This window comes from Brevundimonas sp., from assembly GCF_036963785.1.
Classification (GTDB): Bacteria; Pseudomonadota; Alphaproteobacteria; order Caulobacterales; family Caulobacteraceae; genus Brevundimonas.
On the sequence record NZ_JBALUS010000002.1, the window covers coordinates 533,801 to 589,498 of the forward strand.

At 66.2% G+C, this 55,698-nt stretch carries 61 protein-coding genes and 1 tRNA gene (1 of these 62 running past the window's edge); 20 read left to right on the top strand and 42 right to left on the bottom strand.

Annotated features, from left to right (window positions below):
- The 16 genes from V7672_RS06270 to V7672_RS06345 all read right to left on the bottom strand — a co-directional run.
- Positions 1-1,746: hypothetical protein (locus V7672_RS06270; protein WP_335623728.1), on the bottom strand; the 1,746-nt coding region annotated here is incomplete at its 3' end.
- Positions 1,746-2,306: a phage tail protein I gene (locus V7672_RS06275; RefSeq protein ID WP_286691396.1), complete on the bottom strand. Its 561-nt coding sequence runs from the start codon at positions 2,304-2,306 to the stop codon at positions 1,746-1,748. The genes V7672_RS06275 and V7672_RS06270, both read right to left, overlap by 1 nt.
- Positions 2,307-2,308: 2 nt before the next feature.
- A complete protein-coding gene (locus tag V7672_RS06280) occupies positions 2,309-3,250 on the bottom strand; it encodes a baseplate assembly protein (RefSeq protein WP_335623729.1) in 942 nt (313 codons plus the stop codon).
- Positions 3,251-3,394: 144 nt separating this feature from the next.
- Positions 3,395-4,102: a phage virion morphogenesis protein gene (locus V7672_RS06285; protein ID WP_335623730.1), complete on the bottom strand. Its 708-nt coding sequence runs from the start codon at positions 4,100-4,102 to the stop codon at positions 3,395-3,397.
- Positions 4,102-4,602, bottom strand: a complete 501-nt coding sequence (locus V7672_RS06290; RefSeq protein WP_335623731.1) for a phage tail protein — start codon at positions 4,600-4,602, stop codon at positions 4,102-4,104. The genes V7672_RS06285 and V7672_RS06290 overlap by 1 nt, the downstream gene beginning before the upstream one ends.
- A complete protein-coding gene (locus V7672_RS06295; RefSeq protein WP_335623732.1) occupies positions 4,599-4,799 on the bottom strand; it encodes a hypothetical protein in 201 nt (66 codons plus the stop codon). Before V7672_RS06295 ends, V7672_RS06290 begins: the two co-directional genes overlap by 4 nt.
- The gene (locus V7672_RS06300; protein WP_335623733.1) at positions 4,738-5,229 is read right to left on the bottom strand and encodes a hypothetical protein; all 492 of its coding nucleotides are present in this window, start codon (positions 5,227-5,229) and stop codon (positions 4,738-4,740) included. Before V7672_RS06300 ends, V7672_RS06295 begins: the two co-directional genes overlap by 62 nt.
- The gene (locus tag V7672_RS06305; protein ID WP_335623734.1) at positions 5,226-5,486 is read right to left on the bottom strand and encodes a hypothetical protein; all 261 of its coding nucleotides are present in this window, start codon (positions 5,484-5,486) and stop codon (positions 5,226-5,228) included. Before V7672_RS06305 ends, V7672_RS06300 begins: the two co-directional genes overlap by 4 nt.
- Entirely contained in the window at positions 5,486-5,947 is a 462-nt protein-coding gene (locus tag V7672_RS06310; RefSeq protein ID WP_335623735.1) for an N-acetylmuramoyl-L-alanine amidase, read from the bottom strand. Before V7672_RS06310 ends, V7672_RS06305 begins: the two co-directional genes overlap by 1 nt.
- Positions 5,944-6,270: a hypothetical protein gene (locus V7672_RS06315; RefSeq protein WP_335623736.1), complete on the bottom strand. Its 327-nt coding sequence runs from the start codon at positions 6,268-6,270 to the stop codon at positions 5,944-5,946. Before V7672_RS06315 ends, V7672_RS06310 begins: the two co-directional genes overlap by 4 nt.
- Positions 6,267-6,497: a hypothetical protein gene (locus V7672_RS06320; RefSeq protein ID WP_335623737.1), complete on the bottom strand. Its 231-nt coding sequence runs from the start codon at positions 6,495-6,497 to the stop codon at positions 6,267-6,269. The genes V7672_RS06315 and V7672_RS06320 overlap by 4 nt, the downstream gene beginning before the upstream one ends.
- Before the next feature lies 1 nt (position 6,498).
- Positions 6,499-6,726: a tail protein X gene (locus V7672_RS06325; RefSeq protein ID WP_335623738.1), complete on the bottom strand. Its 228-nt coding sequence runs from the start codon at positions 6,724-6,726 to the stop codon at positions 6,499-6,501.
- On the bottom strand, positions 6,726-7,220 hold the full coding sequence (locus V7672_RS06330; RefSeq protein WP_335623739.1) for a head completion/stabilization protein: 495 nt from the start codon (positions 7,218-7,220) through the stop codon (positions 6,726-6,728). The genes V7672_RS06325 and V7672_RS06330 overlap by 1 nt, the downstream gene beginning before the upstream one ends.
- Before the next feature lie 119 nt (positions 7,221-7,339).
- The gene (gene gpM, locus V7672_RS06335; protein ID WP_335623740.1) at positions 7,340-8,326 is read right to left on the bottom strand and encodes a phage terminase small subunit; all 987 of its coding nucleotides are present in this window, start codon (positions 8,324-8,326) and stop codon (positions 7,340-7,342) included.
- Positions 8,327-8,379: 53 nt separating this feature from the next.
- Positions 8,380-9,441, bottom strand: a complete 1,062-nt coding sequence (locus V7672_RS06340) for a phage major capsid protein, P2 family (protein WP_335623741.1) — start codon at positions 9,439-9,441, stop codon at positions 8,380-8,382.
- Positions 9,442-9,510: 69 nt separating this feature from the next.
- Positions 9,511-10,419, bottom strand: coding sequence for a GPO family capsid scaffolding protein (locus V7672_RS06345; protein WP_335623742.1), 909 nt, complete (start codon positions 10,417-10,419; stop codon positions 9,511-9,513).
- 267 nt (positions 10,420-10,686) lie between these two features.
- On the opposite strand from V7672_RS06345, the gene V7672_RS06350 reads away from it, so the two are divergent.
- The 3 genes from V7672_RS06350 to V7672_RS06360 all read left to right on the top strand — a co-directional run bounded on the left by V7672_RS06350 (position 10,687) and on the right by V7672_RS06360 (position 15,871).
- Entirely contained in the window at positions 10,687-12,522 is a 1,836-nt protein-coding gene (locus V7672_RS06350; RefSeq protein ID WP_335623743.1) for a terminase large subunit domain-containing protein, read from the top strand.
- Positions 12,515-13,660, top strand: coding sequence for a phage portal protein (locus tag V7672_RS06355; protein ID WP_335623744.1), 1,146 nt, complete (start codon positions 12,515-12,517; stop codon positions 13,658-13,660). The genes V7672_RS06350 and V7672_RS06355 overlap by 8 nt, the downstream gene beginning before the upstream one ends.
- Before the next feature lie 1,395 nt (positions 13,661-15,055).
- Positions 15,056-15,871, top strand: a complete 816-nt coding sequence (locus V7672_RS06360; RefSeq protein ID WP_335623745.1) for a DNA adenine methylase — start codon at positions 15,056-15,058, stop codon at positions 15,869-15,871.
- A 255-nt stretch (positions 15,872-16,126) separates the two neighbouring features.
- On the opposite strand, the gene V7672_RS06365 is transcribed toward V7672_RS06360, so the two are convergent.
- The 9 genes from V7672_RS06365 to V7672_RS06405 form a co-directional block, all read right to left on the bottom strand.
- The gene (locus V7672_RS06365; protein WP_335623746.1) at positions 16,127-16,717 is read right to left on the bottom strand and encodes a cation transporter; all 591 of its coding nucleotides are present in this window, start codon (positions 16,715-16,717) and stop codon (positions 16,127-16,129) included.
- Positions 16,714-19,935 carry an efflux RND transporter permease subunit gene (locus tag V7672_RS06370; protein ID WP_335623747.1) on the bottom strand — a complete coding sequence of 1,074 codons (3,222 nt, stop codon included), beginning with the start codon at positions 19,933-19,935 and terminating at the stop codon, positions 16,714-16,716. Before V7672_RS06370 ends, V7672_RS06365 begins: the two co-directional genes overlap by 4 nt.
- Before the next feature lie 12 nt (positions 19,936-19,947).
- On the bottom strand, positions 19,948-21,138 hold the full coding sequence (locus tag V7672_RS06375; protein WP_335623748.1) for an efflux RND transporter periplasmic adaptor subunit: 1,191 nt from the start codon (positions 21,136-21,138) through the stop codon (positions 19,948-19,950).
- Positions 21,135-22,388, bottom strand: coding sequence for a TolC family protein (locus V7672_RS06380; protein ID WP_335623749.1), 1,254 nt, complete (start codon positions 22,386-22,388; stop codon positions 21,135-21,137). The genes V7672_RS06375 and V7672_RS06380 overlap by 4 nt, the downstream gene beginning before the upstream one ends.
- Positions 22,389-23,453: 1,065 nt before the next feature.
- Positions 23,454-24,092 (bottom strand): hypothetical protein, encoded by a 639-nt coding sequence (locus V7672_RS06385; protein WP_335623750.1) that lies wholly within the window; start codon positions 24,090-24,092, stop codon positions 23,454-23,456.
- Entirely contained in the window at positions 24,089-24,523 is a 435-nt protein-coding gene (locus tag V7672_RS06390) for a hypothetical protein (protein ID WP_335623751.1), read from the bottom strand. Before V7672_RS06390 ends, V7672_RS06385 begins: the two co-directional genes overlap by 4 nt.
- A 680-nt stretch (positions 24,524-25,203) precedes the next feature.
- On the bottom strand, positions 25,204-25,404 hold the full coding sequence (locus tag V7672_RS06395) for a hypothetical protein (RefSeq protein WP_335623752.1): 201 nt from the start codon (positions 25,402-25,404) through the stop codon (positions 25,204-25,206).
- Positions 25,397-25,762 (bottom strand): hypothetical protein, encoded by a 366-nt coding sequence (locus V7672_RS06400; RefSeq protein WP_335623753.1) that lies wholly within the window; start codon positions 25,760-25,762, stop codon positions 25,397-25,399. The genes V7672_RS06395 and V7672_RS06400 overlap by 8 nt, the downstream gene beginning before the upstream one ends.
- Positions 25,759-26,004, bottom strand: coding sequence for a YdaS family helix-turn-helix protein (locus V7672_RS06405; protein WP_335623754.1), 246 nt, complete (start codon positions 26,002-26,004; stop codon positions 25,759-25,761). The genes V7672_RS06400 and V7672_RS06405 overlap by 4 nt, the downstream gene beginning before the upstream one ends.
- 533 nt (positions 26,005-26,537) lie before the next feature.
- On the opposite strand from V7672_RS06405, the gene V7672_RS06410 reads away from it, so the two are divergent.
- The 10 genes from V7672_RS06410 (at position 26,538) to V7672_RS06455 (ending at position 31,314) form a co-directional block, all read left to right on the top strand.
- The gene (locus tag V7672_RS06410) at positions 26,538-26,876 is read left to right on the top strand and encodes a hypothetical protein (protein WP_335623755.1); all 339 of its coding nucleotides are present in this window, start codon (positions 26,538-26,540) and stop codon (positions 26,874-26,876) included.
- On the top strand, positions 26,870-27,058 hold the full coding sequence (locus tag V7672_RS06415) for a hypothetical protein (protein WP_335623756.1): 189 nt from the start codon (positions 26,870-26,872) through the stop codon (positions 27,056-27,058). Before V7672_RS06410 ends, V7672_RS06415 begins: the two co-directional genes overlap by 7 nt.
- Entirely contained in the window at positions 27,058-27,333 is a 276-nt protein-coding gene (locus V7672_RS06420; RefSeq protein ID WP_335623757.1) for a DUF2312 domain-containing protein, read from the top strand. Before V7672_RS06415 ends, V7672_RS06420 begins: the two co-directional genes overlap by 1 nt.
- Positions 27,333-27,548 (top strand): hypothetical protein, encoded by a 216-nt coding sequence (locus V7672_RS06425; protein ID WP_335623758.1) that lies wholly within the window; start codon positions 27,333-27,335, stop codon positions 27,546-27,548. Before V7672_RS06420 ends, V7672_RS06425 begins: the two co-directional genes overlap by 1 nt.
- A gap of 133 nt (positions 27,549-27,681) precedes the next feature.
- Entirely contained in the window at positions 27,682-27,921 is a 240-nt protein-coding gene (locus V7672_RS06430) for a hypothetical protein (protein WP_335623759.1), read from the top strand.
- Between the two features lie 94 nt (positions 27,922-28,015).
- Complete coding sequence (locus V7672_RS06435; protein WP_335623760.1) at positions 28,016-28,438, top strand: helix-turn-helix domain-containing protein; 423 nt, start codon at positions 28,016-28,018, stop codon at positions 28,436-28,438.
- Positions 28,439-28,473: 35 nt separating this feature from the next.
- A complete protein-coding gene (locus V7672_RS06440; RefSeq protein ID WP_335623762.1) occupies positions 28,474-28,710 on the top strand; it encodes a hypothetical protein in 237 nt (78 codons plus the stop codon).
- A complete protein-coding gene (locus V7672_RS06445) occupies positions 28,682-29,851 on the top strand; it encodes a hypothetical protein (protein WP_335623763.1) in 1,170 nt (389 codons plus the stop codon). The genes V7672_RS06440 and V7672_RS06445 overlap by 29 nt, the downstream gene beginning before the upstream one ends.
- Before the next feature lie 168 nt (positions 29,852-30,019).
- Complete coding sequence (locus tag V7672_RS06450; protein WP_335623764.1) at positions 30,020-30,754, top strand: hypothetical protein; 735 nt, start codon at positions 30,020-30,022, stop codon at positions 30,752-30,754.
- Positions 30,755-30,861: 107 nt separating this feature from the next.
- Positions 30,862-31,314, top strand: coding sequence for a hypothetical protein (locus V7672_RS06455; RefSeq protein ID WP_335623765.1), 453 nt, complete (start codon positions 30,862-30,864; stop codon positions 31,312-31,314).
- A 210-nt stretch (positions 31,315-31,524) separates the two neighbouring features.
- Here V7672_RS06455 and V7672_RS06460 read toward each other — a convergent pair whose 3' ends face one another.
- The 6 genes from V7672_RS06460 to V7672_RS06485 form a co-directional block, all read right to left on the bottom strand.
- Positions 31,525-32,349, bottom strand: coding sequence for a polysaccharide deacetylase family protein (locus V7672_RS06460; protein ID WP_335623766.1), 825 nt, complete (start codon positions 32,347-32,349; stop codon positions 31,525-31,527).
- Between the two features lie 86 nt (positions 32,350-32,435).
- Positions 32,436-33,422, bottom strand: coding sequence for an SDR family oxidoreductase (locus V7672_RS06465; protein WP_335623767.1), 987 nt, complete (start codon positions 33,420-33,422; stop codon positions 32,436-32,438).
- Between the two features lie 67 nt (positions 33,423-33,489).
- Positions 33,490-34,014, bottom strand: coding sequence for a SixA phosphatase family protein (locus V7672_RS06470; protein ID WP_335623768.1), 525 nt, complete (start codon positions 34,012-34,014; stop codon positions 33,490-33,492).
- Positions 34,011-35,204, bottom strand: a complete 1,194-nt coding sequence (locus V7672_RS06475) for a glycosyltransferase (protein WP_442889002.1) — start codon at positions 35,202-35,204, stop codon at positions 34,011-34,013. Before V7672_RS06475 ends, V7672_RS06470 begins: the two co-directional genes overlap by 4 nt.
- Before the next feature lie 153 nt (positions 35,205-35,357).
- On the bottom strand, positions 35,358-35,540 hold the full coding sequence (locus V7672_RS06480) for a hypothetical protein (RefSeq protein ID WP_335623769.1): 183 nt from the start codon (positions 35,538-35,540) through the stop codon (positions 35,358-35,360).
- Between the two features lie 8 nt (positions 35,541-35,548).
- The gene (locus V7672_RS06485) at positions 35,549-36,454 is read right to left on the bottom strand and encodes an SPFH domain-containing protein (RefSeq protein WP_335623770.1); all 906 of its coding nucleotides are present in this window, start codon (positions 36,452-36,454) and stop codon (positions 35,549-35,551) included.
- Between the two features lie 199 nt (positions 36,455-36,653).
- On the opposite strand from V7672_RS06485, the gene V7672_RS06490 reads away from it, so the two are divergent.
- Positions 36,654-39,833, top strand: coding sequence for an autotransporter outer membrane beta-barrel domain-containing protein (locus V7672_RS06490; RefSeq protein ID WP_335623771.1), 3,180 nt, complete (start codon positions 36,654-36,656; stop codon positions 39,831-39,833).
- Between the two features lie 57 nt (positions 39,834-39,890).
- Here V7672_RS06490 and V7672_RS06495 read toward each other — a convergent pair.
- From V7672_RS06495 to clpX, 6 genes are all read right to left on the bottom strand, one after another.
- Positions 39,891-39,967: transfer RNA gene (locus tag V7672_RS06495), tRNA-Val, on the bottom strand.
- Between the two features lie 26 nt (positions 39,968-39,993).
- Complete coding sequence (locus V7672_RS06500) at positions 39,994-40,269, bottom strand: HU family DNA-binding protein (protein ID WP_335623772.1); 276 nt, start codon at positions 40,267-40,269, stop codon at positions 39,994-39,996.
- Positions 40,269-42,668: an endopeptidase La gene (lon, locus tag V7672_RS06505; RefSeq protein ID WP_335623773.1), complete on the bottom strand. Its 2,400-nt coding sequence runs from the start codon at positions 42,666-42,668 to the stop codon at positions 40,269-40,271. The genes V7672_RS06500 and lon overlap by 1 nt, the downstream gene beginning before the upstream one ends.
- 161 nt (positions 42,669-42,829) lie before the next feature.
- Positions 42,830-43,036 carry a hypothetical protein gene (locus V7672_RS06510; protein ID WP_335623774.1) on the bottom strand — a complete coding sequence of 69 codons (207 nt, stop codon included), beginning with the start codon at positions 43,034-43,036 and terminating at the stop codon, positions 42,830-42,832.
- A complete protein-coding gene (locus tag V7672_RS06515; protein WP_335623775.1) occupies positions 43,033-44,364 on the bottom strand; it encodes a cryptochrome/photolyase family protein in 1,332 nt (443 codons plus the stop codon). Before V7672_RS06515 ends, V7672_RS06510 begins: the two co-directional genes overlap by 4 nt.
- A 9-nt stretch (positions 44,365-44,373) precedes the next feature.
- Positions 44,374-45,639, bottom strand: a complete 1,266-nt coding sequence (gene clpX / locus V7672_RS06520; RefSeq protein ID WP_335623776.1) for an ATP-dependent Clp protease ATP-binding subunit ClpX — start codon at positions 45,637-45,639, stop codon at positions 44,374-44,376.
- Positions 45,640-45,872: 233 nt separating this feature from the next.
- Here clpX and V7672_RS06525 point away from each other — a divergent pair, with 233 nt between their 5' ends.
- A complete protein-coding gene (locus V7672_RS06525; protein WP_335623777.1) occupies positions 45,873-46,511 on the top strand; it encodes an HAD-IB family hydrolase in 639 nt (212 codons plus the stop codon).
- Here the strand turns inward: V7672_RS06525 and V7672_RS06530 are convergent.
- From V7672_RS06530 to V7672_RS06545, 4 genes are all read right to left on the bottom strand, one after another.
- Positions 46,508-46,828: a hypothetical protein gene (locus V7672_RS06530; RefSeq protein WP_335623778.1), complete on the bottom strand. Its 321-nt coding sequence runs from the start codon at positions 46,826-46,828 to the stop codon at positions 46,508-46,510. The two genes, V7672_RS06525 and V7672_RS06530, sit on opposite strands and share 4 nt — an antisense overlap.
- Positions 46,829-46,854: 26 nt before the next feature.
- Positions 46,855-47,799, bottom strand: a complete 945-nt coding sequence (locus tag V7672_RS06535) for an alpha/beta hydrolase family protein (RefSeq protein WP_335623779.1) — start codon at positions 47,797-47,799, stop codon at positions 46,855-46,857.
- Complete coding sequence (locus tag V7672_RS06540; protein ID WP_335623780.1) at positions 47,747-48,388, bottom strand: ATP-dependent Clp protease proteolytic subunit; 642 nt, start codon at positions 48,386-48,388, stop codon at positions 47,747-47,749. Before V7672_RS06540 ends, V7672_RS06535 begins: the two co-directional genes overlap by 53 nt.
- 266 nt (positions 48,389-48,654) lie before the next feature.
- A complete protein-coding gene (locus V7672_RS06545; RefSeq protein ID WP_335623781.1) occupies positions 48,655-50,499 on the bottom strand; it encodes a PPC domain-containing protein in 1,845 nt (614 codons plus the stop codon).
- 106 nt (positions 50,500-50,605) lie between these two features.
- Between V7672_RS06545 and folD the strand changes: the two genes are divergently transcribed.
- The 5 genes from folD to V7672_RS06570 all read left to right on the top strand — a co-directional run bounded on the left by folD (position 50,606) and on the right by V7672_RS06570 (position 54,544).
- Complete coding sequence (gene folD / locus V7672_RS06550; RefSeq protein ID WP_335623782.1) at positions 50,606-51,532, top strand: bifunctional methylenetetrahydrofolate dehydrogenase/methenyltetrahydrofolate cyclohydrolase FolD; 927 nt, start codon at positions 50,606-50,608, stop codon at positions 51,530-51,532.
- A 73-nt stretch (positions 51,533-51,605) separates the two neighbouring features.
- On the top strand, positions 51,606-52,220 hold the full coding sequence (locus V7672_RS06555; RefSeq protein ID WP_335623783.1) for a LemA family protein: 615 nt from the start codon (positions 51,606-51,608) through the stop codon (positions 52,218-52,220).
- Entirely contained in the window at positions 52,217-53,053 is an 837-nt protein-coding gene (locus V7672_RS06560; RefSeq protein WP_335623784.1) for a TPM domain-containing protein, read from the top strand. Before V7672_RS06555 ends, V7672_RS06560 begins: the two co-directional genes overlap by 4 nt.
- Entirely contained in the window at positions 53,053-53,739 is a 687-nt protein-coding gene (locus tag V7672_RS06565; RefSeq protein WP_335623785.1) for a TPM domain-containing protein, read from the top strand. The genes V7672_RS06560 and V7672_RS06565 overlap by 1 nt, the downstream gene beginning before the upstream one ends.
- Positions 53,740-53,800: 61 nt before the next feature.
- A complete protein-coding gene (locus V7672_RS06570; RefSeq protein WP_335623786.1) occupies positions 53,801-54,544 on the top strand; it encodes an endonuclease/exonuclease/phosphatase family protein in 744 nt (247 codons plus the stop codon).
- Here the strand turns inward: V7672_RS06570 and V7672_RS06575 are convergent.
- Positions 54,496-55,698 carry the 3' portion of a phospholipase D-like domain-containing protein gene (locus V7672_RS06575; RefSeq protein ID WP_335623787.1) on the bottom strand. 309 nt of this gene lie beyond the right edge of the window, so the window shows 1,203 of its 1,512 coding nt (coding positions 310-1,512); its start codon lies beyond the right edge, outside the window — the gene reads right to left on this strand; the stop codon is at positions 54,496-54,498. The two genes, V7672_RS06570 and V7672_RS06575, sit on opposite strands and share 49 nt — an antisense overlap.

Consider the following 55,698-nt stretch of genomic DNA (forward strand, 5'->3'; position numbering starts at 1 on the left):
CAGCGGCACCGTGCCCGAGGTGATGTCCGCGCCCGAGTGGACGTGACCGGTGTTAGACTTCCCCGCCAGCGCATCGACCAGGCCGGTGATGGCCGACATGGCCAGCGCCGGGATCCGGGCGGCATCGAAGACGCCGCTGTTCGTCTGGCTGGCAGGGATGTTGGGAAGCCGGGCCAGGGGCACCGTCCCCGAGGTGATGTCCGCGCCCGAGTGGACGTGACCGGTGTTAGACTTCCCCGCCAGCGCATCGACCAGGCCGGTGATGGCCGACATGGCCAGCGCCGGGATCCGGGCGGGATCGAAGACGCCGCTGTTCGTCTGGCTGGCGGGGATGTTGGGAAGCCGGGCCAGCGGCACCGTGCCCGAGGTGATATCCTCACCCGCATGGCTGTGGGCAGCGTTGGCCTTGGACGCCGGATCGAAGTTGCCGCTGTCCCAGAACTTGCGCCAGGCCGACCATGCCCCGCCGATCGACCCACGGTGAAAGACGTCCCCGCTCGAGGGCCGCGTATAGCGCTGCTCGACGGCATTGCCCTGTGCAAGGACCTCGATGATGCCGGCGCCGCCGACCGGATAGTTGGCGCCGTCCGTTGCGCCGGCGTCGAGCGGCTGGCGATAGAAGCCGGGCGTGACACACAGGTTGAGGTCGGAGCCCGAGGCCGCGAGGGCGCTGACGAACTGCAGCAGGACCGGTTTGCCCGTGACCTGGGCCCAGTCGTGGGAGTGGATCGCTGCGGCCTTGGAGTTCGGGTCGAAGTTGCCTTCGAACCAGAGTTGCTGAGTGCCGACGCGCGGTACGGTCTCGAAGGAAACCTGTCCCGTGGCGCGGATAATGGCGAACGGAATACCTAGATAGGTGCCGTCGTCAGCGAACCGCATAAACTCGAGCAGGGAGCCGTTGTTCGCCCCGCTCTCGGCCGAGCCATTCGCGCGGATGCGCCAGCGGGTATTGGCCCCGGTCCTGAAGTTGATCTCACGCCCCGTGCCGGCGTTGCCGATCAGATCGAGGCTGGGTCCGCTCGCCCGCGAGATAGCGAAGGCACCCGTGAAGGTCGCACCCGCTAAGCTGGCCTTCTCCGCAAGCGCTGTCGCCAACCCGGTGATCTTGGCCATGGCCAGATCGGGGATCCGCAGGACGTTGAAAATGCCCGTCGTCACATGGCCGGCGTCGTGGCTGTGCGCCGAGTCTGCCTTGCCGCCGAGCAGGGCCGTCAGCAGCACCTTGAGGCGTGAAGGTGGGACAGCGACGTCACCCCGAATGCCGGCATCCACCTCGGCTTGATCGGCGATCTCGATGACACCCAGGCGATCAACCGTCGCCGGCGGATTGATGAAGTCCGTATCACCGAACTCGATCATGGCCGTAGTCAGGCTGGCCAGCACCACATCCACAGCGAGCAGCATGATCGAGGCCGAGGACTTCTGGACGATCGGCGCCGCCTGGCCGTAGACAGCGAACAGCGTGCCGTCCGAAAGGATCAGCCCGAAGCCGCGCATGCTGTAGGACTGGATCGACTCATCCCGGATGGTCAGGTGCAGAGTGTCGTCTGCGACCACATCGCCGGCGAAGGTGCTCAACCGCTTCAGCTCGGTCGGCAGAGCCGTCATAGCCGCGAAGTTTGCGCCCTCCATATTGGCCGAGGTCAGGGCGACCTGACTGATCGTCAGCGCATTGGTACCGGTGTTCTGGGCATTGATCAGGGCGGCGCGCCCGACATTGGTGATGGTGATCGGCAATCCAGGCATCAGGCGGCCTCAAGCTGCAGGCGGTAGAAGTCGGCGGCGCGCGCGGCGGCGGCCAGGCCGAGACCGCCCTGGGCCGCGAGGCCCTGGGTGAAGGTGAAGTGGGCGCGAACGGGCTTGGTCCGGATCACCTCATCGATGACCTCCTCGACGAAGCGGGCCGTTGCGGGCTGCCCGCCCTCCCCGTTCAGGGTCAGGACCAGATCGAAGGTGTACGGCTCACCGGGCGGGTCCAGCTGCCACCATTCGCGCAAGGCGATCTGGCCGCCGAAGGCCGCAACGACCTGGCGCACCGAGGCAGCAGTGCCCTTCTTGCGCTGGATCTCGATGGCAGCCGCCACCACGTTGCGCTTGACGCTCTCGGACCAGGTTGGATTCCAGCTGTCGATCGACAGGGCATAGGCCAGCCACGGCAGGAGCTCGATCGGGCAGGTGTCAGGCCGCCACAGATCCCGTAGCGGGACCGGCACGTCCTCAAGGCGGCGCGTCAGGCGCTCGAGCGCCAGCTCGAGCGCAGTGGAGTTCTCAGGCGCCAGGCACTGGCTGTCTCGGACCAGGGGCATGGCTATTCCCCGAGACCGGCATGGGTGACGTCGATCGACGTGCAGTGGGCCGCCTGGGTGCGGGTCACGACGACATTGGCGGCGGGTGACACCAGGTCGACGTCCTGGACGCCTTCGGGCGACAGCGCGGCGATGATCCCGGAGCGCGTGACGTCGCGGCCGAGCCGGAAACATGCGGCCAGATAGGCATCCAGCCGGGCCAGGGCCTCCGCGATGACGACGGATGCATCCGGCCCTGCGAAGGTGGTCAGGGTAGCATCGACCTCGAAGGTGAGCACCTCGGCCGCGGCCACCGTCACCTGATCGGTCAAAGGGCGGACGTCCTCGGCCGAGACATAGGCCTCGACGGTGTCCAGAAGGGTCTGGTCGGGCACGCCATTGCCGAGGCGCGACAGAACGGTCACCAGAACCTCGCCCGGGGCCGGGCTGGTGGCGCTGGCGTCCAGGACATCGCCAGACGCGTCGAGCGCTTTGGACACATAGGCACCCTCGGGACCGGCCACGGAATAGGCCTCGGGCGCCAGCAGGGCGCGCCGGCGCAGGGCGTCATCATCTTCCATAACGGCAGGTGTCAGTCCGTCGACGGACTCCGGCACGATGACCAGCCGCTGCACACCCAGCAGCGCAACGAGGTGATCAAGGTCGGACCCGACGGCATAGGCAATGGTGACGGCGCGCGCCGCGTCGTTGACCCGTTGGCGCAGACCGAGCTCGCGATAGGCGAAAATCTGGATGATCTTGACCAGAGGCTCGGACGGCAGGGTCAGCACCTGGGCCATGGCGGCACCGGCCTCGGGGCTGTCCTCGGCCATGGCGTCGATCAGCAGCTGCTTGGCCTCGGCCACGATGGCGTCAAAGGACAGGGCCTCGACGACTTTCGGAAAGGGCAGCTTGGACAGGTTGACGGCGGTCGAGCCGCTGGCCTGGCCGGCGAGGACGGACACAGTCGGGAACCTCTACGTCACGAGCGGGGGCCCCGTTGTCACCGCCCGAGCGTCTCGCTGGCGACCGGGGGCTGTTGTGCCGTGCGGTGCTGACAAATGTAGGAGGCCCTATCGCTCGCGACGCGGTCGCTCGCCGCGCGGGAGCTAGCGCCCTGCTCTACGCCCCCAGCCGAGGGCGTCGCCGGCATGATCGATGAAGGCGTTGAGCAGCATCGCCTCGTCGGACGGTGCGAAGCCGATCAGCTCGCGCTGCGGATAGTCGATCTCGGGGCCGTCCGGGGCGACCTGATCGCGCTCGCCATAGTGGTGGACCCGGGCGAAGCGGGACGCGCGCGAGGTGAACTCGACCCAGGCGGACTCGCTGTCCGCGCCGGCCTTGAGCCAGCGGCTGGAGCGCAGGCCCCGGAACATGGGCTCGGACCTGCGGCGCACCTTGCCCCGCACCCCTCGGGCGCCAGAGGCCTCTATGGAGGTTTCGGCCTGCCCCTCGGGCGGGAGCCAGCGGATCACGCGGGACTTCTTGAAGGTGCGCAGGCCATCGGCCTCACGGTCAAAGCCGACCATCGTCTGGCCTTGCTGGCGCCAGCTGCGCATATCGACCAGACGCGGCGGGCCGGACCCGCCTGACGGGTAGAGGAATCGGACAGGCCGGGTCGCGGGCTTGGCGGTGCGTCGCGGCTTGCGCTTGGGCCAGCTGGATCCATCGGGCGCGCGCTGGGCCGCCATGCGGCGCTGCTGAACGCGACGAATGTCGCCGGACATCCGCCTGAGCAGCCGGGTGCGCGTCGGCGCCTCAAGCGCGGCGAGGCAGGCGGCGGCGATCTCGTGCAGCTGGGCCAGGTCCTCGGCCATCAGGTGACCTCGGGATGCTCTTCGCAGCGGGCGATCACAGAATCGTCCAGATAGACGATATGCAGCGGCGGACCGTCTTCCAGGGCGAGCGGCTCGGGCGGTTCGAGATAGACCAGGTCATGGCCGCCGCCCGGGCGCGGTTCGAACCGGTAGGCCTCAGTCAGCCTGAGGTCGATGTGAATGTCGTACTTGTCCTCGTCGAGCAGCTCGAACGTCAGATCCATGCCGCGGGCCGTGGCCTCCGGGCTGGAGATCAGGTCATGTTGCCAGCGCTGGATCCAGAGCAGGAGCGGAACCGAGACCTCGGCCGGGTCGCCAGCGAAGTCCAGCATGGCGATCTCGAGCGTGTAGCGGTACTCGAACGCCTGGCCCGGCCGGGCCGAGGCGAACAGGCCCAGCTTGGTCGCCGCCATCTGCAGGCGGTAGGGATCCGTCTTGAGGCCATGGCGAGGGTCGAGGGCCGCGGTCAGGGCGGCGCGAATGGCGTGCGGCTTCTTCACGGCTCGACCCCGAGCGCGCGCAGCCACTCATCCTCGTCGGCATGTTCGCCGGCGTGGACGTCGACGGCAGTCTGCCGGGCGATGTCGCAGTGGACGAGGGCGACGGCCTGATCGACCAGCAGCTGCTCGAGGGTGTCAGCGGACAGCTTGCTCGGCAGCTCGAGCAGGCGGCACGGCTGGATCGCGCTTTCCGGCATCTCGCGCCGGGGCGGCGTCACCGTGACCGGCACAGACGGACGGGCGAAGGTCGCACAACCGCTGCCAGGAATCGCGCAAAGCAGTACCATCGTCAGGAAGAGGGATCGTTTCATCGGCCTGGGCCTCACGTTGAAGGGCAAAGTCATGCGCGATCGCGTCGGCGGCCGCGCGATCGGTGGCGCCGCGTTCGATCAGGCGGGTGGTGTCGCGGGCTCCGGAGGCCTCGGCCGAGCGGGCCGCGCCGTCGGCGGTGGCGACCGCCGCCTTGCCTTCGGCCACCTCGGCCCGGTGCTCGGTCGAGTTGAACGGATCCCAGCGGAAGCCTAGACCGCCAAGGATCTGGACGCCGACCACGGCAAAGGCGATCACGGCGACCGCGATCAGGATCCAGTGGACCGGCGTGAACCCGGAGATGTCGCGCAGCTTCACGACGGGGCCAGCCCGATCAGGAGGCCGATCACCAGGCCGATCGCCAGAAGTATCCATGCGATGATGATGACGTGAGCGCCTTCGCCATAGGTGCCGATCGGCATCCAGCGATAGATCAGGGCGCCGACGATGACACTGATGATGAAGGCCCAGGCGAACCCGAACCAGACCGTTGCGGCACCACTGATCGCCACCAGGAGAAGGGCGCAGCAAATCAGCAAGGCCAGACCCAGCCAATCCCGCATGAAATCCGGCATCAGCGTGCTCCCTTGCGTTCGGTCCACCAGCTGGCGACGTCGAAGGTCGGGCAGGCCTTGACCCATTCGCCCGGCTCGACCTTGCCGTTGCCGTTGCGGTCAGGGGACAGGTCGCGGTGACCGCAGATGCGGGCTGCAGGATGGCGCGCCGCCAGTGTGTCGAGCAGCTGCTCGAGCGCGGCATACTGTTCGGCGGTGAAGTTGGTCTCGGCCGTCATGTCGGGCTTGACGCCGCCGACCAGGCAGATGCCCAGGCTGTTGGCGTTGTGGCCGGCCACGTGCGCACCCATGACGGTGTCGGCACGTCCCTTTTCGAGCGTGCCGTCGCGACGGATGACATAGTGATAGCCGATGTCGCGCCAGCCCCTGGCCTTGTGCATCGCGCGGATCTCGGTGACGCCGATGTCCCGGTTGGCGGGCGTGGCTGAGCAGTGAACGACCAGCAGGCTGATACGATTCATGATTCCGGTTCCTCTGGTTTGTCGAAGTCGACGTCGATCTCGACGCCACCGGCCTTGACGCCGACGCGGCCCGCGCGGCCGAAGGCCAGGGTGATCATGACCAGGGCGACGATTAAGGTGCTGGACAGGCCCATCCAGGTGGCACCCTGAATGCGGGCGAGCCAGACGGCCTCGCCGTCGGGGAAGCGCCCGTGCTGGAGCCACCACTGGACATGCGCGGCCAGCGCCGTGGCCACCACTCCGCCGCCGAGCATCAGGGCGAAGCGGATCATGGGCAGGGCCTTCAGCAGGCCGAACAGCTGACCAGGCTTGAGGCGGATCATGATGCGTCCCTCTCGAGGCGGTCGCGGATCCACGCCACGTCGCGCTGCACGGCGACCAGATCCCCATTGGCCAAGGGCTGGGTCCGGTCCTCGAGCGTCTTGAGGCGCTGCTCGCCCTGCGCACCGAAGAAAACCCAGCCGGCAACCGTGATCGAGGCGGCCCAGAGGAAGGCGACCTTCGACCAGTTGATCGGGGGATTGATCGGAAGGGTGTGATGGGTGGTCATGTCAGTCCCACAGGTTGATTGTGGGCGGGGTTGCCGGGGTGGTGGCGACCGCAGGGATGACGACGCGCTGGCCGGCCGTAAGGAAAGGCCCTTGGTCCGCGAGGTTGGGGTTGGCCGTCATGACCTGTTCGACTGCGGGCGATCCCTTGCCCAGGGTGCGATAGACCAGGGCGTCCACGGTCTCGCCGGCCTCGGCCTCGACGCGGATTGCGGAGGTGAGCCGGGCCATCAGAGCGCCTCGGCGATGACGCGGGTGCGGCCGAGGAAGTCCCGGACGGCCCAGGTGACGTTTCGCGTGTGGATGCAGATGTCGGCCGACAGCTCTTCGGCGCGATCGGCGCCGGCCGAGGTCAGGCGCGAGCCGATCTGACGCTCGGCCAGATCCGCGCCGACGACGGAATAGACGGCGCGATTGAAGCGCAGCACATAGTCGCTGGCGCCATCGACCTGCATGCGCGCCGGCACGTCCTGCAGACTGGCGTGACCCAGCTCGACCTGTTCCGCGCGCCAGTCGGCCAGCGCGGTCGCGATGTCCAGCATGGCCTGAGACACTGCATCCCGCAGGCGACCGGCAGTGACATTGGTGTCGATCCGGATGGCCTCGCGTACGGCGGTGATGTTCATATTGGGCCACCACCCGTCGAACACGACCGTATCCGCCTCCGGGGGCTCGACCGGGGGCGTGCCGTCAGTGTTTGGAGGATTGAAGACGATTCCGGACATGGCGTCCCAGAGGCGGAAAGATGAACCGGTCTACGGCGGTGGGGGACCGGCGCGACGATCGGCGGATTGGGACGCCGTCGTCTGCCGGTCCCGCCGCCGAGCGCCGGGGGGCGAAGGTGTCAGGTCCCTTCCCCGTCCTTTTCGGACGCGGACTGGGTCTCGGGTGAATTCTCGGGCAGCGCGCCGGCCTTCTTGAGGGCGCTTTGCAGCTGGCTGATCGGCTTCTTGACGCCGACCTTTTCATCCAGCTGCAGGGCGCGCTGATAGCAGCGCAGCGCCTGGCCCTGACGCGCCGTCAGGTCGTCGGCGTCGTCTTCCTTTGCGCCAGCGAGGATCGCCATGCCGAGCGCGCGGTGCAGCTTGGCCGTGATCTCGTCATGGATGTCGGCATCCACCAGATCGATCAGATCCTCGATGGCCGGCAAGACCGCGGCCGGGAAGGCACGTGCTGCGTCCTCGCCCGCCTCATAAGCGCGGATGGCGGCCTCGGAGACCTGCTCGACCACAAAGGCCGGGGTCTCGCGCTTGAAGCGGTCGGGCATGGCGAGATCGTTCAGCAACGCATGCTCGATCATGGGCATGGCACCCTCGAAGTCGCCGGTGTCGATGCGCCAGGCCATCAGGGTGGTGAAGACCTGGTCGAGCGGGCCCGCCGCGACCTTGCCCGCCTTGATCACGCCGTCGATCCAGCCGCCATAGGTGGGCAGAAGCTCGGCCTTGAGCTCGATCTTGCGCTCGATGGACTGGATATCCTTGAGGCGGCGCGAGTCCTCCTGCAGCTGCAGCATGATCTTCGCGGCCGCACTTTCCAGCTCGCGCTGGTTGGCGCCGTTGTCATTGTCGCCCATGGCCTGCAGATCGACGCCGCTGGCCGCCAGAACGCGACCGGCGCTGGCCGCGATCAGGAAGTGCTTGCGACGGGCCGCGGGGGACGGCTGGCGACGCCCCGCGCGGGGCAGCGGCTGGTCCATGTCGGCCAAGACAGCCGGGGAAGGCCTGGCCTTCTTGCGGCCACGCGCCTTTTCGGCGGCCTGATTGGCAGCCTCGGCCTCGGCCGCTATCCGGGCTTCGGCCTTTTCTCGGGCAAGGGTGGCGATGGACTTCACGGATCAGGCTCCTGGAGCGGTTGGGGACTCGGCAACGATGGCCGGCCGAGGGCTTAGCCCGCGGGCTCAGGCGTCAGGCCGAACTGGATGTTTTCGATCAGCAGGGCGTAGTCGTAATCCTCGACCACATAGGCCTCATTGACCGACTCATAGGTCTCGATCCGGTCGCGCTTGGCGTTGTCCACGATGGTCCGGCGACGGGTGTTTTCCTGCTCATAGATCGACAGGTTGTCGAAGCGGGTGATCAGGATGGAGTTGTCCGGCACGAAGGGCACCTTGACCGCGCCATGGCCGCCGAGCTCGCGCTTGGACAGGATGACGTCGAGGGCCAGCTTCTCGGTCGGCTTCTCCTCGCGATCGACGAAGGGGAAGTACTTGTCGTGGAGCAGGCCGCCGCCGACGATGGCGACCAGGCCGGTGTCACCCTGGGCCCAGGCGGGCAGGAAGGAGTGGACGGCGTCGAACACTAGGGCGTCGAGGTTGCGATAGTCGCCGACGCCGGCGGTCGGATCGATGATGATCAGATCCTCTTCCTTGGCACCCTCGGCGAAGACGTGGGTCGGCTTGTTGGCGCGGATCTGTTGCAGCCAGCCGACATTGACGTCCTGCAGCAGGGGGTTGGTGCCGCGATTGGTGACGGTCGCGGCCGAGGTGCCGTTGAAGCCGATCATGATGCGATCGCGGGCCTGTTGCTGGATGACCTGGTTGCGCATGCGCAGCTGGAAATCCTTGAACTTGGCCCAGAGGTCGATCTTCGAATATTTGACGTGGGTGTCCGAGTTCGTCTGCTTGCAGGTGTACAGATCGTTGTCGAGCGTGGTCGGGTCCTGGGTGGCGCGATCGGCCGCATCGGTGTCAGTGCGGCTCGCCAGGGTAGAGCCGATGCCCAGGCCCAGCTTCTCGGCCTGCTGTTCGGACACCGGGACGATGTTGATGCGGGTGAGGAACTCGGACGACTCCCGCTGGCGCTCGATCAGGGTCTGTTGGACCGAGGGCGTGACGGTGAAGCTCTGACCCGCGCGCACGACGTCAGGGTCAACGCCATTCAGGGTGGCCTGCTGAGCCAGGTATTGATTGAACTGCAGGCGGGCGGCGTTGCTGAGGGCGTTGCGCATGTCGGGTTTCCAGTCGGGCGATGATCAGGGGGGCGGTGCCGGAGGGCGGTAAGGGACGGACGGGTGGGTTCAGCAGTCGGCCAGCTGGCTGCCGGTCTCGCTGCCCGTGGCGGCGGGGCGCTGCGAATAGCCCGGCGACGGCGTGTTCTCGATCGTCGCCTTCATGCCGGCGAACTCGCTCTGCAGGCGGGTCATGTCGGCGCGGTGCTGGGTCGCCATCGCCTCGCGATCGGCCTTCATGGCCGCGGCCATGTCGCCGACCAGGGCGGTGAAGCCCTGGATCAGCGCAGCGTTGCCGTCAGCGCCCTGCGCAGGATTCTGCGGCTTCGGTTCCGGTTCGGGCTTCTTGCCGTCGATCAGGGCCGAGAACTTGGCCAGCACCTTGTCGAAGGCGGACTCGGCGTCGGCGGTCGGCGCGGCCTCGAACTCGATGGTGGTCTCGATCAGGGCCGAGAACAGGCTGGTGGCGTGCTGTTTGCGCGCATCGAGGGCGGCCTTCAGCTGTTTGGCGAACTCGCTGTCGGCCTTGGCCGTGAACTTCAGGGCCTCGGTGCCGAGGCTGGCCGGGTTGTCGGTGACGGCCAGGCCCATCAGGTAGCATTTGCCGGTGCTGGCGAAGTTGGGCTCGATCTCGATCGAGGTGTAGATCTTCTGGCGGGCCTTGTTGAACTTGATCAGCTGATCGGTCGGGTCGATCTGGGCATAGAGGGCGAGGCGCTTTTCCGTCTTGCCGGCCAGCTCGATCTCGACCTCTTCGGTCCGGACCGCAAGGACGTCGCCATAGGCGATGAAGGGGCCCTCGGCCGAATAGCCCTTGATGTGCTCCATGTTGACCCGTGCCCCGAAGGTCGCCGGGTTATAGCTGGCGGCCATCTCGAGCAGCCAGCTGCGCTCGATGGTGCGACCGTCCGAAGCGGTGGCCCCCTCGACGGCAACGCGGAACCATTTTGACTTCGGGGTGGCGGTCGTATCGGACATCGGGGCCTCGGGTGATGGGCGTTCGAAGCGCCGGATGCGGCGCGGACTAATCGAGGCGCAGATCACCGCGTCGGGGGTCGCAATCTCAAGCCAAGGCTGTTGTGCCGTGCGGTGCTGACAACAGGGGGGCGAAGGGCCGTCGCGCGCGCGCGGTTAGCGTCCGCCCCGATGAAAGAGCGGTCCACCAAAGCAGAAGGCGCAACAGCGAAGCGCGCTACCGCCCCGCTGCTTGAGCGCGGAACCGGCGGTCCCGACGACCTCGGGGCGATGCTGGCTGCGAACAGCGGGTTCGGGTTTCCGGTCGCGGCCATGCTGGACGCGCGACGCGCGGCCAAGTTCCTCTATTGGGCCTGCTGGCGGCTGTGTGACATCGCCGAGCTGCTGGGCCTGCCCGAGGGCACGATCGCCAGCTGGAAGGCCCGCGAAGCATGGGACAAGGCCTCGAGCCTCGAGCGCATGGAGGGGGTGACCGAGGCCCGCTACATCGCCGTCGCCATGAAGGACCGCAAGTCCGGCCTGGACTTCAAGGAGATGGACCTGCTGGGCCGCCAGGCCGAGCGGTTCGCCCGGGTCCGCAAATACGAAGCGGGCGGCAATGAAGCGGACCTGAACCCCAAGGTCGGCAACCGCAACGCCGGGCCGAAGAAGAAGCCGTCCCGGAACCGGATCACGCCGGACCAGGCCGAGATCCTGAAGGCGCGGTTCCTCGAGATCCTGTTCGACTATCAGGCGGGGTGGTGGTCGAAGCGGGAGCTGCGCAGCCGCAACATCCTGAAGAGCCGGCAGATCGGGGCGTCATACTATTTCGCGCTCGAAAAGCTGATCGTCGCGCTCGAGACCGGCAAGAACCAGATCTGGCTTTCGGCCTCGAAAAGCCAGGCCCATATCGCCCGCGGCTATGTCCGGGCGTTTGTCATGGAGACGATCGGGGTCGAGCTGAGCGGCGATCCGATCCTGATCGATCGGGGCGAGGATGATGACGGGCGACCGCTGGAGCAGCCGACCCTCTATTACCTGGGCACCAATGCCCGGACGGCGCAGGGCTATCACGGCGACTTCTACTTCGACGAATATTTCTGGGTCTTCGGCTTCCAGGTGCTGAAGAAGGTCGCCTCGGGCATGGCGATGCAGAAGCGGTACCGGAAGACATTCTTCTCGGCGCCGAGCTCGGTCACGCACGAGGCCTATCAGTTCTGGACCGGTCAGGAGTGGAACAAGAAGCGGGCGAAGGATCGCCGCATCGACTTCGACACCAGCTGGAAGGCGACCAAGGATGGGCTTTTGCTGCCCGACCGGATCTGGCGCCAGACCGTCACGATCGAGGACGCCGAGCGCGGCGGCAATGACCTGTTCGACCTGGAGGACCTGCGCGACGAGTATTCGGCGCCGGAATTCGCCAACCTGCTGATGTGCCAGTTCGTCGACGACACCCTGTCGGTGTTCCCGATGACGATCCTGACGCCGTGCATGGTCGACGAGCAGGAGGTGTGGCCCGACGTCGACCACGTGCGGATCACCCTGGGCTTCGGCAAGCCCTATGACGGTGAGGTCTGGCTGTCATATGATCCGAACGGGGATGGCGAGAACGCCGACGCCGCGGGCCTGATCGTGCTGGCCCCGCCCCGGACGCCGGGCGGCAAGTTCCGCGTGCTGGAGCGTCGGCAGTTCAAGGGCAGCGACTTCACCGAGCAGGCCGAGGTGATCCGCGAATACACCAAGCGCTACAACGTCACCAAGATCGACATCGACAAGACGGGCATCGGCAATGCGGTCTTCCAGCTGGTGCGGACCTTCTTCCCGCGCGCGACCGGCCATCAGTACGACGCCTTTGTGAAAACCCAGATGGTCTACAAGGCCCTGGACGTCGTCACCAAGCACCGCATCGAGATCCCGGCCGGCTTTACCGACCTGCTCGGCGCGCTGATGGCGATCCGGAGGACCATGACGGCATCGGGCCGGCACGTCACCTATGAAGCCAGCCGCACCAAGAACAGCGGCCACGCCGACCTGGCCTGGGCCCTGTTCCAATCCCTGATCAATGAACCCATCGAAGCCGCCATTGGAGGCGGCTCGAGCTCTCGCGTGGTGATCTCTGATGACTAGCCCCCTGCCCCGTGCCCGCCAGCTGGCGCGCGCCCGTGCCCGTAGCGGCGTCGACGCCATCCCGCGCGAAGAGCGCGGCGAACTGTCGATGGCCGCGCGCATGTCTCTGGACCCGTCACCCGGGCCAGCCCTCGGCCTCGAGGCTTCGACCGCCACGGCGACCGCCTTTGCCCTGGGGGATGCCGAGCCGGTGCTGAACCGGCGCGACCTGATCGAGTGCCTGGACTGCTGGGAGGTTTCGGGCGTCGGCGGTCGCTACTATCAGCCGCCGATCGACCAGGCGGTGCTGTCGCGCGCGATGAATGTGACGTCGCATCACGCCAGCGCGTTCCGGGTGAAGATCAACCAACTGGTCCGCGATTTCATTCCGCACCCGATGTTGAACCTCGAGACGTTCGAGGGCCTGGCGCTCGACTATCTGGTCATGGGGCAGTGCTATGTGGAGCAGGTCACCAATCTGGTGAACCGGCCGATGGCGCTGCGCCGTAGCCTGGCCAAATACACCCGCCGCGGCGTCGAGCCCGGGGCGTTCGTCTTCCTGTCGGCCTATATGAAGGAGCACTGGTTCCGGAAGGGCGCTGTGCTGCAGCTGATGCAGCCCAGCCTGGATCAGGAGATCTATGGCGTGCCCGACTATCTGAGCGCCCTGCAGTCGGCCTTCCTGAATGAGGCGGCGACGCTGTTCCGGCGCCGGTACTACATCAACGGGGCCCACGCCGGCTTCATCCTGTATGTCGGCGAAGGCGGCCTGAGCGATGCGGATGCGGCCGCCATCCAGGGCGCGGTCAAGAACACGAAGGGCGTCGGCAATTTCAAGTCGATGTTCGTCCACCTACCGAACGGCAAGAAGGACTCGATCCAGATCCTTCACCCGGGCGAGGCTGCGGCCAAGGATGAGTTTGTCGGCATCAAGAACGCCACGCGGGACGACGTGCTGGCCGCGCACCGCGTGCCGCCCCAGCTGTTGGGGGTGATCCCGCAGACGGCAGGGGGGTTCGGCGATGTCGAGAAGGCCGAGGCCGTGTTTCACCAGGCCGAGATCATCCCGCTGAAGATGCGGCTTGGGGCGATCAATGAGTGGCTGGGAATACGCGTGGTCGATTTCCGGGAACGGTCCGAGCCGAGGCGCGAGATCTAAGCGTCAGGATCGAGCAGGCCCATTCCGGCCAGCGCCTCTGCAGCCAAGATGCGGAGCGCTTCCGGACGGCTAATTCCCGGTCGCTCTTCCACGATGAAGCGGTCAACGGCAGCCATCAGGGCCGGCGGCACCTTGACCATCACTGCTGTCGATCCGATCGGCGGACGCCCCATATAACCGATATCCGTTATTGACAGTCGAATGCGTAATGGATATCGGATAAGGCAGGCTGGAGCAAGGCGGCAACCTCACTCCAGCCCTGACCTGAACCTTCGATCCATAGGAAATCGACATGGCACAAGCTGGACGAACCAATACCACACGACGCATGGTCTTGGGCAGCCTGTTGGGAGCGCCCGTCGCTATCACCGTCCCGACCCCAGCATCGACCCAGTGCGCAATGCCCCAGCTGCCCGAAGGGTTCATATGGGTGAGCGTGCGCGAGACGTCGTGGAACGCGCTGCTTGAAGCGGCGCATGGACTACAAGGGCTCTGATGGCGACAAAGCCGATCCCTACGGGCGCTAGGTTTGGGCGACTTACATTCGTCGAGCGCTGCGCCTCACTGAAAGGCGAGTCGCGCGGCCTGTTTCGGTGTGACTGCGGCCAGTCCAAAGAGATTAATCTCGCCAGCGTCAGATCCGGACGATCAAAGAGTTGCGGATGCGGACACCTTGACGGCTTCCGTTCCCGTCGACGAAATCTTGAGGGGCAGCGCTTTGGTCGCTTGGTGGCGATCTCGGCCTTCGATCCAGGTCAGTTTGCGCGAACGATGTGGCGATGCCGATGCGACTGCGGCAATCCGACGATCGTCCAAACACAGAACCTCCTATCCGGCCACACCACCAGTTGCGGATGTGCAAAGGTCGAACATACACCGGCGAACAAGACACACGGTCGGTCAATGGAACGAGGCAAGTACCTCACCTATCGAAGCTGGCAGTCCATGATCGCCCGCTGCGAAAATCCGAGGACGACGCGCTTCGAATGCTGGGGTGGCCGTGGCATCAAGGTATGTGACCGGTGGCGCCATAGTTTTCGCTCGTTCGTTGAAGACATGGGCGAGCGTCCGCGAGGCCTCACGCTGGACCGGGACAATAATGACGGCGACTACGAGCCCGGCAACTGTCGCTGGGCCACGCCGAAGGAGCAGGCGGCGAATAGGCGGCGGCGCGGTAAGAAGTGATTTGTCAGCACCGCACGGCACAAACGGCCGGGGCTATCCGGGATGAGGACTGGTGTGATGGACCGGCGCCGTCCCCGGTTCGATAGAGGCGGGGGCCGGGTGCGCTAACACCCGAGCCGCCGAGCGTGAACTCAGCACGTCCAGGGGTGCACCCCCTTCTCGCCCCGCCACCGGCCTGACCGGCGGGCGCTATCCGTGATTGAGTCGCTTGTGAACGCAACAACCCACCTGCCCGTGAACCCTGTTTCCCCGGTTGCCGCCTATATCGGCGGCAAGCGCAATCTGGCGCGGCGTCTGTGCGCGCTGATCGAGGCCACGCCCCATGAAGCCTATGCCGAAGCCTTTGTCGGCATGGGTGGTGTCTTCTTTCGTCGGCGTAGCCGACCGAAGTGCGAGATCATCAATGACCTGTCGGGTGAGGTCGCGAACCTGTTCCGCTGCATGCGGGCGCACCCGGGCGCGCTGTGTGACCTGATCAGCCTGCAGCTGCAGTGCCGTGCCGATTTTGACCACCAGCAGCGGGTGGACCCGACGCAGCTGACGGATCTGCAGCGGGCCGCGCGGTTTGTGTTCCTGCAGAAGGTGGCGTTCGGCGGCAAGGTGACCGGCCAGGACTTTGGCATGTGCCGTGATCGGGCCAGCCGATTCCAGGCGTCAAAGGTCGGGGCCGACCTGATGGCGGCGGGCCGTCGCCTCGAGACCGTGGTCATCGAGCAGCTGACCTGGTCGGACTTCGTGCGCCGCTATGACCGGCCGGGGATGCTCTTCTATCTGGACCCGCCGTATTTCGACTGTGAGGGCGACTATGGGCCCGGCATGTTCGACCAGGGCCAGTTCGAGCTGATGGCCGAGCAGCTGGCCGGGATCCGGGGCCGGTTCATCCTGTCGCTTAATGACAGGCCGGAGGTGCGCCGGATCTTCGGCCGGTTCAACATCGAGGGCGTGGGCACCCACTACAGCCTGCAGGGCAAGGGCGCGAAGCCAGCGGGTGAGGTGATCATCACGGGCGGGGGCTCTCGCCCCTGATCGGAATGTAGAACAAAACGGGGTCAACCCCGTTGATTTTTTCGCGCGCGCGGCGATGACCGGAGCGGGTCGGCAGTCAGGACGTGGTGATGGGCCAATCAGCCGACCATTCGCCGCGCGTGGTCGACCTGATCCGCGCCGGCCATACAGTCGTCTGGGATGGCGAAGTCTGCCAGAGGCGCGGCCCGGCCGATCTCGTGGCCCGCCCGAAAGTTGGGCGTCCCGTCGTTGAGGCGTCAGCGCCGGAGTCGCACCTCAGTCGGCCGCCACATCCTTCTTGGCGCTGCGTAGGATTTCGATGCCGCCTTTCACGGCGATCGCCGCGACCAGCATGCCGACGACCAGATCGGGCCAGGCCTGATCCAGCCACATGACCAGACCACCGGCGACGAGGATGCCGCCGTTCGAGGCGAAGTCGTTCAGGCTGAAGGTCTCGGCCGCTTCCATGTTGACGTCGCCGGACTGGTCCCGTCGCAGGAGCACAAGGCAGATCAAGTTCACGATCGCAGCGACGAGCGCCAGACCCATCATCGTCCAGCCGACCGGCTCTGTGCCGAACCACCAGCGCCGGCCGACGTCGATCAGCACGCCGGCGGCGAAGACCAGCAACAGGATACCGGACAGGCGTGCCGCGCCCTGTTTCCAGGACGCGGCGCGTCCGATCGCCACAAAGCTGATCAGGTAGACGATCGAATCCGAGGCGTTGTCGACGGCGTTGGCCAGCAGCGCGCTGGAGTCGGCCATGATGCCGCCGATACCGAGACCCAGGAACAGCAGGGCGTTGAGGATCAGGACGATCAGCAACGTGCGCCGCTGTTGATGGTCCGCCGAGGTCAGTTTGCTCAATCTTCCAGTCCTTCCGAAGCACGATGCCGAACCGCCTTGGCGGCGAAGGTCGGCAGCACGAGCAGGGTCAACGCCGTCGCCGTCAAAAGGCCCCCGATCACGACCGTCGCGAGCGGCTTCTGCACCTCGGCTCCGGCTCCGTGCGCCAGAGCCATCGGGATGAAGCCGACGATGGCAACCAAAGCGGTCGTCAGCACCGCGCGCAGTCGGCTGGCGGCCCCTTCGATCGCCGCCACCTTGGCAGGCAGGCCCTCGTTCAGGCGTTGGCGGATGGCCTGCATAAGCACCAGTCCGTTCAGGGTGGCGACCCCGGACACGGCGATGAAGCCGACCGCCGCCGAGACCGAGAAGGGCATGCCTCGCAGCAGAAGCGCCAAGGCGCCGCCAACGAGGGCGAGCGGCACGCAGACGAAGACCAGCCCTGCCTCGGCAAATGAGCCGAGCGCCATGAACAGCAGGACGCCGATCAGAATGAACACGATCGGGATGACGATGCTGAAACGCTGTTCCGCCCGTTTCAGGTTCTCGAACTGTCCACCCCAATCCAGATAGACGCCAGCGGGGAGTTCGATCTCCGCCACCCGGTTCTGGGCGTCGGCGACGAAGCCGCCAAGGTCGCGGCCCCGGACGTTGGCCTGGACCACCATGCGGCGGCTGCCGTTCTCGCGGCTGATCTGGTTGGGCCCCTCACCGGTCTGGATGCGGGCCACCGCCGACAGGGGCACGACTACGCCGGTATCCGAAACCACCGGCAGGGCCGCGAGCGCTGCCGGATCGTTTCGCGCGGCTTCGGGCAAGCGCACGACGACGTCGAACCGCCTGTCACCTTCGAAGATGATACCCGCCTCGGCGCCGCCGATGCCGGCCGAGACCGCTTCGCTGACGTCGGCCGCCGACAGACCATAGCTGGCGGCGGCGATGCGATCGACGCTGACGGTCAGGGTAGGCAGGCCGGACGCCTGCTCGACCCGCACGTCTGCCGCGCCGGTCGTCTCCCGAAGCGAGCTGGCGACCTGATCCGCGACCCGCTGGAGAGTGCCGAAGTCGTCGCCATAGACCATGACAGCGAGGTCAGTTCGCACCCCCGAAATGAGTTCGTTGAAACGCAGTTCGATCGGCTGGCTGAACTCGAAATTGTTGCCAATCTGCTGGCCCGCGATTTCCTCGATGCGTTCGATCAGCACCTCCTTCTCTAGCCCCGGATCAGGCCATTCGCTGCGATCCTTCAGGACGATGACGCTGTCGGAAATATTCGGCGGCATGGGATCGACCGCCGCCTCTGCCGTCCCGGTCCGGGAGAACATGGTCTCCACCTCAGGCTGCGCCGTGATGGCGCGCTCCAGCGCCATCTGCATAGTCAGGGATTGTTCGAGCGACGCCGAGGGCACGCGTAGGGCCTGCATGGCGATGTCGCCTTCGTCGAGCGTCGGGATGAACTCGCGCCCCAGGGACATGAAGGAAGTCCCGCCGATCGCGAGCATGGCCAGGGCAGAGATCAGTACGATCCTGGGGCGTGCGACCGCCGCCTTGATCGCTGGCTGAATGAATCGACGGGCGAAGCGTAGAATCCAGGTCTCGTGTTCGACCGCCTGTCCGTCCGGATCGACGTGGACCGTTTTAGGATCGCGCACGAGCAACGCCGTCATAGCGGGTACGAAGGTGAAGGAGAAGATGAAGGCACCGACCAGGGCCAGCATGACGGTCGCACCCATCGGCTGGAACGTCTTGCCCTCGACGCCCTCCAGCATCAGCAGAGGCGCGAACACCAGCAGGATGATCAACTGTCCAAACGCCGCCGGCTTGACCATCTGCCGTGCCGACTGGACCGCGACTTCGAGACGCTCATGCCGGGTCAGCATACGCCCGACCGCCGCCCGACGCTGAGTCAGCATCAGCAGGGTGTTCTCGATCACCACGACTGCCCCGTCGACCATCAGGCCGAAGTCGAGAGCGCCCAGGCTCATCAGGTTTCCGCTGATGCCGAACTGGTTCATGCCGATGACCGCGAACAGGAAGCTGAGCGGGATCATCAAGGCCGTGATCGTGGCGGCGCGGATGTTGCCGAGCAGCAGGAACAAGACCAGCACGACGAGCAAGGCGCCCTCGGTGAGGTTCCGGGCGACGGTCGCGATGGTCGAGTTGACCAGTTCGCTTCGGTTCAGGACGGTGTTGGCGACGATGCCGGGCGGGAGGCTGTCGTCCACCACCTCCAGCCGTTCGGCCGCCGCCTGGGCCACCGTGCGGCTGTTGCCGCCGGCGATCATCAGGGCGGTGCCAAGGACGGCTTCGTGGCCGTCGCGGCTGGCCCCGCCGAGGCGCGGCTCCTGTCCGATCTCCACCGTGGCGACGTCGGCGACCCGGACCACCAGACCTCCGCGATTGACCACCGGGGCCTGCGCCAGATCCTCGACCGTGCTCGCCAGAGCGTCGGTGCGGACGACCAGCGCTTCACCGGCTCGCTGGATGTAGCCCGCGCCGGCCTGCGTGTTGGCGCGCTCCAGCGCCTCGACCAGATCGCCGAGGCCGAGGCCATAGCCGGACAGGCGGGCAGGGTCGGGACGAACGGCGTATTCCTTGACGTAGCCGCCGACGGTGTCGACGCCCGCCAGACCTTCTGCGCTGCGCATCTGGGGCGCGATGATCCAGTCCTGAACCGTCCGGAGGTAGGTGGCGCGTTGTTCGGGCGTGGTCAGCCGCTCCCCTTCAGGGGTCAGATAAACACGTCCTGGCTGCCACCCCGGTTGCCCCGGCTGCGCCAGGTTCTGACTGTTGAAGGGGACGTAATCGACCGTCCACATCAGGACCTCGCCGAGGCCGGTCGTGATGGGCGACATCGCGGGCTCGACGGCTTCCGGCAGTCCTTCCCGCGCCGCCGCGAGCCGTTCGGCGACCTGCTGGCGCGCGAAATAGATGTCCGTCCGGTCGGTGAAGATGGCTGTGATCTGGCTGAAGCCGTTGCGCGACAGTGATCGCGTGCTGGTCAGGCCGGGAATGCCCGCCAGCCCCGTCTCCAGCGGATAGGTGACCTGTCGCTCGATCTGCTCCGGGGCCAGCGCCGGCGCAACCGTGGTGATCTGCACCTGCCGGTTGGTAATGTCGGGCACTGCGTCAATTGGCAGCTTGGTTAGTTCGAACAGTCCCAGCCCGGCGACGAGCACAACGGCGATGACGACGAACCAACGGAAGCGGACCGACGCCGCGATAATGGCATTGAACATGTGCGTCGTTCCCTAGTGACCGTGCTCGGCCTCGCCCTTGGCGAGCTCGGCTTTAAGAAGAAAGGCGTTGGTTCCGGCGACACGTTCATCGCCAGTCAAGCCACGCAGGATTTCGGTCCGATCTCCGGCCCGACGACCGACCAGCACCGGCACGACGCGGAAGCCCGTCGCGGTGCGCACGAAAACCACGGTCCCGCCCTCCACCGTTTGGACAGCCTCGAACGGCACGGTCAGCGTTCCCGACGCTTCGCCAGTGACGATTACGCCAGTGACCGCCGAGCCTGCCGGCGGAAGCAGCGATCCGGTGGGGCGGGCGCGAATTACGGTTGCGCCGCTCTCCACGCCTGCACCGGCCGCCACGCCGGCGACGACCGCGTCGAACTCACCCGCCGGGCCCTGCACGCGCATAGCGGAGCCTACGCGAACCTGACCGGCGAGCGCCGGGGGTGCGTTGAAGACGATCTCGACGCGCGCGGGGTTGGTGACCTCGGCAATCACCCCGCCCTGGGCCGCGAAGCCGCCTGGCCCGACCTGGACGCTGGTGACCACGCCGGAGATTGGGCTGGTAACATTGAGTCTTCCTGAGGCACTGGGCGATCCAGCCGCGGTGGCGCGGGCGCGGGCGGCGCGGGCCGCAGCCTGGGCGCTTAGCGCCTCGGCATGAGCGATCTCGGCATCCCGGCGGGCTACGACGCCCTGATCCGCGAGGCTTTCTTCGCGGCTGTGCGCCTGTTCAGCGGCAATGGCATTGGCCTCTGCCGCGTCGGCGTCGGCGCGAAGGCTTGCGGCGTCGCCGCTGACCAGCACGACGAGTGGCTGCCCCGCGCGAACGGATTGGCCCGGCGCAACAAGAACGCGCTCGACTCGTCCAGCGACGGACGCGGCGACGGCGGCCCTGGCATCGGTCATCGGCTCGACCCGGCCCGACAGGCGCGTTTCGCCGCCGCCGCCGCCGGTCACGGCGACGATGGCGATGTCGGCGGCTGCGATCTGGGCCGCCGTCAGAACAATCAAGCCCTCTTCGCCACTCTCTTCGTCCGCGGCGTGATCGCCTTCCTCCTCGGAATGTCCTGCTTCACTCGCAGCTGCCGGGGCCTCAGCAGGTGAGCGGATCACGGCAAAGAGGCCTGCACCGCCCAGAAGGACGATGGCGGCCACCCCGGCCATCAGCCAGGTCTTGTTGATCTCAGGTATGCGTTTCATAGCGATGTTCCAAACGGGAGGCGGCCTTGCAGGCGCGCGAGGTCAATTTCGGCTCGGGCCCTCGCGAGGCGAGCGTCGACGGCGGCGTTGCGGGCGGCAATGAGCGCCGCGCGGGATGAACTGAGTTCGAGCTGCGAGATTCGACCGGCTTCAAAGCCAATCCGTGAGAGGCGATATGCCTCCTCGGCGGCAGTCACCCCTGCGTCGGTGGCCCATACGCGGCTGCTGGCTGACCGAAGCCTGGCCTGGGCACTGGCAAGGTCAGCCTGGGTCGTCTGCCTCGCAGCCATCACGCGCGCGTCAGCAGCGCGAAACTCGGCCTGTGCGGCGTCGTAATTGCCCCGGTTCCGGTCGAAGAGGGGCAAGGGCATACTGATGCCGAAAGTCAGAGCGGTGGCGTCTTCAGCCTCGTAGCGGCGGACGCCGACCGAGACACGAACGTCCGGCCGTGCTCGCACCCGCTCCACCTCGATCCGGCTTTCAGCGGCGTCGCGCTCGGCCTCCGCCACCCTCACCTCCGGCGACGTCGAGGAGGTCGGGAAGGCGGCGGGGGGTTCGCGGTCAAGTAGGCTGTATTCGATTGAAGTCGCTGGGCTCGGCAACATTGCCACGGCGGTCAGTCTTGCGAACGCGGCGTCTCGTTCCGCCTGGGCTTCGTCAAGCGCCGCCCTTGCCGCCGCTGCCTCGCTCTCGGCCTGGATACCGCGAAACAAGGGCTCGCCCCCCTCTTCCACCAAGATCATCAACGCCCGCGCGTCGGCGATCGTGATAGCGAGGGCTTCCTGGGCAAGGACGAAGCGTCGATCAGCGGCTTCGGCCTCTGCATAGGCCAACGCAAGCCTGCCAGCGGCATCGAGAGTAGCGAGATCTAGCCGCAGAGCCGACGTCCTACCTTCAGCCTGGGCCACGCCGACCCTGGCGCCTCTCGTTCCCCAGAGTTCCAAGTCCTGACTGACGGACAGGGTGGTTTCGGCGTTCCCGTAGCCTGAAAACGGGCCGGTTCCGAAGGCGTTTTCAGCTTCCAGACTGAGTTCGGGGTTCGGCCGAACGCCAGCTTGACGGATACGGGCTTCGGCCGCATCCACCAGCGCCGCAGCCTCCAGCGCTCCCGGTGTGAGCCCGATGCGCTCAAGCAACTTTTCATATGATGGGACAGGATCAGCCCAGGCGGGGCCGAACGCGCCGGCCGCCATTGCGGCCACAGCGCAGCCGATCGCGAGACGCGACCAGCCAGATTTCAGGGGTGACATGTTTCATTTCCCACAGATTCAAGACGATTCACTCGCGCCGAAGGCGCAGGGCGTCGTCAGGCTCTGGGAGGACGTTTCAGACCGCTGGGTGCGCGCGAGGCCAAAGGCTCGGCCGTCGGCCGTAGAAGGTTCGGCGCGACGGCCATCGTCATCGTGGCTGGTTGAAGCGAGGAAGGCATCGCGTTGCCGCTGTGGTGACAGTGGCCGTGCGAACATTCGGTGTCGCGGTCGGGACCAGACGGCAGATCACCACCGTCGTCGGCGACTGCAGCAGCCGCATGAGCAGGCTCCAATTCCATGGCGCAAGCCGCCGCATCGACTGTCGGAATCAAGACGAACACGGCTAGGAACAGCGCGAAAAGCGCCGACGCCAATCCGAATCTGCAACTGCTGCTCGACATTGGGGCTGTCATAGCACTGAGCTCACTTAAAGCTCAACCGAACTTGGACTCGCGGCCGACAGCACTGGCTATGACGACGCAGTGTGTCCCAACACGGCGCCTCCGCCCTAGCGTGGGCAGCGCCGATGGTCGTGCTTGGAGATGGAGCTTCTGAAGTGCCGCCAGGAGCCCATTCCTGACCTGACCTGCGCGCTCGTCCCCCCACCTCGCCCGCGGGCTTCGCGTGTCGAATTCCTTGCAGGCTTGACAGGGGCCGGGAGGCCCGTCCGGCGCGGCTGGCATTGGCGGGTGTCGGGGTCCATGCGCATTGCGTTTCCTTGCAGCCTGGAGCCTCTCAGGGGCACTGTCGGGGAAGGAAAGCGCCTCGGTCGGCCGGGAGGCAGAAACCCGACCCCCTCCCCTTTCGCCGAGCCTGCGACCGAGGAAGCAGATGGCGAGGGAGGCTGTTCAGTCGGGACATGACGGGTGGATCGGAGGGCGCGTGTACGCGCCCCCGGTGTCGGTTGGGGTGTTTGTGCCGCCGGTGGCGGGGTCGAGCTTGGGAAACCCGGGTCTCGCGACCAGCGAGACACCTTTCAATCCTGCAATTGTGCCGTCTCGCGACCAGCGAGACGCCCTTATATAGATCTGAGGTCCGGATTCTGACCCCTCAGATCATTCACGTTCATTCCAATCGGAAGCGATCACGGCGGGCCATTTTCTCATCGGTGGCGCTGCGAACCCGGGCCAGCTGGTCGGCGAGGTCAGGGTTCGCCGCGAGAAAGCGCTCTTCGCGGGCCGTGTCGACGTCGGCCGAGGGCGGCACGCGCAGCTTGGCCACTAGGGCGGCGGCGGCCTTCGGCAGGGCCGTCCAGTAGGCATTGGTGGTCTGCTCCACCTGAGGGCCGCGCAGGCCGTCCCTGCCCGTCTCGACGTAGCGCCTAACCCAGCCGAGGAAGCCGTGCTCTTGCAGCTGTGCCTTCCAGACGTGGATCATGCGCACAGGGACGTTGCGCTGCCTGGCCAGCCAGGCGGCCGAGGGCTCGACGCGGCCACCGAACTTGGCTGCCATGTTCAGAAGCAGACGGTAGAGGCCGATCGCGCCGTGGCTGATGGTGCCCTTGGCGCCCCAGCGCTGACCGGGTTTGCGAAGGCCCTCCTGATAGAGCTCGAGCGCCAGCAGGCGCCGGCGCGCCTCGGCTTTCGACAGGGGCTTCCAATCTTCGCGCGTGGCAGGGCGGCTACGCCGGCGGACAGGCTGGCAGGTCCGGCGATGGAGTGGCTCACGCCGCCGATGGCTGTGATCGATCGGGACGGCCGTCATGCTGCCACCCCGTGATCGAGGGCCGTGCGCACGCCCTGGAGGCGGGCCTCGACGCGGAGCAGGACCGGCTCGATCTCGCGCTTCTCATACTCGGTGATGACGCCGTCGGCCTGGGCCAGGCGCACCAGCCGCTGGGCTGCGGCCATATCCTCGGCCGCTTCGCAGGCCTCGCTGAGCGCGCATGCCGCATCAGAGGGCTGGGCCAGCTGGCGGGCCAGAGTGGCGCTGTAGAGTCGCCAGTTCTGATGCGCCTCGAGGAAGGCGATCGCGCCGATCGGCATGGTCCGCCCCTTGGCGGGATCCCGGCAGTCATAGAGGTGGGTGCGCCCCATCTTGAAGGGGCTGGCCTCGAGCAGTTCGAGGCACCGGTCGGGCCCTCCGCAGGCGTCCTGCAGGGCGCGCGCGTGGAAGGCGTGCTGTCGCACGTTCATAGGATTCGTCCCTCACGAATCCGCCTGACAACCGGTCAGCTTGGCGCACAGGCTCACGGTCACGCGGCAAGCGGTGCCGCGCGTTGAGCAAAAGGCGTCCCGATGACCGTCCGTAAGGCGGCCATGGTTGGCTGTGATGAAGGCAAGCCGAGTGCGTCGGCCCGCTTTGGCGGGAGACAGGGCGGGTGCGTTCCTGGCCGCGAAAGTCCGCCCCCGGCGGGGACAGGCGATCAGGGAGCCGCGCAGCCGCGACCGCCCTTGAGCGGCCGAGACGCTCGGCTTGCCGATGTGGGTGGGCACGTCATCAGGGCGGGGGCTGGATGCCCGGCTGATCAGTCGACCGGGCCTGACAGCGCTTCATCCGCAGAGCGCATCTGTCGCTCACGGTCCTGGCCCAGGCGGGCAAGCAGACATCGCCTCAGGGCCGTGACGCGTCCCTTCGACGCCTCGCGCCTTGACGAGGGCCAAGAGCTCGGGACGAACCGGGAACGAATTTCGGACGGAGAGTCAGTGCGGACCGAGGGCGCCGAGAGGAGACGCCCTCCCCTCACCGCTGCGTTCCTGCGAATGGGACGACGCCCCGCCGGCGCGCGAGGGGAGGCAACGCGCCGACGGGACGCTCAACCGCTCCGGTCAGGCGGGCGGCGAGGCTGGGGTGAAGCTGGGTACGGGCCATCATCTCAGGCGGCCTCACAGAAGGGCTGCCCCGCCGGCGCGCGCATGCGTATGGACGCGCCGGCGGGGGCCTCTACCTTGGGCTCATCGAAAAACACCAAGGAGAGCCATAAATGTCGGACATCAGAGAGCAGGACTTTGAGGCCCTGCAGAATCAGTGCGCGGCGCTCGAATCGCTCGTCATTGATCTGCTGGCGATCATGCATGAGCTTGCCCCCGATCAGCTTGAGGAGCGGCTCGCTGAGCGCGGACAGAAGGTTGGCCTTTCCCGGCCGCGACCTCTCGGGCCCGCCGCAGGACGTCGGCGCCGAAACATTGCCGCAGCAGGTGTTCCCTCTCTTCGGGACCGAAACCCCAGCTGATCAGGTTCGCGTCAATGCGCGAGATCTCGACATCCAGGTCCTCGGGGCTCGCCTCTATGAAGTCCGCCCACCTGCTCGCCCGGTCCGAACGCTCGGCCCAGATCCACGCACCGACCGTCACGACGGCCTGACCGGACACGAGGCCGAGGCCGCCGAGCAACACCAGCCACAGCGGCACCGGGGAGTGCAGAAGCGCACTCATGCGCGGGCCTCCGGGGTCGAGGACGCTGGCAGGACGCGGACATCGTGGAGGTCGGGGCGCAGGGTTGCGACCGGCAGCTCGCCGGCGCTGAGCCGGTCAAGGGCGATGGCCTGTTCGGCGGGAATGCGCTCCTTGCCCGTTTCCCAGTCGCTCACGTGCCCCCGCGAGCTGATGCCCAGCCGTCGAGCAAGTTCAGCTTGGGACCAGCCTCGCGCTCGTCTGAACTGCGGAATCAACTTCATGGTCGCAGTGTTCGGATTATCCGACGTGCGAGTCAACCCCTGTCGTTCGGATAATCAGGGCCGACTTAGCCAAGGCCAGCGACCATGATCCGACCTATGAACACGAAGGTCGTAAAGCGCGCTTCAGTGCCACCATCCCAGCTCGGGCATCGATGGTACTTGGCTGAATGGGCCGCTCATCTGGGCAAGATCCAGGCAGACGCCCAGCGCGATCTAGGCTGGCCTAGAGCCAAAGCGAGTGACCTTTGGAACAATAAGCAGCGCTATACGCAGGAGAGCGTCGACGAGGCGGCGGCTTGGCTGGGCTTGGCTCCCTACGAGCTTCTATTGCCGCCCGATGAAGCTATTGGGCTCCGGCAGCTGCGAGAGGCTGCGCATGCAATCATAGGCCAAGGACAAAGCAAGGGCCGATAGAAGCCGCTTTTTGGTCGCGCGAATCGAGGCCAGATGAAACGGTCGGATTATCCGACTATTGCCTCTTGACTCATTTGTCGGATTATCCGAACTTCTCTCACAGATTGAGGGAGAGTTTCGTGCTGACAACCGCCACCGCAGACCCGCAGAGCCCGTTCCCCGCCACGATCGTCCGCCGCTTCTGCGCATGCGGCGCGACGAACCGCTGCCGCTGCGACCTACCCCCGGCCCGATCGGGCTGGACCGTTGAAGGGCTGGCCGAGCTGCGCCAGCTGATGCGCGAACACGCAAGCCTCGAGACCGTGGCTCTGCTCACCGGCGCATCCCGGCGGGAGTGCAATGTCGCGCTCAACGCCCTGGTCGGGCGCACGCCAGCACACGCCCTGGCGGCGCTTGAGGCAAGGAAGACGCGCCAGTGCGGCCGGGATGCTCGCGGCGATAGAGGCGCGGCATGCTGACGGTCAAACAGTTGATCGCCCACCTTGACGCACTGGCCCTGCCGGAAGCCGTCGTCTTCGCCCAGGGCGCGGACGGGGTGCCGTTCGCCCTGCAGGGCGGCTATCCGGGGGCGACATCAGAGGGCCTGCACTACGTCATCGTGGCCCCGATCAGCCTCTCCTCCATAGAGGGGGGCTTCTGATGGCCGATGGAACATCATTCGAGACGTTGCCCGACGTCCTGACCTCAACGGCCCAGGGGCGCCTGCGCACGCTCGTGGAGCGCCTCGAGCGCCTCGAGGAGGACAAGCAGGCCGTCATGGGCGACATGAAGGAGGTCTTCGCCGAAGCCAAGGGCGAGGGTTATGATGTGAAGGTGCTGCGCAAGGTTCTGCGCGTCCGCAAGCAGGACAAGGCCAAGCGCCAGGAGGAAGAGGCCATCCTCGACCTCTATCTGTCCGCGCTGGGGGAAGTCTGATGGCGGCGGCCCCCGATCAGATCTGTGCCGAGATCCAGCGCAGCCTGGAGGGCTCGGGCCTGGCCTTTGCCCTGGTCCTGTGGGTGCCCGGCCAGGCCGGCCGGGTCGAATCCGTGAGCCTCTCCGCCCATCCCGTCCATCAGGACGAAGCCACAACGGCCCTGCGATGCGTGGCCGACCAGGTCGATGCCATGGCCCGGAGGGATACCCGATGAGCCGTGAACCCCGCATTCCATCGCTCTGGGTGCCTGCCCTGCTTCTGACCGGCCTGATCATCTTCGTGGCAGCCCTGTGCGCTTTGGCGCGCCCTGACAGCGATCTGCCCGCCCCTGTACGGAGCCATGTCCAATGAGCCAGCACAACATTGTCGGCAGCGAGGTCGGAGCGCGCCGGCCGATCGCCTATCTCAGCCGGATGCCCGAACGACGGCGACCTCGCAATCCGGTTGCCTCGCTGTTTGCTGGCGTTGCCGTCGCCGGCATCGGCCTCGGTCTGGTCGATTCCCTGCTGTTGGGGCGGCCGGTGACGATCTTCGTTGCCATCGCCGTGCTTGTCATCTGGCGGCTTTGGCCCGAGCGGCGGGCATGAAGCGCCGACACTTCCTCGGCCTATTGGCCATCCTTCTCGCGGCCTATCTGCTCGCTTGGCTGGCCGCATCCACCCTGAACACCGGAGCCTGACCATGTCCGACGCAGCCAGAACCCCTCACCCAATCGATGTCCAGGTCGGGCAGCGCATTGCCAGCCTGCGCCAGCAACGCGAGTTCAACCAGTCGCAGCTGGGCGCCGCGATCGGCGTGACCTTTCAGCAGGTCCAGAAGTACGAAAAGGGCACCAACCGGGTATCGGCATCGAAGCTGGCCCTGATCGCCGACTTCCTGAGCGTCGAGGTCCAGGACCTGTTCCCGCCGCGCGAGGACCGCCAACTCGGCCGCGCGGCGGAGCCGTCGGCCATCGATCGCCTCGGCGCGACCGGTAGCGGGCGCGAGCTGGCCAGCCTGTTCGTCAGCATGCCGCGCGATCGGCAGCTTTCGCTGCTGAGTGTCGCCAGAGCTATCGCCGGGCCCTCGGCCGGCGAGCTGGCACGCGAACTGGAAGCCGCCTGACGGCGCCCCGGTGCCAGCACATTGAGAAGCTGCCCATGACCTCCGCTGCCACAGACCATCGCACCAGACCGCGCTCGAGAGAGACGTGGCGCAAGGATGATGTGCGAAAGGCGGTCGAGGGCGCCCTGGCCGGGGGCTTGCCGATCGGCCGCATCGACTTCCGGCGTGACAGCTTTTCGCTGATCGCGCTTGACGACTCTCACCCCGCTTCAGAGGCTGAGCGCTGCGCTCGGCTGATGGAGGATGCGTTCAGCGAAGGTGGCAGCGATTAAGCTCAGGTACGTCAGGAACAAGCGAGGCAACCTGTTCTGGGAGCCGACGCCGACGATGAGGGCTCTCGGCTTCCTGCCGAAGCCCTTGGGCCCTGACGCGCCACCTGCATGGGCCGAGGCGCAATCCCTCTACGAGAAGTGGTTGCGGGCCCGGGACGGCAGCGAGACCTTCACGGTCGAGGAGACCTACCCGCCCGGCTCGCTCGGTGAGTACTACCGGCTGTTCAAGGCCAAATCGAAGGCCTGGCGCAAGAAGGCGCTGCGCACCAAGGAAGACTACGAGCGCGCCTGGAAGCACATCGGCCCGCATCTGGGGCGCAAAACGATCACCAAGATCAGCGTGACGGACATCGAGGACTTCGAAGAGGTGCTCGACACCACGCTCTCGCCGTCGGAGCGCTACCGGGTCATGAAGTGCCTTCGGGCGCTGTTCGCCGACGCGATCGTCCGGCTGCGGCTCAACATCAAGTCGCCTGCCTTGGCGGTGGCCAATCCCCAGCCTCAGGGGCGTTCGCAGATCTGGCTGGGCTCCGAGATCCAGAAGCTCGTCGCCGGCGCCTACGAGCTGGAAATGGACGGCATGGCCGTGGCCATCATGATCGCCTGGGACACGCTGTTCTCGCCCGTCGACGTGCGCACCCTGACCAAACAACAGCTGAGACGGGACGCGGTCGGCTGGTACCTGCATCGCTCACGGACCAAGACAGACCGCGAAGCCTTCGGTCACCTGACGGACGAGACTGCGGCCGCCCTGCAGGCCTACCTGACGGAGCTCGGAGCGGACCTGCTACCGACCGCCGCCCTGATCCGCCGCAAGAGCGGCAAGGCCTATGCACAGGGCGTGAGCGGCAAGAACTACTTCGCGCAAGATTTCCGCGCTGTCCGTGCGCACGTCTTCCCCGGAGATCAGCGCCAGTTCCTGGACATCCGCAGGTCGGGCAACGTCGAAGCAGACGCCGCGGGCGCGGACAAGTCGACCATGGCCGAGCTGCTGGCCAACAGCATGGACAGCAGCGCCTTCCTCGACGCGACCTACACGCCGGCGACCGTGTCCAAGGCCCGACAGATAGCGGTGACGCGGAAGGAAGGGCGGGAGCGGCTGGCGGCGGAGATTGATCGGGTGTCGCTCGCTGCGCGGTAACGGCCTCGCCTAATTCCTTCCCTCCCCTGCCGGCCGCACCAACTTTCTGGCTAGACGCTTCGGCCTGCGTCCAATTCTGCCGCATGCGGAGTCGACAATGGTCTCCGTCAACCATAGCTTGAGGAATGGCTGACAAGCTGTGAAGCGGTTAAGGCCAGGACGGGTCAAATGAGCGACGAGTACGTCTTTAGAATTGACGCCTACCAGCCCGAAACCATCCCGATGGAACGGCTGGCAAAATACATGCTCGCGCTCGCTGATCTCGTAGGATCCAAGGCGAGCACTCACTTCGTCCGACTTGAGAAGGGCAGCACCAAGCTAGTGCATGCCGTCGATCCGCCCGAAGCCCCAAAAGTCGCACAGCGGCTTCGTCAGGCAGTGCTGCCTTCGCCGCCACCGGACGTCGCCAAAGCAGTGAGCGTCCTGGATGATATGCTCGCCGGCGATAACGCCGTAGGCGAGCTGATCCACGAGGGAGCCGTTATCATTCCGTTCCCTGGCCGAACCCGTCCCCCAGTTTTGACTTTCCCGACCTTTAAACAGGCTGGCTCGATTGACGGCGAGATCGTTAGTCTCGGTGGCAAAGACAAGACTGCCCATGTGATCCTCCAAGATGGACCGATCACCTATTCGAATATCAGCGTGACCCGCGATCAAGCGCGCGAGCTTGCGGGCAACCTCTACCGGGGGAAGGTGCGGCTGTATGGCGACGGACGCTGGGAGCGGCTTCCCGACGGAGGATGGAAGCTTATCGGCTTCAGTGTCGACCGCTTCGAAGCACTGGATGACGCGCCGCTGGACATGGTGTTGGCAGAGCTCCGTGAAGTGCTCCCGGAAGACACTCAAGAGGGCACGCATGATCGTCTCATGAATCTCCGCCTTGGTGACGAGGGCCTGCACTAATGGTGGTGTTGGACGCCACCGCGCTTGGACTTCTGGTTCATCCGGACTCACGCCCTCCAGCGGATCCATCCACCGGGCAGCCCGTGGAGTTCGCTCGCGAGCGATACGTGTTCCTCGCGGAGGAACTGCAGCGGCAGGGAGAAACCATCGCCATTCCCACGCCCGCGCTGAGCGAACTCTTGGTGCTCGCTGGTGACGCGGGCCCCGCATTGCTAGCGGCAGTACACAAGTCGGCCCGCTTCAAAATCGTCGAGTTTGATGTGAGAGCTGCGGTGGAAGTCGCGGCGATGACGCGAGAAGCTGAAAGGGCAGGAGACAAACGGGCAGGCTCTTTCGAGCCCTATCAAAAGATCAAAGTAGACCGTCAGATCGTTGCTATTGCCCGCGTGACAGGGGTCAACGTGATCTACTCTGATGATGGAAACCTCCGCAGTTTTGCCGAACGCCTAGGAATGACGGTCGTGAGGTCATGGGAACTTCCCCTCCCCCCGGCCACAGCGCCAGACCTACTGTCCTTTATCGATGCTCAATCTGCCAACCCGAGAGACACTGGGGAGTAGCGGGTGGCGTTCCAAGCCCTCTCACCAAGTGTTTGACTCTGTTAGAGGCATACGCCGGCGCCAAAGTTGGAACTGCCACTGAAATCATAGGGCAATTCTCCGGCCTGTCACGCCGGAGGTCGCGGGTTCGAGCCCCGTCACTCGCGCCATTCCTGACAGTGTCGGAATGGCGCATCCCCCTCCCTGAAATGGATCAGACAGAGACCCTGCTCAGGGCCTGAACAAGGGGTCCGGGCCTTCGGTCGCGCGCCTGCGCCCCTCGGGCCCTGCGGTGATCTGGACGAAGGTAAAGCCCCGCGCGCTCAACGTATCCAGCAGGGTTGGCAGCGCCCGGATCATATTGGGCCGGGTTTCGTGCAGAATCAGCACCCCGCCACCCGATGCCTCCATGACCGAAACGGTCCGGCGCAGGATGGCGTCCGCGCTCAGGCCCCGCCAGTCGTCTGTCCCGCCCTCGGCCGACACCACCAGAATGCCGCGATCTCCCAGCCATCCGGCCAGGGCGGTGCCCTCGTTCAGCCCGGGAAAGCGGAACAGCGGTTCCAGCCGCGCGCGCTGCGCGGGAGGCGAATCAGCCAGGGCCTGATCAAGCGCCGCGAATCCCCGGCGGATCTCGCGGTGAGCCTCGGAAGGGTTCCAGTATCTCAGCCGTGTCGGATGGGACCAGCTGTGACTGGCCACATTGTGCCCGCGCCGCGTCACCTCCCGGACCAGGTCGGGACGGCGCTCCACATAGACACCCACGAAGAAGAAAGTGGCCTTGATGCCCCGCGCGTCGAGGATGTCCAGCACCTGCGGCAGATAGGTGGGGTCCGGTCCGTCATCGAAGGTCAGGGCAATCGAGCGGGCCGGCAGAGGCGTCCGCATATGCTGCAGATTGCCATATCGACCGGGGCGGCCCGGCAGAACGACCACGCCTTCGGGCCGGGCCGGGGGACCGGCATTGACCGGTTTGGCACCGGTCGGCGGCACCCCTTCGGGCGACGGCAACCACAGCGCCAGAAGCACAGCCATCAGGATCAGGATCGGTCGCACGCTGCCCCCCGGAGCGGTAAGCCGGGGACCCTAGGGGATGGTCAGCCTGTCACGGCGTGCTTGCAACCGGCGGGGGATTGACGCCCCTAGCCGCCGCTATACCCACCGATGATCGGCAGAATTTCGCCCGTGATGTAACTGGAGCACTGGGGCGACGCGAGGAACACATAGGCCGGGGCGATTTCCTCCGGCTGGGCGGGGCGCTTCATCACCGTCCCCGAGCCGAATTTCGACGTGCCCTCGGCATCGCGGTCTGCCGGATTGAGCGGGGTCCAGACCGGGCCCGGCGCCACCACATTTACCCGGATGCCGCGCGGCGCCAGATGGGTGCCCAGTGACCGCGCAAAGGCGTGGATACCGCCCTTGGTCATCGAATAGTCGAGCAGCTGGTCATTGCCCATGATGCCGGTCACCGAGCCGGTCATCACGATGGTCCCGCCGTTCTTCAGATGCGGGACCGCCGCCTGGCAGATGTTGAAATAGCCATAGAGGTTGGTCTTCAGCGTGCGGTCGAAATGCTCGAAGGTCAGATCCTCGAACGCCGGCACATGCTCCTGGAAGGCCGCATTGGGCACCACCACGTCCAGTCGACCGAAGGCGTCGAGCGTGGCCTTGACTGCGGCCTTCGCGAACGCCGGATCGGCCACATCGCCCTTAAGCACGATGGCCTTGCGGCCCTCGGCCTCGACCGCCTTGCGCGTGTCCTCGGCGTCCCCCTCCTCGTCCAGATGGCAGATGGCGACATCGCAGCCCTCCCGCGCGAACAGTACGGCCACCGCACGCCCGATGCCGGAATCGCTGCCGGTGATCAGGGCGGCAAAGCCCTCCAGCTTGCCCGAGCCCTTCCAGAAGGGCGCATCGTACATCGGCGCGGGGTCCAGAGCCGCCTCGTCGCCCGGCTTGGTCTGATGCTGCTTCGGGAACGGCGGCTCGGGATAGCGCCGGGCGCCGGCCTGCACCGCCCCCTTCTCTTCAGAATCGCCCGAGCGAGCATCCTTGGCGTCGATCCGTTCCTGGATCTCGCGTTCCTGATCGGCAATTTTTTCGGCGCGCGCGTCGAAGCGGTCGTCCATGGCTGGCCTCCTGTGAGTTCAGGAGGGCAATGCGCCACGCGGCCGGCCTGTTCCGAATGGTCAGGCTTCAGCAGACAGACGGCGCGCCATACCTCAGGGTCTCGCCGGAGGCCTCGCCGTTACGAAGCTCGATCCGGATCAGCCGGTCGTATTCGCACTCGGGCATGTCGGGCGTCTCATAGCCCAGCGCCCGTGCGATCAGCGGGACGGTATTGCTGTGCCCCGAGATCAGGACCACGGCGTCCTCCGGCAGGGCCATAACCCCCCGGCGGATGGTTTCGACATGGGCATCCACACCGGCATCGAGCGGGCTGACCGAAACAAGGGCCCCCGATGCTGCGATCGTCGGCGCAGCCGTCAGGCGTGTTCGCTGCAGCGGGCTGACCACCACAAGATCCGGCGTTCCGGCCGCGAACAGGGAGGCCACCGCCTCGGCACGCGCCACGCCGGCCTCAGACAGCACAGGGTCCCGCTCGGTGTCGCTGGCCTTTTCGGCATGGCGCACGAGGTAGACCGTCTGGGCCGAGGCCGCGCCCACGCCACAGGCCAGCGCTGCGGCTACGGCCAGTCCGGCGGTCAGGAGTCTCTTCATTCTGCCCCTCCTCGCGTGAATTCGGCGTTCCCGCTGGCCTCGCCATAGACGCGGCATAGGTCCTGGAACACGCGATCCCAGGCGAAATGGGTTTCGGCCTTCAGGCGAGCGGCCCGGCCTACGGCATCCAGGTCCCGCTCGAACAGGGCCGCCACCGCCTCGGCGTAGGCCCGCGGCTCGGCGCGATCGGCCAGCTGCCCGACGGTGGTGTCGACCGTCTCGGCCACACCACCGGCGTTGACGCCCACCACGGGCCGGCCGCAGGCCATGGCCTCGAGCACGATCAGGCCGAACGGCTCCTTGTCGTTGGCATGCACAAAGGCGTCACAGCTGGCGATGATCTTCGAGACGGCTTTCGGATCGGTCTCATACGGCATGGCGATCACGCGATCCTCGGGCGGCATGCCGGTCCCTGCGCCCACCAGCACCAGATGATAGGGATCGCCCAGCAACTGAACGGCCTCGATCAGGACATCGATATTCTTTTCCTTTGCCGGTCGCCCGGCGAAGCACAGCAGACGGGCGCTGTCCGGCAGCCCCAGCCGATCCAGCAGCCATTGACGATCCCGTCGATCCGGCCGGAAGGTATCGATCTCTACACCCAGGGGACGGATGACGATGTTCTGAATCCCGGCCTCTTCCAGTCGGCGCGCAATGAAGCGGCTGGGCGAGACCACGGTGTCGAACTGCGAGAACAGGCGAGCCCAGCGCTTTTGGACCGGCTTCTTGGCCCACTCGCCGAAGTGAAGCGCGGCCAGGCCGGCCGGGTCCGAGTGACAGAATCCGATGACGGGACAGCCGACCCTCTGGCCCGCCTCAAGCGCGCCCTGCCCCGGCGTATAGGGATCCCCTGCCTCGATCACCGAGGGCTTCAGCGCCGCCACCCAGGCCCCCCATCGACGCACCGAGGACGGCCAGCGATAGCCGTCGCCGAACGGCAGCTTGGCGGCATGCAGGCGAATGACATCGTCGCTGCCCACCCGGTGCTTGGCGCCCGGCACGACCAGACTATGGGCGATGTCCGGCCGGTTCTCGGCCAGCCAGGCCTTTTTCGACAAGAGGTACCGCTTCACCCCGCCCGAGCGGGGCGCATACAGCATGGTGGTATCGACCAGCCGGGGGCGGGCATCGGCTGAGACTCGCTTCACCCCCTGGAAGGCCTCCGACACTTCTTCGTCGAGACCGGGAATAAGGCGAAGTTCGGTTTCCTGGACATCCTGTCCCCGCAGGCTGCGGGCCAGCTTCAGGCCGCTCTCACGGCCCGATCCATCGGTCTGCGACTTCCGCGTCAAGCGCGACTTTGACTTTACCATATGCGCCCGTAACCCCGACGGGGGTCAATCTCAAGCCTCGTCCGTACCCGGCGTATGATCCTCGACCCGTCGCCCCCGCCGCGCCAGGGCCTCGCGCAGCAGAATCTCCACCTGGGCGTTGACCGAGCGGAGGTCGGCGGCGGCCAGTCTTTCGACGGCCGCCATCACCTGGGGCGAACCTCTGAACAGAAAGGCTTTCCGGTCCTTCGGCATCCGCTTCCCTACCCGTACAGGGTCCCCGTGTTGACCACGGGCTGGGCCTCCCGATCGGCGCACAGCACGACCAGCAGGTTCGACACCATCGCCGCCTTGCGATCCTCGTCCAGATCGACGACGCCGCGGGTGTTCAGGTCCTCCAGCGCATTCTCCACCATTTCGACCGCACCGCGCACGATCAGGCGGCGGGCGCCCAGCACGGCCTCGGCCTGCTGACGCTTGAGCATGGCGCCGGCGATCTCCGGGGCATAGGCCAGGTGGGCGATACGCGCCTCGTCCACCGCCACGCCGGCGACCGCGATCCGGCCGACCAGTTCCTCGCGCAGCCGCGTTGCCACTTCCTCGGCGTCAGACCGCAAGGTCAGCTCATGATCCTCGCCGTGGTCGTAGGCATAGTGGGCCGCCATGTCGCGCAGGGCCGTGTCCACCTGGATGTTCACGAAGGCCCGGAAATCATCGACGTCGAACAGGGCCTGGGCCGAATCCTCGACGCGCCAGACGACGTTGGCCGCGATCTCGATGGGATTGCCGCGCTTGTCGTTCACCTTCAGCTTGTCGCTGGTCAGGTTGCGGACCCGCAGGCTGATCTTCTTGCGCGAGTACCAGGGCAGGACCCAGCGCAGGCCCGTCTTGCGATCCGTGCCGCGATAGTCCCCGAACAGCAGGATCGCCATCGCCTCGTTCGGCTGCAGTGCATACAGGCCGCACATCAGGATGAACCCGGCCACGACCAGCAGAATCCCGCCGATCACGTTGAGTGCTGCGTCAGGATTGACCAGCACGGCGGCGGCGCCCGCGATCATGATGGCCAGCGAAACCAGCAGTATCAGAATGCCGTTGCCGGTCCGGGCCGGATATTCGCGCGACAGGGCGTGCGAGCCATTGCGGGATTGAGTTTGAGCGTCAGTCATTTGCACCCTCCAGATATATCGAAATGATATCACTTCGATATTGACTTGTGCAAGCCACATCCGGCGCCGAAGGGCCCCAAAAAGGCGCAGCGGCCTTGCATTCGCCTCAAATTCGAGAAACTTGGGGCACATCCGACTCCATCCTGCTAGATGGGTTTGACCTGACGGCTCGCGAGTTTCCACGAGGGGTTTGTTCCGAATGCGTTATCTGTATGCGACCGCAGCGGCGATCGCTCCCCTTCTCTTCGCCTGTGGCGCCAACGCCCAGGTCACTATCGATTCCTCCCGGACAACGCCGATCACGACGGCCAACCCTGCTGGAAATGGCGCCGCCGACATCATCATTGCCTCCGGAGGAACGATCACCGTGACCTCCGGCACCGCCGTGACGGTCAATTCCGACAATGATTTCTCGATCAATGCCGGCGGCAACATCACGATGTCGAACGCCGCGAACGACACGATCGGCGTCCTGATCGAGGGCGGCAATACGGCCGACATCACCATTGCCGGCTCCATCACCATCACCGACAACATTACCGAGCGCACCGACGAAGACTCGGATGGCGATCTGGACGGCCCGTTCGCCACAGGCTCCAACCGCTTCGGTATTCGGCTGGACGACGCCGGCCCCCTGACCGGCAATATCCGCGTCCAGAACGGCGGAGTCATCCAGGTCGAGGGCAATGAGTCCTACGGGATTTCGCTGGAAAGCGACCTCATCGGCAACCTGACCAATCAGGGTACGATCCAGGTCGTGGGTGACAACGGCATGGCCGTGCGAGCGCTCGGCGATATCGACGGTACGGTCTACCTCGGCGGCACCGTGGCGACCCTCGGTGGCGGCTCCACGGCCATCGGCATGTTTGGCGACATCAGCGGCGGCCTCAATATCCAGGGATCGGTCTCGTCGACAGGTTACCGCTACATCAGCCGTCCGTCGGATGCGGCCATCGAGAATCTCGACGCCGACGATCTGCTTCAGGGCGGGCCGGCGGTCATCATCGCAGGGAACGTCGCTGGCGGCGTGACCATCGGCAGTCGTCCTGCCGATGAGGATGAGAACGAAGCCGACGAGGACGGTGACGGCATCCCGGATGCGGATGAAAGCACGGCCCAGATCGAAGTCTTCGGTGGGGCCCCGGCCATCGTGGTGGGTTCCGACACCCAGGCCATCACGCTGGGTGTGGCGGGCACAGGCGACCTCGCCTACGGGTTTATCAACCAGGGTGGTGTCAGCGCTCAGGGCATCTACGACGGCATCGAAGCGAACGGAATCCGCTTCGGCGTGGAGGGCGGCGAGGCCGTCACCATCGAGGGCGGCATATTGAACAGCGGCCGGGTCTCTGCACTCGCCTATGACGCAAACGCGGTCGGCATTCGCCTGTCCAGCGGCGTAACCACGCCGCAGTTCATCAATGACGGCGACATGACGGCGGCCGCCTCCTCCGACGTCTCCTCCACGGTAACGACCCTGTTGATCGAGGCCGGTGCCAATCTGCCGACATTCATCAACAACGGTCAGTTCCTGGCCTCGTCCGGCGGCGGCACAGCCGACCTGACGGCGCTGCATGATCTCAGCGGAACCCTGACGTCGATCACGAACACCGGATCGATGCAGTCCAACATTTTCGCCAACGCGGCAGGTGACCCGATCACCGGCTCGGCGACGCTGATCAATGTCGAAGCCAACACCACCGGGGTGACCATCATCCAGGACGGTATTGCATCCTCTCCTCCCGGCACCACCAATCCGGACACCGACGGTGACGGAGTGCCGGACAGTGACGAGCCGGCCATGGTTGGCGCGATCCGCTTCGGGTCAGGAGCGGACATGTTCGATATCCGCAACGGCGCTGTTCTCGGCGACATCTCCTTCGGGGATGGCCTCGACACCCTGTCCATCACCGGTGGTGCCTTCGTTCGCGGCATATTGAGCGACAGCGACAGCCTCCTCGACGTGGCAGTGTCAGATGGATCTCTGGATCTCAGCCAGACGACCATGATGGACATTACCAATCTGACGATCGGCAGCGACGGGCGTCTGGTCGTCAGCATTGACGGCAACAACGGCACGTCGTCGGGGTTCAATGTGTCGGGAACGGCAACGCTCGAGGATGGGGCCGAGCTGGGCGTCCGCTTCACCTCCCTGATCGATGGCCCCGGCCGCTTCACTGTCATCGACGCGAACAACCTGAATTTCGGCAACCTCGACCTGGATGGCGTGGCGGCCAACGCCCCCTACCTGTTCATTCTGGACGCCGGCGCTGACCTTCCGAACAATCAGGTCTATGTGGATGTGCGCCGTCGCACGGCCGAGGAAGCGGGTTTGATCTCGGTCGAGGCGTCGGCCTATGACGCCATCTATGACGCGCTCGATCGCGACGCCGGCATTCTGAACGCCTTCATCAACCAGAGCGGCCGCGAAGGGTTCATCGATCTGTACGAGCAGATGTTGCCCGACCACTCGGGGGGTCCGCTGCTGTCTCTGGCCAGCGGCGTCGACGCCGTGACGCGCGCGCTGGTGGGCCGCAATGCCTCTGCCCAGCCCGGTGAAACCAGCGCCTGGGTGCAGGAAATCACCTTCTACGCCGACAAGGACAAGACCGACACCTACGGCTTCCGGTCCGAAGGCTTCGGCGTCGCGGGCGGCGTGGAATACGGCACTTCGAACGGCGCCCTGGGCGTCAGCATCGCCTTCACGTCCTCGGACCTTGAAGATCCCGAGTCCGAGGCCGAGGAAAACCTGACCGCCAATCTGGTCGAGCTGGGGCTCTACTGGCGCGCACAGGGCCAGTACTGGACAACCTGGGCCCGCGCTGCCGCCGGCTACGCCTCGTTCGACGCCGACCGCCAGTTCGTCGGCGGCGGGCTGAATATCAGCAACACGTCGAGCTGGAACGGCTTCACCCTGGCCGCTGCCGGTGGCGCCTCCTACGAGCGCGAGTATGGGCGTTTCACCCTGCGTCCCGAAGTCTATGCCGAGTACTTCTCGCTGAGCGAGGATGCCCGCGAAGAGGTCGGCGGCGGAGACGGGTTCGATCTGATCATCGACGAGCGCGACGGGCACATGTTCTCGGCCGTTGCCGCCATGAACATCGCCTACACGATCGACGAGGACAGCTGGCTCAAGCCGGAGTTCCGCATCGGCTGGCGCCAGAACATCTCGGTTGATCCGGGCGCCACGATTGCCCGCTTTGCCAGCGGGGGGCCCTCCTTCAGCCTCGACCCCGATAACATCGAGGGCGGGGGTCCGATCATCGGAGTCCGTCTGAATGTCGGCAACGAGCTGGGCATGCTGAGTGTCAGCGCGGATGCAGAAATGATCGGCGACTATATGCGCTACATGCTGCTGCTGCGGGCCAGCTTCCGCTTCTAGGCTGCGGACAAGACAGTCAAAGGGCCGCCGGATCACTCCGGCGGCCCTTTTCTTTTCTGGTGGGCGGCGAGGGGTTCGAACCCCCGACCCCCTCGGTGTAAACGAGGTGCTCTGACCAGCTGAGCTAGCCGCCCGTCCCTCTGGCTATGCCCGCGTGGGCTCAGCCGTTCAAGGCGCTTTTCAACCCTTCGCCCGGCCGAAACCGAACCGTCCGCGCGGCCGGGTGGACCAGGCGTTCTCCGGACGCCGGATGCCGCCCTTCCCTTTCCGGCCGGTCAGCGGGGATGAAGGCCCCAAAGCCGGTCAGGCGCACCGTGCGCCCCTCCGCCAGCCCTTCGGTGATCCCGTCAAGGACAGCATCAAGGGCGGCGCGCGCCTGAGCGGGGGTGAGATCGGCCGCCCGGGCGATGCGCCCGACCAGTTCCGGCCTCGACATCAGTGACTGATGACCGCGTCGGGGCCCGGCTCGGCACCCGGCATCCGCGACGGAAGGGGATCGGTCGCCTCGTCCCATTCGACGGGAGTCAGCGTTCCAACCAGGGCCCACTTGAGCGCCTCGTCAGCAGTCGACACCGGCACGATCTCCAGCGCCTCCTTGACGTTATCGGGCACGTCGGCGAGGTCCTTCTCGTTCTCCTGCGGGATCAGCACAGTCTTGACCCCCGAACGGAGCGCCGCCAGCAGCTTTTCCTTCAGGCCGCCGATGGCCGTGACCCGACCGCGCAGGGTGATTTCACCGGTCATGGCGATATCCTTGCGCACCGGAATGCCGGTCAGGACCGAGACCATGGCCACCGTCATCGCCACGCCGGCCGAAGGACCATCCTTGGGCGTCGCGCCGTCGGGCACGTGGACGTGGATGTCGGTCTTTTCGAACACCGGCGGCTTGACGCCAAAGGTCAGCGCCCGGGCGCGGACATAGCTGGCCGCCGCCGAGATCGACTCCTTCATCACGTCCTTCAGGTTGCCGGTCACGGTCATGCGGCCGCGCCCCGGCATCTTGATCGCCTCGATGGTCAGGATGTCGCCGCCGAACTCGGTCCAGGCCAGACCAGTGACGATGCCGACCTGATCCTCCTCGTCCGTCTCGCCATAGCGGTATTTGCGCACACCCGCGTACTCGGCCAGCTTGTCCGCATCGATGGTGATGGTCAGCAGCTTGCCGCGCGCCATCTCACGCACGGCCTTGCGCGCCAGCCCACCGAGCGCGCGCTCAAGCGAGCGCACGCCCGCCTCGCGGGTATAGTAGCGGATCAGATCCCGGATGGCCTCATCCGGCACGATCCACTCGCCGTCCTTCAGACCATGGTCCTTGGTCAGCTTGGGCAGCAGGTGCCGCTTGGCGATCTCGACCTTTTCATCCTCGGTGTAGCCGGCGACCCGGATCACCTCCATGCGGTCCAGCAGCGGCTGGGGCATGTTCAGGCTGTTGGCCGTCGTCACGAACATGACGTTCGACAGGTCGTAGTCCACTTCGAGGTAGTGGTCGCCGAAGTTGGCATTCTGGGCCGGATCCAGCACCTCAAGCAGGGCCGAGGACGGGTCGCCGCGCCAGTCAGCGCCCAGCTTGTCGATCTCGTCCAGCAGGATGAAGGCGTTGGTGGTCTTGGCCTTCTTCATCGACTGGATAATCTTGCCCGGCATCGAGCCGATGTAGGTCCGGCGGTGGCCGCGGATTTCGGCCTCATCGCGCACGCCGCCCAGCGACATGCGAACGTATTCCCGGCCGGTGGCCTTGGCGATCGACTTGGCCAGCGAGGTCTTGCCGACGCCCGGAGGGCCGACGAGGCACAGGATGGGCCCCTTCAGGCTGTTGGTACGCGCCTGGACGGCCAGATACTCGATGATCCGTTCCTTGACCTTCTCGAGACCGTAGTGGTCCTCCTCGAGGATCGCCTCGGCCTTGTCGAGATTGATGGTCTTGGCCCGCGCCTTGCCCCAGGGAATGCCCAGCAGCCAGTCGAGATAGTTTCGCACCACCGTCGACTCGGCCGACATCGGGCTCATATTGCGCAGCTTCTTGACCTCGGCGTCCGCCTTGGCCCGCGCTTCCTTGGACAGGCGCGTCTTGCGGATGCGCTTCTCCAACTCCATGACCTCGTCACGCGCGTCGTCGGTCTCGCCCAGCTCGCGCTGGATCGCCTTCATCTGCTCGTTCAGATAATATTCGCGCTGGGTCTTCTCCATCTGGCGCTTCACGCGCGAGCGGATCTTCTTCTCGACCTGGAGGACGCTGATTTCGCCCTCCATCAGGGCATAGACCCCTTCCAGCCGCGCCGGCACATCGATGGTTTCCAGCAGGGTCTGCTTGTCGGCGATCTTGACCGACAGGTGCGCGGCCACCGAGTCGGCCAATTTCGACGCGTCGGTGATCTGCGGGATCGACGTCAGGGCCTCGGGCGGCACCTTCTTGTTGAGCTTCACATAGCTTTCGAACTGCTCGACAACCGCGCGCGACAGAGCTTCGGCGCGCGCCGGATCGGTCGATTCATCGACGATGTCTTCGGCCTCGGCTTCGAAATAGTCGGCCTGGTCGGTGAAGCGCACCAGACGCGCACGCCCCTTGCCCTCGACCAGCACCTTGACCGTGCCGTCCGGCAATTTCAGCAGTTGCAGCACATTGGCCAGCACGCCGATCGGATAGATGGCATCGGGGCCCGGATCGTCGTCGACAGAATTCTTCTGGGTCGCCAGCAGGATCTGCTTTTCGCCCTTCATGATCTCGTCGAGCGCCCGCACGGATTTCTCGCGGCCCACGAACAAGGGCACGACCATGTGCGGAAACACCACGATGTCGCGCAGCGGCAGGACGGGAAGGGTTTTGGTCTCGGACATTCTACTCTCCTGGCCGACGTCGCTACGTCTGGCCCACACGGCATTTCCCGAAAGCGGCGAAACACCCCTTGTCCCCGACACTCGGCGGACATTACGGAGAAAGTATGTGGCGCTTCGTCCGTCGTGTTCAAGACGGCAATGATATCCGCCCACAGACCGGATCAGCGGCGAGGCGTCGCTCCCAGGGCCTCGCGACAGGCGTCAGCCTCCTCGACCAGGGCCGCCCGACGCTCCTCCGGCCATTTGTCCAGCGTGCGATAGGGCATGGCGAGCCGCGGATTGTCGCGCAGGACCTTTCGATTTCGCTCCAGAAACCCCCAGTAGAGGCGATTGAAGGGACAGGCCCCCTCCCCCGTCTTCTGCTTCACGCTGTAGCGGCACCCTGCGCAGTAGTCGCCCATACGGTCGATGTAGGCCCCGGACGCGGCATAGGGCTTTGAACCCACGATGCCACCGTCAGCAAAGGTCGCCATGCCCGGGTGTTCGGCATCTCGACCCATTCGAAGGCATCGGCGAACACCACCATGTACCAGTCGTCGACGGGGTCCGGATGCACCCCCAGCAGCATGGCCAGATTTCCCGTCACCATCAGACGCTGGATATGGTGGGCATAGGCATGCTGGCGGGCCTGCGTCACCACGTCGCCCACACAGGCCATGTCCGTGTCTCCCGACCAGTAGAACCAGGGCAGGGTCCGGTCGGCATCAAGGGCGTTGCGCTGGCGATACTCCGGCACCTTCAGCCAATAGATCCCGCGCACGAACTCGCGCCAGCCCAGCACCTGACGGATGAAGCCCTCGACGGCATTCAAGGGGGCCCGGCCCTTGCGATACTCGGCCTCGGCCCGACGACAGACATCCAGCGGATCCAGCAAGCCGAGATTGAGGGACGTCGAGACAAGGCCGTGCCACAGGAAGGCCTGGCCCTCGGTCATGGCGTCCTGCCAGTCTCCGAAGGCGGGCAGGATGTCCGCCAGAAAGTGCGACAGGGCGGCTTCGGCCTCATCGCGGGTTACCGGCCAGTCGAACGTGTCCAGATCGCCGAAATGGTTGGAGAACCGCTGCTCGACCAGCGCCATGACGGCCCGCGTGTTCTCGCCGGGCGGAAAGCGCCTGCGACGTGGCGCGGCGGTGCCTGCGGGCAGCTTCTTGCGGTTTTCGGCGTCATAGTTCCACTGCCCGCCTTCCGGCTGGTCGCCGTCCATCAGAAGGCCCGTCTCGCGGCGCATCTCGCGATAGAAAAACTCCATGCCGAGCTGACGCTTGCCTTGCGCCCAGGCCTGGAAGCGACCCGAGGAGCAGATGAAGCGGCTGTCCTCCCGCGCCTCTACGGGAATGGACAGGCGTTCCGCCGCGGCATTGAGCGCCTGCTCCAACCGCCATTCGCCGCACAGCGTCCGGATCAGACCGTCGCAGCCGGTTTCAGCGACGGCTCGTTCGATCTCGCCGGCAAGCGAGCCGGTATTTCCGGGATCGTCGAGCGCCACATAGCGGACCGTGTGGCCCGCCGCGCTGAGGCGTTCGGCGTGGGCCCGCATGGCTGCGAAGACCAGCACCAGCTTCTGCTTGTGGTGGCGGACATAGGTGGCCTCGTCGGCCACCTCGGCCATCAGGACCGTGTCACCCGGACCGATGTCGGCCAGGGCGCTGAGATCCTCGCTGAGCTGGTCGCCGAGGACCAGACGAAGCGCGCCCACGGACGGTCGTCAGGCCGCGCCGTCGGCCTTTTTCTTCTTGTCGGCATAGATGAGCAGCGGCTGGGCCTTACCCTCGATGACCTCGGCGTTGACCACGCACTCCTCGACGCCCTCGAAGGTCGGCAGCTCGAACATGGTCTCCAGCAGGATGCCTTCGAGGATGGAGCGCAGGCCCCGGGCCCCCGTCTTGCGCTTGATGGCCTTGCCCGCGACGGCGGTGAGCGCGTCATCGGTGAAGGTCAGTTCGACGTTCTCCATTTCGAACAGGCGCTTGTACTGCTTGACCAGGGCGTTCTTGGGCTGGGTCAGGATGGTGACCAGCGCTTCCTCGTCGAGATCCTCAAGCGTCGCCAGAACCGGCAGACGACCGATGAACTCGGGGATCAGGCCGAACCGCATCAGGTCATCAGGCTCGACCTGTTTCAGCACATCGCCCATGCGGCGCTCGTCGACTTCCTTGACCTTGGCGCCAAAGCCGATCGAGGCTCCCTCGCCGCGGGCCGAAATCACCTTTTCGAGGCCGGCAAAGGCGCCGCCCACGATGAACAGGATGTTGGCGGTGTCGACCTGCAGGAATTCCTGCTGCGGGTGCTTGCGGCCACCCTGCGGGGGCACGGAGGCGACCGTGCCTTCCATGATCTTCAGCAGGGCCTGCTGAACGCCCTCGCCCGAAACGTCGCGGGTGATCGAGGGGTTGTCCGACTTGCGCGAAATCTTGTCGATCTCGTCGATGTAGACGATGCCGCGCTGCGCCCGCTCGACGTTGTAGTCCGATGCCTGCAGCAGCTTCAGGATGATGTTCTCGACGTCTTCACCGACATAACCGGCTTCGGTCAGGGTCGTGGCGTCGGCCATGGTGAAGGGCACGTCGATGATGCGCGCCAGCGTCTGGGCCAGCAGCGTCTTGCCCGAGCCGGTCGGCCCGATCAGCATGATGTTCGACTTGGCCAGTTCAACGTCGTTGTTCTTGGCCGCGTGATTCAGGCGCTTGTAATGGTTGTGGACCGCGACCGAGAGCACCTTCTTGGCGTGGCTCTGGCCGATCACATAGTCGTCCAGGACCTCACGGATTTCCTTGGGCGTCGGCACGCCGTCCTTGGCCTTCACGAAGCCGATCTTGTGCTCTTCGCGGATGATATCCATGCACAGTTCGACACATTCATCGCAGATGAACACCGTCGGTCCGGCAATCAGCTTGCGGACCTCGTGCTGGCTCTTGCCGCAAAACGAGCAATAGAGCGTGCTTTTAGCGTCTGTACCGGCGGCTTTGGTCATCGACCCTTCTCACTTCCACGAACCCGCCATACGGGGAATTCGCGCTTCCTGCGAACCTGATTCCGAAAGGATAGGTCCGAAGGTCTTCAAAAATTGACAATCCCCTATCCGGGGCGAAGCGACAACCCCATCCGGGCATCCGGGTTGGGGAGTATCCCTGTTTTCAGCTTGACCTGTGATCAAGGCGAAGGTCTGACATAGGCATCAGACCCGCCCCGCGCCAGACCCGATGAGTGCCCGTTCTGTCCCAGCCCCCTTCCCTCTCCGGCCCGCTTGTCGCGTTTGACTTCGACGGCACCCTGACCACCGCCGACAGTTTCACGGCCTTCCTGCGCTGGCGGGCGGGAACCGCCGGCTGGCTGACGGGACTGGCTGCCCTGGGACCGGCCACCGCGCGCTATCTGGTTGACCGGGACCGGGGGCGGATCAAGGCGGCCGCGGTCGCGCAGTTTCTCGACGGCGTCGAAGCCCTGCAGCTGTCCGAGGAGGCCGAACGATTCGCCGATCAGGTCTGGGACCGGTTCATGCGACCCGATGCCCTGGCCTGCTGGCACGACTGGGGCAAGAAGGGCGCGCATCGCGTCATCGTCACCGCATCGCCGGCGCTGACGGTCGCGCCGTTCGCCCGACGGCTGGGCGCAGAGGCCCTGCTGGGGACCGAACTGGCCCTCGACCCCGACGGCCGCGTCACCGGAGCCTTCGTGGGTGAGAACTGCCGGGGCGAGGAGAAGGTCCAGCGGCTGATCCGTGCCTATGGCCCCGATGCGGTGCTGGAGGCCGCCTATGGCGACACCTCGGGCGATGCCGAAATGCTGGCCCGCGCGACCCATCCCGGTTTCCGTCGCTTCAAGCAGCGGCCGGATCGCCGCTAGCGGCCGTCAGCGTCCACGTCGAAGACCACCACCTTGCCGCGCGAGGTCGGATTCCAGCCTGCCGCAATCGCCGAAGACACCGCATTGCGGACGCTTTCGACATTGATCCTCTGGCGCTCGAAATTGGGAATGCCGTTGGCCCGCATGATCATGGGAAACATGACGATCGCTTCGCGCTGGGCCCCCTTCAGCCTCAGGGCGATCCCGATCCCCTGCCATTCATTGCCGGTGGTCCGCTGCGGCTGACGCCGCACCTCCCATTCGTAGTCCTCGCCGTCTACCTGGACGACACCCTTGAGATCACGCGTGTGTTGCATCAGCGCACCCTAGCACGGTGCGGGGTTCAGTCACCGAAGTTCGCCGCGCTCAGGGCCGACTGAATCTGCGCCATCAGGCCTGGCGTGTCGTGAATGCGGGAGTGGTCGCCGGAGGGGACGTCGATCCGCTTTGTCGCCACGCCCTGCCGCCGAAGGGTCTTCTCCAGACGGTCTGACGCCAGCCACGGCACGACGGCGTCATCCCGCGCTGCGACGACGATCACCGTACCGCCATAGCCGGCGAGTGAGCGCCCGATGTCCAGCGAAGGGACGTCGTCGCCGACAACGGGTCGCACGAGCACCGCCAGCGGGCCCGCACGGGCCGCTGCGCCCGCCCGGATAACCTCCTCGAAGCTCTGGAAGGTTGCGACCAGCACCAGATCGGACTGGATTCGACTGCGGCCTGCCACATCGCTGCTGACCAGACCGCCGAGCGAATGGCCCCAGAACGCCAGATCGCCCTGCCGTCCTTCGGCAAAGGCTCGATCGACCCGCTCGGCAACGACCGCGGCCATGGCGTCGAATTCGGCCGGCGATCCCTCGCCCGCCGAACCGCCATAACCGGGATAGTCGAATATCCAGACGTCCCCGAGCGGGGCGAGGGCCTCCACCATCCGGGCACCCGAGACCGACCGACGGAACATATTGCCCCCGCAGAACACGATCAGGGGCCGGGGCTCTCCATGCTCGAACCGGGTCAGTGCCACCCGCCCGAAGGACGCGGCTAGCGTCTCTTCGGTCACATTCAGCCCCAGTCTCTCACCGACGTCGGCCAGGCCAGGCCCGGGCGCGAGCCGAGACCCGGATGCCATCAGCCTTTGATCGGTCAGCACAACGTCGGCACCGGTCAGACCGTAGGGATAGCATCCGCCGACGGCGGCGCTGGCGGCGAGGGCCAGAGCCGCCGAGCGGATCCGGTCAGACGGTCTTGATGCCGTCCGCATCGGCCTGCTGGCGCCGGTCATAGACATGATCGACGATGCCCCAGGACTTGGCCTCGTCCGCGCTCATGAAGTGGTCGCGGTCGAGGGTCTTTTCGACTTCCTCATAGGTGCGGCCGGTATGGTGGACGTAGATTTCGTTGAGGCGGCGCTTGGTCTTGATGATGTCTTCGGCGTGGCGCTCGATGTCCGACGCCGTGCCGCGGAAGCCGCCCGAGGGCTGGTGCACCATGATGCGTGCGTTCGGCAGGGCAATGCGGTGGCCCGCCTCACCGGCCGTCAGGATCAGCGAACCGGCCGAGGCGGCCATGCCCATGACCACGGTCGAGACCGGCGACTTGATGTATTGCATGGTGTCGTAGATCGCGAGCGCCGAGGTCACCTGACCGCCGGGGCTGTTGATGTACATGCTGATTTCCTTCTTCGGGTTTTCCGATTCCAGATACAGCAGCTGGGCGCAGATCAGGCTGGCCATGCCGTCCTCGAACGGGCCGGTCAGGAAGATGATGCGCTCCCGCAGCAGGCGCGAGAAGATGTCAAACGCGCGCTCACCCCGGCTGGACTGCTCGACCACCATGGGCACGAGGTTCATGTTCATCAGTTCGATCGGATCGCGCATGAAGGCCTTCTTGATTGCATAGGGGGCGCGACTCGGCGGTCGTGCCCGTGTGAGACCGGAATATCGCGACCCGAGGGACCCGGCGCAAGGCGCGTCAGTTTTCTGACGCCGCCGCCCGCTCGGCTCGCAGGTTTGGGGCACGGTCCAAGGCGATGCCGGAGGCCAGCGCATTCCTGTAATCTGACGGCAATGAAGCCCCCCATCACGATGGGGGGCACGGGGACAGCGGGCTGGACCCCACCGCTGCGCAGCAGGGGGCGCGGGCCTTACGGCTTGCGTTCGACCTTGAGGGCGTAGGCGCCGGTTTCGGACTGGCCGTAGCTGGCAGCGCGGATGATGTAGACGCCGTCGTCGGGCACCTCCCATTCCAGCCGGGCATGGGTATCGGACAGGCCGTCGTCGTCGCTGACCAGGACCTCGATGTCGTCGCCATCCTTTTCACGGCCAATGATAATAAAGGCGTCGAAGGCATTGGAAACCATGGTGATGACCAGGGTTTCGCCCTCCTTGGCGTGAATGCGGTAGGCGTCGAAATAGCTGCCGTCGCCGGCGGCGGCATCGGTCTCGGTCAGGGTGCCGCGGGCCGTGGCCCCCACCAGGATACTGCCCGGCGCGGGGGCGGGGCCCCGGTCAATCAGCTCGAGCGAATACAGGCCCTCATTGTCCTCGCTGAGCGGGGATAGGCGGATCACATAGTCGCCGTCCTCGGGGAGGGTGAAGTTCAGGCGTGAGTCGGTACCTTCGCCCAGCCCGTCGTCGTCCGTGGCCAGGGCCTCGAACTCACCCTCGGCCGAGCTGATCCGCAGGAAGGTGTCGAAGTCGCCGGAGCGGGCGATGATCTGGACGCGGTTGCCCTCGACCCCGGTGAAGCGGAAGGAATCGTAGTTGCGGTCCTGGCCGTCCTGCGGATCCTGATCATCGATGACGCCTTCCTGGACGGCGCCGAAAGCGATCGGTTCAGGCGGGCGCTCGGGCGCGATCTCGGCGAGGCTCAGCGTATAGTCGCCCTCGACCGTCTGGCTGAAGCCCCGCACCTCGATCAGATACCGGCCAGAGCCCTCAAGCGTGCGGGTCAGGCGGGAATTGGTGCCGTCGCTGTCGTCATTGTCGTCCAGGCGGGTCGGCGGTGTGCCGTCATCACGATAAAGCACGAGGTAGGTGTCGAAATCCTCGGCCTCGAGGCGGATGTCGATGCGTTGCCCCTCGCGCCCGTCGAACCGGTAGAGGCGCGCGCGATAGCCGTCATCATTGATGGGGGTGTCGGCGTCGATGCTGCCGGTGACACTGTCGCCGACGGTCAGGCGGGCAGCCTCGGGCGGCGGCGGGGCGGGCTGAAGCGAGAGGGTGTAGGCGCCCGTTTCATTGCCGCTGAGCGGACGGGCCCGGATCAGATACTCGCCGCGCGCGGGGGCTGTGAACACCAGCCGCGAGTTCAGGCTGTCTGCGTCGTCGTCATTGAACGCCAGTTCCTCGAACCCGCCGTCCGATTGCGTCCCGACCTGGAGGTAGGTGTCAAATTCGTCGGAGGAGAGCTGGATCACCAGCCGTTCCTCCGCATTGGCGACAAAGCGGTAAGCGTCGTAGGCGACATCGTCGTCCGTGACGGGATCGGCGTCGTCGATCACGCCCTCTACCCTCTGGCCGAGCGTGATCGTCCCGGGCTCGGGCGCCGCAGGGGCGGCAGGACGCTCGCGCGCGATCAGGCTGTAGGTGCCGAGGGCGCCGTCGGCGAAGGAGCGGGCGCGAAGCGTGTAGATGCCGTCTGCCGGAGCCGTGTAGCGGAGGCGGGCGTCGGTCCCTTCGCCAAAACTGTCGTCATCGGCCGCGACCACATCGTCCGGGCTGTCGGGGCCGTAAAGCTCCAGATAGGCGTCGAAGTCGTCCGAGCGCATATCGACCTCGATCCGCTGACCGGCGGTCAGGGCGAGGCTGTAGGCATCCGCAGGGCCGCCGCCGTCATCGCCACCGTCGCCTTCCTCAAGCGCGGCATCCAGCCCCTCGCCCAGGGTCAGGGTTCCGGCCTCCTGGGCCGATGCGCCGCCGGCCGCGAGCAAGGCCAGCACCGAGGCGCCGGCAAGGCCGATCAATCTGGTCCCGTGGAATCGGCGCATGGTATCCCCTTCACAGCTTTGCCCGATCATAGACGCCGAACCCCGGCCTGTGTAAATCGCCTGACCGCAACGATTCCTGACGAGGGATCGGCAGAACGGACCCGCCATGACCGCGACCCCCTCCCCGACCGCCCGGATCATCGACGGAAAGGCGCGTGCAGCGGCTCTGGTCGATCAGGTGGCGGAGGCTGCCGCCCGGCTGAAGGCCGATACCGGGATCGTGCCCGGACTGGCGGCGCTGCTGGTCGGCGAGGACCCGGCCAGCCGCATCTATGTGAAGAGCAAGGGCGAGACGGCCACGCGCGCGGGTCTGAACTCCTTCACCCACAGGCTGGGGGCCGAAACGACCGAGGCCCAGTTGCTGGATCTGGTGGCGCGGCTGAACGCCAACCCGGAGGTACACGGCATTCTGGTGCAACTGCCCCTGCCCGCCCACATCCGCGAGACGGCAGTACTGGCGGCAATCGACCCGGACAAGGATGTCGACGGCTTTCACGTCATCAATGCCGGGCGGCTGGCGACCGGTCAGCCGGGACTGGTGCCGTGCACGCCGCTGGGCTGCATCAAGCTGCTGAAGGCGACACTGGGCGATCTGTCGGGGCTGGACGCAGTCGTGGTCGGACGCTCGAACATCGTCGGCAAGCCGATGGCGCAGCTGTTGCTGGCGGAGAGCTGCACGGTCACGGTTGCCCACTCGCGGACGCGGGATCTGGCCGAGGTGTGCCGCCGGGCCGACGTCCTCGTGGCGGCGGTGGGCCGGCCGATGATGATTCCCGGCGACTGGATCAAGCCGGGCGCAACGGTCATAGATGTCGGCATCAACCGGGTGCCGTCGGCCGATCCGGTCAAGGCGGCGGAGGGCAAGACCCGCGTGGTCGGCGATGTGGACTATGCCTCGGCGGCCACGGTCGCGGGGGCCATCACCCCGGTGCCGGGCGGCGTCGGACCGATGACGATCGCCTGCCTGCTGGCCAATACCTACGCCGCAGCCTGTCGCGCGGCGGGTGTGGAACCGTCACAGTTGAGCGCTTGAAGCGGAGGCGTTCCGGGCCGATACTGACGAAGGCGCCGAAGCATGGGTGCCGGATCGACCAAGGGGGCTACCGATGACCGTCCTGCGCACGCCCGTTCTCGCCGTTGCGGCGGTGACCCTGACCCTGGGGGGCTGTGGCTACAACACCATCCCGACCCAGGAAGAGGCCGCGCGCGCCAAATGGGCTGATGTCGAGGCCCAGTACCAGCGGCGGGCCGATCTGATCCCGAATCTGGTGGCCACGGTACAGGGCGCCTCGATCGCCGAGCGCGAGACCCTGACCCAGGTGATCGAGGCCCGCTCGCGCGCCACCTCGATCCAGCTGGACGCCGATGCCCTGTCCGATCCGGCGGCCGTGGCCCGCTATCAGGCGGCGCAGGGCGAGCTGACGCAGGCGCTGTCGCGGCTGATGCTGGTCGTCGAGCAGTATCCGCAGATCCAGTCGAACGCGAACTTCATCGCCCTGCAGAGCCAGCTGGAGGGGACCGAGAACCGGATCGCAGTGGCCCGGCGCGACTACAATGAGGCGGCGCGGGTCTACAACACGACATTGCGCACCTTCCCCGGCAACATCTGGGCCTCGACCTTCCATTCGGGGTCTGAGCCGCTGCCGCTGTTTACAGCCTCGCCGGGCGCCGAGACCGCGCCCCAGGTGCAGTTCAACACCGGAGCGGCGCCCGCACAGTGACCCGCGCCCTGACCGTCCAGCGATTGACGTGGCGGGCCCTTGTCTCGGGCCTGATGGCGATGGCGGTGTGGCTGGTGCTGGCGCTGCCGGGGCTGACGCAGCCAGCCTTTCCCGAGCTGACCGGACGGGTGGTCGACGGCGCCAATCTGCTGAGTGCGGAGAAGGAAACCGAGCTTGAGCAGCGGCTGGCCGCACTGGAGCGCGACACCAGCGACCAGCTGGTGGTGGTCACGGTGCGCTCGCTGGACGGCTATGACATAGCGGATTACGGCACGCAGCTGGGGCGTCACTGGCAGATCGGCCAGAAGGACGGCGACAACGGTGTGCTGCTGATCGTGGCGCTGGAAGAGCGCAAGATCCGCATCGAGGTCGGCTATGGGCTGGAGGGCATACTGACCGATGCCCTGTCGGCCCTGATTATTCACGAGCAGATCACCCCGGCCTTCAAGAACGGCGGGTTCGAGCGCGGCATCGAACAGGGGGTGGTCGCCATAGAGGAACAGCTGCGGCTGGACCCCGAAGAGGCCCGGGCCCGGGCGGCCGAGGTTGAGGCGGCCGAGGCCGAGGTGCCCGTTGGGGCCCTGATCATTATCGCCCTGGTGTTCGGCTTTATCCTGATCGCCGTGATCGGCATCGTCAGCAATGCCAGCGGCCGCCGCCGGCGGGGCGGGTCGGATATTGCGCCGATCCTGATCTGGGCTGCCTCGGAAGCCCTGCGGTCGCGCGGTGGCCGCGGAGGCGGTGGCTTTGGCGGTGGGGGCGGCTTCGGTGGCGGCGGCTTTGGTGGCGGAGGGGGCAGCTTTGGCGGCGGCGGCGCCTCGGGAGGCTGGTGATGCGTATTTCCCCTGCTGATCACGACCGTATCCGCCGCGCCGTTGAGGAAGCCGAACAGGCGACCTCGGGTGAAATCTTCTGCGTCATCGCCCGGCGGGTGTCGTCCTATCGCGAGGTCGGTCTGGCCTGGGCGGCCGCGGCGGCCATGATCCTGCCGCTGCTGCTGATTCCGCTGGGCTTCAGCCCGGCCTGGCTGCCCGGGTTTTCCGACGGCTGGCAGGCCGCGCAGCTGGCGGCGACGCCGGTGACCATGGCGCAAACCCTGGGCGCCTATGCGCTGATACAGGTGGTGATCTTTCTGGTCGTGTTCCTGATCCACGGCCTGCCGATCGTGCGCCGCCTGATGACTCCGGCCTCGATCCGGCGGCACCGGGTGCGCAAGGCGGCTATCCAGCAGTTTCTGGCGCACGGCATCCATGTGACGGCCAACCGCACCGGGGTGCTGATCTTCTGTGCGCTGGACGAACACCGGGTCGAGGTGGTCGCCGACCAGGGCATTCACAGCCGCGTCCCGGCCGAGGTCTGGGCAGATGTGGCCTCGGTCCTGACCCGTGAGCTGCGCGCGGGCCGTCCCATCGAGGGCTTCGAGGCGGCGATTGCCTTGTCCGGCAAAGCGCTGTCCGCCCATTTCCCTCCGGGTCCGGACAACCCGAATGAGTTGTCGGATCGACTGGTCGAGCTGTGACGCCTTTTCACGGCCCGATTGGTGACCGAACCCGGCCCTGTTCGACTGTCAGGAGGCACGCATGCCCCGCCTGATATCGTACAATGTGCACCGCTGCGTCGGTATGGACCGCAAGCTGGACCTGGACCGGATCGTCGGCGTGCTCGCCGAGTATGAGCCGGACATCGTCTGCCTGCAGGAACTGGACGTGGGACGCGCCCGCACGGGGGGCGTCGATCAGGCCGCCGAGATCGCGCGCAAGCTGGAGATGTCGGTCCATTTCCATCCGGCCATGCGGGTCGAGGCGGAACTGTACGGCGATGCAGTGCTGACCCATCTGCCCGAGCGGCTGGTCAAGACCGACGCCCTGCCGAGCGTGGCGGGCATTCCCGGCCTGGAGCCCCGTGGCGCCCTGTGGGTTCGGATCGAGGTCGGGGGCCAGGACCTGAACATCCTGAATACCCACTTCGGACTGGTGCCCCGGGAACAGCAGCGGCAGGCCACAGCCCTGGTCGGGCGTGACTGGCTGGGACGCAAGGACTGCACCGGTCCGACGATACTGACCGGAGACTTCAACGCGACCTCGATCACCCGCCCCTATCGCATCCTGACCCGACGGCTGGATGACGCGCAGCGGCGGCTGGGGCTGAAGCCGTCCGTCAAGACGTTTCCGTCCAGCTTCCCGGCGATCCGCATCGACCACGCCTTCGTCAGCCCGGAGGTGCAGGTGACGGGGGTGCGGTCCTCCTTCTCACCCCTGGCGCGGATGGCCTCGGATCACCTGCCGCTGATCGTCGATTTCGAACTGCCGTCCGCCCGCGCCTGATCCGCGCGCTGGGTGGGATTGCGGCGTTTCCACGGACGCCAGGCGTCGTCGGCCGAGGACGGATCACCCAGCTGCCATTCGGCAATGAAGGCCTCGACCCGTGACGGCGGATTGGCCCCCAGCACCCGCATACGGTCCCCGCCGAATGTCTGGATCGCCTTGCCGACCGAGCCGGTGACCTCCTCGGCCGCGCGATAGGCATCCATGGGCGCGCCGATGAAATGGGCGACCGACGTCTGGCGCAGCCGCCGGATCGCCTGCCGCCCGGCCTCATCAAGGGGTTCAGCGGCGATGTCGCATTCCGTATCAAAACCGAGGGAGCGGTTGTTCAGATTGGCCGAGCCGATCCGCAGCACCCGGTCGTCGATGACGGTGACCTTGGCATGCACGATGAGCCGCTGCCCGCCCTCGGTCACCGGACTGAAGGCGAAGAAGCGGTTGTGTCGGTCGGCCTGCTCCAGCCGGTAGAGGACCTCGGAGCGGGTCGTGTCCATCGTCAGTCGGTCGAACCAGCTGGGGCTCTGGCCGGTCGAGATGAGGACGACCTCGGGGCCGTCAGGCTCTTCCAGACGCCGGGCCAGGGCCGCGGCGATCCGGGGTGAGGTGAAATACTGGTTCTCGAAATAGATCAGGGATTTCGCCGACTCTATTGAGGCCAGGTGCAAGGCCTCGACCTCGCGGACCTCTTGCCGTCCCGCCCAGCGCGGCTCGGTACGCGACACACCGATGGGCACATCCACAAGGTCCGGCTCAATGCCGTCGGGCCAGGGGTCATTGTCAACCACATCAGGCCGGGTCCGCTCCCAGGTCGCGCGGAACCAGCGTTCACGGGCCAGGTCGCCGAGAGCGCGGGCGGCATCCCCATCCATGACGCACATGGTCTCGTGCCGGGGCGGGGCGATCAGGCCGGACGGCATGCAGCGCCGGGGATCATCATCCAGATGCTCGGTGTTGTCCCAGCGGTCGGTGGCAACGTCCCCGCCGCCCGTGAAGGCCACGGCGTCGTCGATGACGATCACCTTCTGATGATGGCAGGCGCCCAGCGGTCCGGGCTGATCCAGCCGGAACTCGACCATGCGCTTGCGGAACCAGCCCTGGGCCCGGTGGGGATAGAAGCCCTGCGAGGCGGCGATCAGCAGGGGTGAGTTCCAGAT

Bases quoted from the DNA above. Each gene is read 5' to 3' on its own strand.
- V7672_RS06275 (WP_286691396.1), bottom strand. From the start codon at position 2,306: ATGCCCCTGGTCCGAGACAGCCAGTGCCTGGCGCCTGAGAACTCCACT.
- V7672_RS06285 (WP_335623730.1), bottom strand. From the start codon at position 4,102: ATGGCCGAGGACCTGGCCCAGCTGCACGAGATCGCCGCCGCCTGCCTC.
- V7672_RS06295 (WP_335623732.1), bottom strand. From the start codon at position 4,799: ATGCCGGAAAGCGCGATCCAGCCGTGCCGCCTGCTCGAGCTGCCGAGC.
- V7672_RS06305 (WP_335623734.1), bottom strand. From the start codon at position 5,486: ATGCCGGATTTCATGCGGGATTGGCTGGGTCTGGCCTTGCTGATTTGC.
- V7672_RS06310 (WP_335623735.1), bottom strand. From the start codon at position 5,947: ATGAATCGTATCAGCCTGCTGGTCGTTCACTGCTCAGCCACGCCCGCC.
- V7672_RS06315 (WP_335623736.1), bottom strand. From the start codon at position 6,270: ATGATCCGCCTCAAGCCTGGTCAGCTGTTCGGCCTGCTGAAGGCCCTG.
- V7672_RS06320 (WP_335623737.1), bottom strand. From the start codon at position 6,497: ATGACCACCCATCACACCCTTCCGATCAATCCCCCGATCAACTGGTCG.
- V7672_RS06325 (WP_335623738.1), bottom strand. From the start codon at position 6,726: ATGGCCCGGCTCACCTCCGCAATCCGCGTCGAGGCCGAGGCCGGCGAG.
- V7672_RS06330 (WP_335623739.1), bottom strand. From the start codon at position 7,220: ATGTCCGGAATCGTCTTCAATCCTCCAAACACTGACGGCACGCCCCCG.
- V7672_RS06340 (WP_335623741.1), bottom strand. From the start codon at position 9,441: ATGCGCAACGCCCTCAGCAACGCCGCCCGCCTGCAGTTCAATCAATAC.
- V7672_RS06345 (WP_335623742.1), bottom strand. From the start codon at position 10,419: ATGTCCGATACGACCGCCACCCCGAAGTCAAAATGGTTCCGCGTTGCC.
- V7672_RS06350 (WP_335623743.1), top strand. From the start codon at position 10,687: ATGCTGGCTGCGAACAGCGGGTTCGGGTTTCCGGTCGCGGCCATGCTG.
- V7672_RS06355 (WP_335623744.1), top strand. From the start codon at position 12,515: ATGACTAGCCCCCTGCCCCGTGCCCGCCAGCTGGCGCGCGCCCGTGCC.
- V7672_RS06370 (WP_335623747.1), bottom strand. From the start codon at position 19,935: ATGTTCAATGCCATTATCGCGGCGTCGGTCCGCTTCCGTTGGTTCGTC.
- V7672_RS06375 (WP_335623748.1), bottom strand. From the start codon at position 21,138: ATGAAACGCATACCTGAGATCAACAAGACCTGGCTGATGGCCGGGGTG.
- V7672_RS06380 (WP_335623749.1), bottom strand. From the start codon at position 22,388: ATGTCACCCCTGAAATCTGGCTGGTCGCGTCTCGCGATCGGCTGCGCT.
- V7672_RS06385 (WP_335623750.1), bottom strand. From the start codon at position 24,092: ATGACGGCCGTCCCGATCGATCACAGCCATCGGCGGCGTGAGCCACTC.
- V7672_RS06390 (WP_335623751.1), bottom strand. From the start codon at position 24,523: ATGAACGTGCGACAGCACGCCTTCCACGCGCGCGCCCTGCAGGACGCC.
- V7672_RS06395 (WP_335623752.1), bottom strand. From the start codon at position 25,404: ATGCATGATCGCCAGCAGATCAATGACGAGCGATTCGAGCGCCGCGCA.
- V7672_RS06400 (WP_335623753.1), bottom strand. From the start codon at position 25,762: ATGAGTGCGCTTCTGCACTCCCCGGTGCCGCTGTGGCTGGTGTTGCTC.
- V7672_RS06405 (WP_335623754.1), bottom strand. From the start codon at position 26,004: ATGAAGTTGATTCCGCAGTTCAGACGAGCGCGAGGCTGGTCCCAAGCT.
- V7672_RS06415 (WP_335623756.1), top strand. From the start codon at position 26,870: ATGCTGACGGTCAAACAGTTGATCGCCCACCTTGACGCACTGGCCCTG.
- V7672_RS06420 (WP_335623757.1), top strand. From the start codon at position 27,058: ATGGCCGATGGAACATCATTCGAGACGTTGCCCGACGTCCTGACCTCA.
- V7672_RS06425 (WP_335623758.1), top strand. From the start codon at position 27,333: ATGGCGGCGGCCCCCGATCAGATCTGTGCCGAGATCCAGCGCAGCCTG.
- V7672_RS06430 (WP_335623759.1), top strand. From the start codon at position 27,682: ATGAGCCAGCACAACATTGTCGGCAGCGAGGTCGGAGCGCGCCGGCCG.
- V7672_RS06435 (WP_335623760.1), top strand. From the start codon at position 28,016: ATGTCCGACGCAGCCAGAACCCCTCACCCAATCGATGTCCAGGTCGGG.
- V7672_RS06440 (WP_335623762.1), top strand. From the start codon at position 28,474: ATGACCTCCGCTGCCACAGACCATCGCACCAGACCGCGCTCGAGAGAG.
- V7672_RS06445 (WP_335623763.1), top strand. From the start codon at position 28,682: ATGCGTTCAGCGAAGGTGGCAGCGATTAAGCTCAGGTACGTCAGGAAC.
- V7672_RS06450 (WP_335623764.1), top strand. From the start codon at position 30,020: ATGAGCGACGAGTACGTCTTTAGAATTGACGCCTACCAGCCCGAAACC.
- V7672_RS06465 (WP_335623767.1), bottom strand. From the start codon at position 33,422: ATGGACGACCGCTTCGACGCGCGCGCCGAAAAAATTGCCGATCAGGAA.
- V7672_RS06470 (WP_335623768.1), bottom strand. From the start codon at position 34,014: ATGAAGAGACTCCTGACCGCCGGACTGGCCGTAGCCGCAGCGCTGGCC.
- V7672_RS06480 (WP_335623769.1), bottom strand. From the start codon at position 35,540: ATGCCGAAGGACCGGAAAGCCTTTCTGTTCAGAGGTTCGCCCCAGGTG.
- V7672_RS06485 (WP_335623770.1), bottom strand. From the start codon at position 36,454: ATGACTGACGCTCAAACTCAATCCCGCAATGGCTCGCACGCCCTGTCG.
- V7672_RS06490 (WP_335623771.1), top strand. From the start codon at position 36,654: ATGCGTTATCTGTATGCGACCGCAGCGGCGATCGCTCCCCTTCTCTTC.
- V7672_RS06500 (WP_335623772.1), bottom strand. From the start codon at position 40,269: ATGTCGAGGCCGGAACTGGTCGGGCGCATCGCCCGGGCGGCCGATCTC.
- lon (WP_335623773.1), bottom strand. From the start codon at position 42,668: ATGTCCGAGACCAAAACCCTTCCCGTCCTGCCGCTGCGCGACATCGTG.
- clpX (WP_335623776.1), bottom strand. From the start codon at position 45,639: ATGACCAAAGCCGCCGGTACAGACGCTAAAAGCACGCTCTATTGCTCG.
- V7672_RS06530 (WP_335623778.1), bottom strand. From the start codon at position 46,828: ATGCAACACACGCGTGATCTCAAGGGTGTCGTCCAGGTAGACGGCGAG.
- V7672_RS06535 (WP_335623779.1), bottom strand. From the start codon at position 47,799: ATGTCTATGACCGGCGCCAGCAGGCCGATGCGGACGGCATCAAGACCG.
- V7672_RS06540 (WP_335623780.1), bottom strand. From the start codon at position 48,388: ATGCGCGATCCGATCGAACTGATGAACATGAACCTCGTGCCCATGGTG.
- V7672_RS06545 (WP_335623781.1), bottom strand. From the start codon at position 50,499: ATGCGCCGATTCCACGGGACCAGATTGATCGGCCTTGCCGGCGCCTCG.
- folD (WP_335623782.1), top strand. From the start codon at position 50,606: ATGACCGCGACCCCCTCCCCGACCGCCCGGATCATCGACGGAAAGGCG.
- V7672_RS06555 (WP_335623783.1), top strand. From the start codon at position 51,606: ATGACCGTCCTGCGCACGCCCGTTCTCGCCGTTGCGGCGGTGACCCTG.
- V7672_RS06565 (WP_335623785.1), top strand. From the start codon at position 53,053: ATGCGTATTTCCCCTGCTGATCACGACCGTATCCGCCGCGCCGTTGAG.
- V7672_RS06570 (WP_335623786.1), top strand. From the start codon at position 53,801: ATGCCCCGCCTGATATCGTACAATGTGCACCGCTGCGTCGGTATGGAC.